General features: G+C 71.2%; 50 protein-coding genes and 1 pseudogene (1 of these 51 cut by a window edge). 20 read left to right on the forward strand and 31 right to left on the reverse strand.

Annotated features, from left to right (window positions below; translation table 11 throughout):
* The 5 genes and pseudogenes from PINTE_RS02925 to PINTE_RS24960 all read right to left on the reverse strand — a co-directional run.
* On the reverse strand, window positions 1-278 hold a 278-nt coding region (locus tag PINTE_RS02925), incomplete at its 3' end, for a hypothetical protein (RefSeq protein ID WP_373280135.1).
* Complete coding sequence (locus tag PINTE_RS02930; RefSeq protein ID WP_068425997.1) at window positions 265-975, reverse strand: DUF1326 domain-containing protein; 711 nt, start codon at window positions 973-975, stop codon at window positions 265-267. The genes PINTE_RS02925 and PINTE_RS02930, both read right to left, overlap by 14 nt.
* 19 nt (window positions 976-994) lie before the next feature.
* Window positions 995-2,749, reverse strand: a complete 1,755-nt coding sequence (locus PINTE_RS02935) for a PKD domain-containing protein (protein WP_068426000.1) — start codon at window positions 2,747-2,749, stop codon at window positions 995-997.
* Between the two features lie 103 nt (window positions 2,750-2,852).
* A complete protein-coding gene (locus PINTE_RS02940; protein ID WP_373280136.1) occupies window positions 2,853-3,689 on the reverse strand; it encodes a multicopper oxidase family protein in 837 nt (278 codons plus the stop codon).
* Between the two features lie 186 nt (window positions 3,690-3,875).
* Window positions 3,876-4,489, reverse strand: a pseudogene (locus PINTE_RS24960) (multicopper oxidase domain-containing protein); the annotation flags it as partial.
* Here PINTE_RS24960 and PINTE_RS02945 point away from each other — a divergent pair.
* On the forward strand, window positions 4,401-4,847 hold the full coding sequence (locus tag PINTE_RS02945; RefSeq protein ID WP_169798437.1) for a MarR family winged helix-turn-helix transcriptional regulator: 447 nt from the start codon (window positions 4,401-4,403) through the stop codon (window positions 4,845-4,847). The pseudogene PINTE_RS24960 and the gene PINTE_RS02945 sit on opposite strands and share 89 nt — an antisense overlap.
* A 214-nt stretch (window positions 4,848-5,061) precedes the next feature.
* Here PINTE_RS02945 and PINTE_RS02950 read toward each other — a convergent pair whose 3' ends face one another.
* From PINTE_RS02950 to PINTE_RS02965, 4 genes are all read right to left on the reverse strand, one after another.
* Window positions 5,062-6,126 (reverse strand): tartrate dehydrogenase, encoded by a 1,065-nt coding sequence (locus PINTE_RS02950; RefSeq protein WP_068426006.1) that lies wholly within the window; start codon window positions 6,124-6,126, stop codon window positions 5,062-5,064.
* A gap of 58 nt (window positions 6,127-6,184) precedes the next feature.
* The gene (locus PINTE_RS02955) at window positions 6,185-6,766 is read right to left on the reverse strand and encodes an LOG family protein (protein WP_068426009.1); all 582 of its coding nucleotides are present in this window, start codon (window positions 6,764-6,766) and stop codon (window positions 6,185-6,187) included.
* A gap of 226 nt (window positions 6,767-6,992) precedes the next feature.
* Window positions 6,993-7,244 (reverse strand): hypothetical protein, encoded by a 252-nt coding sequence (locus tag PINTE_RS02960; RefSeq protein ID WP_068426012.1) that lies wholly within the window; start codon window positions 7,242-7,244, stop codon window positions 6,993-6,995.
* A 64-nt stretch (window positions 7,245-7,308) separates the two neighbouring features.
* The gene (locus tag PINTE_RS02965) at window positions 7,309-8,322 is read right to left on the reverse strand and encodes a LacI family DNA-binding transcriptional regulator (RefSeq protein ID WP_068426015.1); all 1,014 of its coding nucleotides are present in this window, start codon (window positions 8,320-8,322) and stop codon (window positions 7,309-7,311) included.
* A gap of 134 nt (window positions 8,323-8,456) precedes the next feature.
* On the opposite strand from PINTE_RS02965, the gene PINTE_RS02970 reads away from it, so the two are divergent.
* Both PINTE_RS02970 and PINTE_RS02975 read left to right on the forward strand, forming a co-directional pair.
* Window positions 8,457-9,677, forward strand: a complete 1,221-nt coding sequence (locus PINTE_RS02970) for a Gfo/Idh/MocA family protein (RefSeq protein ID WP_068426017.1) — start codon at window positions 8,457-8,459, stop codon at window positions 9,675-9,677.
* Window position 9,678: 1 nt separating this feature from the next.
* Window positions 9,679-10,689, forward strand: a complete 1,011-nt coding sequence (locus PINTE_RS02975) for a Gfo/Idh/MocA family protein (protein ID WP_068426020.1) — start codon at window positions 9,679-9,681, stop codon at window positions 10,687-10,689.
* Window positions 10,690-10,937: 248 nt separating this feature from the next.
* Here PINTE_RS02975 and PINTE_RS02980 read toward each other — a convergent pair whose 3' ends face one another.
* Complete coding sequence (locus PINTE_RS02980) at window positions 10,938-13,310, reverse strand: ATP-binding cassette domain-containing protein (RefSeq protein ID WP_068426023.1); 2,373 nt, start codon at window positions 13,308-13,310, stop codon at window positions 10,938-10,940.
* A gap of 229 nt (window positions 13,311-13,539) precedes the next feature.
* Between PINTE_RS02980 and PINTE_RS02985 the strand changes: the two genes are divergently transcribed.
* From PINTE_RS02985 to PINTE_RS03005, 5 genes are all read left to right on the forward strand, one after another.
* A complete protein-coding gene (locus tag PINTE_RS02985) occupies window positions 13,540-13,866 on the forward strand; it encodes a hypothetical protein (protein ID WP_068426026.1) in 327 nt (108 codons plus the stop codon).
* Window positions 13,867-14,070: 204 nt separating this feature from the next.
* Window positions 14,071-14,688: a Crp/Fnr family transcriptional regulator gene (locus PINTE_RS02990; protein WP_169798438.1), complete on the forward strand. Its 618-nt coding sequence runs from the start codon at window positions 14,071-14,073 to the stop codon at window positions 14,686-14,688.
* 176 nt (window positions 14,689-14,864) lie between these two features.
* A complete protein-coding gene (locus PINTE_RS02995) occupies window positions 14,865-17,348 on the forward strand; it encodes a glycoside hydrolase family 65 protein (RefSeq protein ID WP_068426031.1) in 2,484 nt (827 codons plus the stop codon).
* Between the two features lie 115 nt (window positions 17,349-17,463).
* On the forward strand, window positions 17,464-18,072 hold the full coding sequence (locus PINTE_RS03000) for a TetR/AcrR family transcriptional regulator (RefSeq protein ID WP_068426034.1): 609 nt from the start codon (window positions 17,464-17,466) through the stop codon (window positions 18,070-18,072).
* Between the two features lie 51 nt (window positions 18,073-18,123).
* A complete protein-coding gene (locus PINTE_RS03005; protein WP_068426037.1) occupies window positions 18,124-18,984 on the forward strand; it encodes a fumarylacetoacetate hydrolase family protein in 861 nt (286 codons plus the stop codon).
* Between the two features lie 288 nt (window positions 18,985-19,272).
* On the opposite strand, the gene PINTE_RS03010 is transcribed toward PINTE_RS03005, so the two are convergent.
* The 5 genes from PINTE_RS03010 to PINTE_RS03030 form a co-directional block, all read right to left on the reverse strand.
* The gene (locus PINTE_RS03010; RefSeq protein ID WP_068426039.1) at window positions 19,273-20,751 is read right to left on the reverse strand and encodes a serine hydrolase domain-containing protein; all 1,479 of its coding nucleotides are present in this window, start codon (window positions 20,749-20,751) and stop codon (window positions 19,273-19,275) included.
* Window positions 20,752-20,868: 117 nt separating this feature from the next.
* Window positions 20,869-21,372 carry an ArsR/SmtB family transcription factor gene (locus PINTE_RS03015; RefSeq protein WP_068426043.1) on the reverse strand — a complete coding sequence of 168 codons (504 nt, stop codon included), beginning with the start codon at window positions 21,370-21,372 and terminating at the stop codon, window positions 20,869-20,871.
* Between the two features lie 314 nt (window positions 21,373-21,686).
* Window positions 21,687-22,064 (reverse strand): nuclear transport factor 2 family protein, encoded by a 378-nt coding sequence (locus PINTE_RS03020; RefSeq protein ID WP_068426046.1) that lies wholly within the window; start codon window positions 22,062-22,064, stop codon window positions 21,687-21,689.
* Window positions 22,065-22,378: 314 nt separating this feature from the next.
* Entirely contained in the window at window positions 22,379-23,296 is a 918-nt protein-coding gene (locus tag PINTE_RS03025; protein ID WP_068426049.1) for an SDR family oxidoreductase, read from the reverse strand.
* A gap of 82 nt (window positions 23,297-23,378) precedes the next feature.
* Entirely contained in the window at window positions 23,379-23,783 is a 405-nt protein-coding gene (locus tag PINTE_RS03030; RefSeq protein ID WP_068426052.1) for a hypothetical protein, read from the reverse strand.
* Between the two features lie 148 nt (window positions 23,784-23,931).
* Between PINTE_RS03030 and PINTE_RS03035 the strand changes: the two genes are divergently transcribed.
* Both PINTE_RS03035 and PINTE_RS03040 read left to right on the forward strand, forming a co-directional pair.
* The gene (locus tag PINTE_RS03035; RefSeq protein ID WP_217996477.1) at window positions 23,932-24,822 is read left to right on the forward strand and encodes a helix-turn-helix transcriptional regulator; all 891 of its coding nucleotides are present in this window, start codon (window positions 23,932-23,934) and stop codon (window positions 24,820-24,822) included.
* Window positions 24,823-25,052: 230 nt separating this feature from the next.
* On the forward strand, window positions 25,053-26,291 hold the full coding sequence (locus PINTE_RS03040) for an alpha-hydroxy acid oxidase (protein ID WP_068426145.1): 1,239 nt from the start codon (window positions 25,053-25,055) through the stop codon (window positions 26,289-26,291).
* A gap of 31 nt (window positions 26,292-26,322) precedes the next feature.
* Here PINTE_RS03040 and PINTE_RS03045 read toward each other — a convergent pair whose 3' ends face one another.
* The 8 genes from PINTE_RS03045 to PINTE_RS03080 form a co-directional block, all read right to left on the reverse strand.
* Entirely contained in the window at window positions 26,323-27,285 is a 963-nt protein-coding gene (locus tag PINTE_RS03045) for an alpha/beta hydrolase (protein WP_084343165.1), read from the reverse strand.
* A gap of 168 nt (window positions 27,286-27,453) precedes the next feature.
* Complete coding sequence (locus PINTE_RS03050) at window positions 27,454-28,650, reverse strand: MFS transporter (protein WP_068426060.1); 1,197 nt, start codon at window positions 28,648-28,650, stop codon at window positions 27,454-27,456.
* A gap of 17 nt (window positions 28,651-28,667) precedes the next feature.
* Window positions 28,668-29,231, reverse strand: coding sequence for a TetR/AcrR family transcriptional regulator (locus PINTE_RS03055; RefSeq protein WP_068426063.1), 564 nt, complete (start codon window positions 29,229-29,231; stop codon window positions 28,668-28,670).
* A 58-nt stretch (window positions 29,232-29,289) separates the two neighbouring features.
* A complete protein-coding gene (gene mobF / locus PINTE_RS03060; protein WP_245642771.1) occupies window positions 29,290-32,733 on the reverse strand; it encodes a MobF family relaxase in 3,444 nt (1,147 codons plus the stop codon).
* A gap of 192 nt (window positions 32,734-32,925) precedes the next feature.
* Window positions 32,926-33,729 carry an ABC transporter permease gene (locus PINTE_RS03065; RefSeq protein WP_068426068.1) on the reverse strand — a complete coding sequence of 268 codons (804 nt, stop codon included), beginning with the start codon at window positions 33,727-33,729 and terminating at the stop codon, window positions 32,926-32,928.
* Window positions 33,726-34,700, reverse strand: a complete 975-nt coding sequence (locus PINTE_RS03070; protein ID WP_068426071.1) for an ATP-binding cassette domain-containing protein — start codon at window positions 34,698-34,700, stop codon at window positions 33,726-33,728. The genes PINTE_RS03065 and PINTE_RS03070 overlap by 4 nt, the downstream gene beginning before the upstream one ends.
* Window positions 34,701-34,729: 29 nt before the next feature.
* The gene (locus PINTE_RS03075; protein WP_068426074.1) at window positions 34,730-35,332 is read right to left on the reverse strand and encodes a histidine phosphatase family protein; all 603 of its coding nucleotides are present in this window, start codon (window positions 35,330-35,332) and stop codon (window positions 34,730-34,732) included.
* A 64-nt stretch (window positions 35,333-35,396) separates the two neighbouring features.
* Entirely contained in the window at window positions 35,397-36,557 is a 1,161-nt protein-coding gene (locus tag PINTE_RS03080) for a PEP/pyruvate-binding domain-containing protein (protein ID WP_068426148.1), read from the reverse strand.
* A gap of 59 nt (window positions 36,558-36,616) precedes the next feature.
* Between PINTE_RS03080 and PINTE_RS03085 the strand changes: the two genes are divergently transcribed.
* Genes PINTE_RS03085 through PINTE_RS03095 form a run of 4 tightly spaced genes read left to right on the forward strand, consistent with a single transcriptional unit; the run spans window position 36,617 to window position 39,060 of the window.
* The gene (locus PINTE_RS03085; protein WP_068426077.1) at window positions 36,617-37,012 is read left to right on the forward strand and encodes a DNA-binding protein; all 396 of its coding nucleotides are present in this window, start codon (window positions 36,617-36,619) and stop codon (window positions 37,010-37,012) included.
* Entirely contained in the window at window positions 37,009-37,644 is a 636-nt protein-coding gene (locus PINTE_RS03090; protein WP_068426080.1) for a transcriptional regulator, read from the forward strand. Before PINTE_RS03085 ends, PINTE_RS03090 begins: the two co-directional genes overlap by 4 nt.
* 10 nt (window positions 37,645-37,654) lie before the next feature.
* On the forward strand, window positions 37,655-38,101 hold the full coding sequence (locus tag PINTE_RS21660; protein ID WP_084343166.1) for a protein-tyrosine phosphatase family protein: 447 nt from the start codon (window positions 37,655-37,657) through the stop codon (window positions 38,099-38,101).
* Window positions 38,102-38,133: 32 nt separating this feature from the next.
* Window positions 38,134-39,060, forward strand: coding sequence for a helix-turn-helix domain-containing protein (locus tag PINTE_RS03095; protein WP_068426083.1), 927 nt, complete (start codon window positions 38,134-38,136; stop codon window positions 39,058-39,060).
* Between the two features lie 902 nt (window positions 39,061-39,962).
* Here PINTE_RS03095 and PINTE_RS03100 read toward each other — a convergent pair.
* Window positions 39,963-41,534: a recombinase family protein gene (locus tag PINTE_RS03100; RefSeq protein ID WP_245642772.1), complete on the reverse strand. Its 1,572-nt coding sequence runs from the start codon at window positions 41,532-41,534 to the stop codon at window positions 39,963-39,965.
* Between the two features lie 214 nt (window positions 41,535-41,748).
* Here PINTE_RS03100 and PINTE_RS03105 point away from each other — a divergent pair, with 214 nt between their 5' ends.
* Window positions 41,749-42,429: a lytic transglycosylase gene (locus PINTE_RS03105; RefSeq protein ID WP_068426089.1), complete on the forward strand. Its 681-nt coding sequence runs from the start codon at window positions 41,749-41,751 to the stop codon at window positions 42,427-42,429.
* 156 nt (window positions 42,430-42,585) lie between these two features.
* Here PINTE_RS03105 and PINTE_RS03110 read toward each other — a convergent pair whose 3' ends face one another.
* Window positions 42,586-44,217 carry a fused MFS/spermidine synthase gene (locus PINTE_RS03110; protein ID WP_169798439.1) on the reverse strand — a complete coding sequence of 544 codons (1,632 nt, stop codon included), beginning with the start codon at window positions 44,215-44,217 and terminating at the stop codon, window positions 42,586-42,588.
* A gap of 90 nt (window positions 44,218-44,307) precedes the next feature.
* Between PINTE_RS03110 and PINTE_RS03115 the strand changes: the two genes are divergently transcribed.
* Together PINTE_RS03115 and PINTE_RS03120 are read left to right on the forward strand one after the other, a co-directional pair.
* Window positions 44,308-45,651, forward strand: coding sequence for an FAD-dependent oxidoreductase (locus tag PINTE_RS03115; protein WP_084343167.1), 1,344 nt, complete (start codon window positions 44,308-44,310; stop codon window positions 45,649-45,651).
* Between the two features lie 193 nt (window positions 45,652-45,844).
* Window positions 45,845-47,287 carry an amidase gene (locus PINTE_RS03120; protein ID WP_068426091.1) on the forward strand — a complete coding sequence of 481 codons (1,443 nt, stop codon included), beginning with the start codon at window positions 45,845-45,847 and terminating at the stop codon, window positions 47,285-47,287.
* Window positions 47,288-47,739: 452 nt separating this feature from the next.
* Here the strand turns inward: PINTE_RS03120 and PINTE_RS03125 are convergent, their stop codons facing one another.
* Window positions 47,740-48,774, reverse strand: a complete 1,035-nt coding sequence (locus tag PINTE_RS03125) for a hypothetical protein (protein WP_068426094.1) — start codon at window positions 48,772-48,774, stop codon at window positions 47,740-47,742.
* 300 nt (window positions 48,775-49,074) lie between these two features.
* Between PINTE_RS03125 and PINTE_RS03130 the strand changes: the two genes are divergently transcribed.
* On the forward strand, window positions 49,075-49,281 hold the full coding sequence (locus tag PINTE_RS03130; protein WP_068426097.1) for a hypothetical protein: 207 nt from the start codon (window positions 49,075-49,077) through the stop codon (window positions 49,279-49,281).
* 204 nt (window positions 49,282-49,485) lie between these two features.
* Window positions 49,486-49,953 carry a hypothetical protein gene (locus PINTE_RS03135; RefSeq protein ID WP_157087048.1) on the forward strand — a complete coding sequence of 156 codons (468 nt, stop codon included), beginning with the start codon at window positions 49,486-49,488 and terminating at the stop codon, window positions 49,951-49,953.
* A 51-nt stretch (window positions 49,954-50,004) separates the two neighbouring features.
* Here PINTE_RS03135 and PINTE_RS03140 read toward each other — a convergent pair whose 3' ends face one another.
* Both PINTE_RS03140 and PINTE_RS03145 read right to left on the reverse strand, forming a co-directional pair.
* Complete coding sequence (locus PINTE_RS03140; protein WP_084343169.1) at window positions 50,005-51,126, reverse strand: FAD-binding oxidoreductase; 1,122 nt, start codon at window positions 51,124-51,126, stop codon at window positions 50,005-50,007.
* Between the two features lie 35 nt (window positions 51,127-51,161).
* Entirely contained in the window at window positions 51,162-53,240 is a 2,079-nt protein-coding gene (locus PINTE_RS03145; RefSeq protein WP_068426159.1) for an NADH:flavin oxidoreductase, read from the reverse strand.
* Window positions 53,241-53,280: 40 nt separating this feature from the next.
* Here PINTE_RS03145 and PINTE_RS03150 point away from each other — a divergent pair, with 40 nt between their 5' ends.
* On the forward strand, window positions 53,281-54,234 hold the full coding sequence (locus PINTE_RS03150; protein ID WP_245642773.1) for a LysR family transcriptional regulator: 954 nt from the start codon (window positions 53,281-53,283) through the stop codon (window positions 54,232-54,234).
* A gap of 79 nt (window positions 54,235-54,313) precedes the next feature.
* On the opposite strand, the gene PINTE_RS03155 is transcribed toward PINTE_RS03150, so the two are convergent.
* From PINTE_RS03155 to PINTE_RS03165, 3 genes are all read right to left on the reverse strand, one after another.
* Window positions 54,314-55,132, reverse strand: a complete 819-nt coding sequence (locus tag PINTE_RS03155; RefSeq protein ID WP_245642774.1) for an alpha/beta hydrolase — start codon at window positions 55,130-55,132, stop codon at window positions 54,314-54,316.
* A 114-nt stretch (window positions 55,133-55,246) separates the two neighbouring features.
* Window positions 55,247-56,065: an IclR family transcriptional regulator gene (locus tag PINTE_RS03160; RefSeq protein ID WP_084343170.1), complete on the reverse strand. Its 819-nt coding sequence runs from the start codon at window positions 56,063-56,065 to the stop codon at window positions 55,247-55,249.
* Between the two features lie 38 nt (window positions 56,066-56,103).
* Window positions 56,104-56,491, reverse strand: the 3' end of a protein-coding gene (locus tag PINTE_RS03165) for an aromatic ring-hydroxylating oxygenase subunit alpha (protein WP_068426105.1). 911 nt of this gene lie beyond the right edge of the window; 388 of the gene's 1,299 nt are visible here — the last part of the coding sequence; its start codon lies beyond the right edge, outside the window; the stop codon is at window positions 56,104-56,106.

Here is a 56,491-nt window from a genome sequence, read left to right on the forward strand (position 1 = left end):
GGTGCCGGGGCCGGCCGGGCGGGTGCAGTCGCGACCGGCGCGGTCGCGACCGGCGCGGTTCCGCGGTGGTCGTGCCCGGCCGCCGGCGCGACGACGGAGGTCACCCGAGCCGTCTCCACAGACTTGTGTGCATGCTGTCCGGTGGCGGCGAGGCCGAACCAGGCCGCGGCGGCGAGCACGAGCACGGCGACGGTGAGGCTCGCCTGCCCGTCGCGGGTCCGTGCGATCCGCGGGCTCGAGGCGCCCACCGCGGGGGCGACCGCCTCAGGCACGGCCATCGTCCCGTTCGCCGGCCGCCTCGGCATCGCGCTCGTCGGCGTCGGCCTCGTCGGCGCCGGTGGCGTCGTACCGAAAGGGGCCGGTCATGCCGGAGCGACCCTCGACCTCGATCGGGGGGCCGGGCAGAGCGGCGACGTCGAGCGCGAGCTCGCGGGTCACCGCAGCGGTGACCGCCGCGTCGCCGATCCCCAGCTCGTGCGAGAGGGCGGTGTGCGCCAGCGTGAGCGGCTTGGCGCTGGAGTCGAATCGGCGCGGCCGCCCGTCGACGGCGACCACCTGCGTGCCGCCGCTGACGACCCGGATGCCGAAGCCGGCGCCCTCGGCGGCGACGGTGATCGCGGCCGGCCCGGCGAGCACGACGTCGCCGGTGACCTCGGCGAGGTCGGCGAGCGGCCCGCCTCCGCGCCCGGCGAAGGCAGTGACGAGCAGGTCGGCGACGGCGCGGTCGAGCCGCTCGTCGACGAAGATCGCGGATTCGCTGCCGGCGCCGCGGCGGGCGTCGCCGTGCACGGTCGCGGAGACGACGTGCCGGTCACCGACGTCGTGGCCCTCGATGGTGGAGCCGGGGGCGAAGGTCCACGCGAAGAGCCCGGCGCAGAAGTCCTCGCTGGGCTCGTCGTCGACCCAGCACGGGCAGACGAGTGTGCAGTTGCAGGCTTCGACGAAGGTGCCGCTGAGGTGGTAGCTGACATTCATGTCGGCGTCCTTTCGGGCGTCAGTTGCGCAGGTTGACGGGGGCGGAGGCGGATCCGCCGTTCGCACTGGTGGCGGCGACGGCCGAGCTGACGGTCGGCACGAGCGCGGCGTCGCCGGCGGTCAGGGTGCGCCGCACGTCCCAGGCACCGGTGGCATCGACGGGCCCGGAGCCGATCTCGGCGCCGGCGCAGGTGACGACCACCCGGGCGGGCAGCGGCCCGGCGAGGGTGCCGCCGATCCGCCACTGCCGGCGGGAGGTGCGGTACTCGCAACGGGTCACGGTCAACTCATCCGGCACGGGCGCCGGAACGACGGTGACCGAGACCGTATCCGAGGCGGATTCGCCACCCGGGCCGGTCAGGGTAAGCCGGAATTCGAGCGTCCCGGCGGCGGGTGCGTCGAGGTGCGGAGTCGGGGTGGTCGCGCCGTTCAGATGCACCGGCTCCGCGCCGGGCTCCTGGGTCCACGACCAGGCGGCGATGTCCCCGCGCGAGGAGGTGCCGTCGAGGTCGACGCGGCGCCCGGGGGTGGTTGTGAGGTCTGCCCCGGCGTCGGCGAGCAGCGGCAGGACCGGCCCGGGCGGGCCGGTGAGCGACACCGGGGCGACCCCCGACCCTCCGGCGGCGGAGGTGACGAGCAGCGTTGCGGGCACGGCGGACACTCCGTCGAACACGGTGGGGTCGCCGGTCAGGGGGCCGTGCCCGGGCACGCTGAGCTGTGGGCCGCCGTCGGGCCCGGCGTCCGAGGAGCGTGCGGCGACCGTGAGGGTGCCCGCACCGGGCGAGTATTCGGCGCGCTCGACGGTGACGAGGTCGGTCACGGTCGCCTGCGCGCGGGTGGCGGGTGTGTCGCCGGCGTTGACGACGACGACCGTGGTGGGCACGGTGTCGACGGCCGCGCGCGCCACGTAGTCGCGATCGCCGGCGGCGAAGGCGACGCGGGGCGCGCCGAGTTCGAGCCTCTGGCCGGGGGCGCTGCGGGCGTGCACGTCGAGGGTCACGGCTCCGGCGGCGTCGCGGGCGTAGGTGGCGCGGGTGACCTCGACACCGAGCCGGCCGGCCAGGCGGCCCTGCACGGTGAACAGGTCGGTCTGCACGCGGTCGGGGTTGGTCGGATCGGCCGGGTCGGGCGGGCCGCCGGCCTCCCGGACCCGGGGACCGTCGACGCGGAAGACGTTGGTGCCGAACGGACTTCCGGAGATGCGCCGGGCCGTGACACCGTCTCCGAGGTAGCCGGACGGCGGGGCGTCGGCCCAGCGCAGGAACGGGGCGACGAGCCCGGCGTGCAGCACCTCGTCGAGGCGCTCGTCGGCGACGCCACGGTCGTCGGTGAACGCGACCCGCCCCCGCTCGTCGGCCGTCAGGGACTCGGTGACCCCATAGGGATGTGTGACGACGTACGTCGCCCCGGGGGTGACGTCATCCATTCGCACACGAATACGGGCGAACACGATGCGGGCCCCCTCCCGCGGCTCGCCGGTGCCGCCGAAGGCCGCCTCGAGCGCGAGGACGAGGCGGGCCCGGCCGACCGCCCCTGTTCCGCCGACCGGGAGCTCCGCCTCCGCAAAAAGGTAGAAAGCCTCCTCGGGAAAGTTGTCCGGGAAGTGCACGGGCGCGCCGGGCGCCGGCGGCTGTTCACCCGCCGGCGCCAGCGGATCGCCGCCGAGGGCCAGGTCCAGCCGCGTGCCGACCTCGTCCTCGAACCACATCGGAAACCCGTGCTCGGGGTGCCGCGGCCCGGCATACGCCAGGCGGTGGGAGTTCTCCGTTGCCATGACCCCACAGAGGGGCGGGCGGAGTCGGTGATACATGGCCGACCCGAACGTCGTCGCGGTCGCCCTGCTGGGCAGGAGGCGACAGCGCGACCGGGCCGGTCACTCAGTGCCGCCCCGAGTGCGCCGCGTGAGCGCCGCCTCGTGTATCGAGTGTGTGCGACACGCTGGATTCCGCGCCCGGCTCCACGACGACGAACTGGCCCATCATCCCGGCGTCCTCGTGCCGCAGGATGTGGCAGTGGTACATGTACGGGCTGCTCGGGTCGGTGAACTGCGGGAACCGCACGGCCAGCCGCACGCGGGATTTCTCCGGCACGTGCACGGTGTCCTTGCGGCCCGTCTCCCACGCGTGAAGCGGCCGGCCGTCGCGGTCGAGGATCGAGAAGTCGACACCGTGGATGTGGAAGTTGTGGGAGTAGACGTTGTTCTCCAGCTCCCAGATCTCGACGGCGCCGGCGGGCACGACCTCGTCGATGCGGGTCATGTCCATGCCTCGGTCGTTGATCGCGTCGTGCCCCTGGAGCCGGAACGTGCGGGCCCGGGCCTGCGCGGGCGGCGCGAGCGGCCCGGCTCCGCCGAGGTCGGCCGGCACGGCCGGTGAATCCCGCAGCGAGGCGGCTGCGCGCAGCTCCAGCAGCGCGAAGTCGCCCTCGTCGATGGTCTCCGGACCGGAGGCGGTGCCCATGACCACCCGCTCCCCCGGGGCGCACTCGACGACGATCTCGGCGCGCTCGGCGGGCCCGAGCGCCAGGCGCGTCAGGTCGACCGGCGCGGGCAGCAGCCCCTGGTCCGCGGCGACGAGCGCGAAGGGGCGCGCGTCGGCGAAGCACACGTTGTACAGCCGCGCATTCGAGGCGTTGAGCAGCCGCAGCCGCACCCGCCGGGTCGTGACGTCGACGAAGGCGTCGAGCGTGCCGTTGACGAGCATCCGCTCGCCCATCTGCCCGAACGTCGGCACGGCGTCCCAGACGACCTGCCCGTTCGCGTCGATCGTGCGGTCCTGCAAGATGACCGGGATGTCGTCGACCCCGTAGTCGCGCGGCAGCTGCGAGGCGGCTACGTCGCCCGGGTCGTCGACGACGATCAGCCCCGCGACCCCTCGGAACACGTGGGAGGCGGTCTGTCCGTGCGGGTGCGGGTGGTACCAGGCCGTCGAGGCCGCGTTGCCGACCTCCCACCGCGGCTCCCACACCCCGCCGGCGGTGATCGGTTGATGCGGCCCGCCGTCCATGCGCGCCGGCAGGTGCAGGCCGTGCCAGTGCAGGAGGTCGTCTCGGGCAGGCCGTTACGCAACCGCAGCGCCGCCGGCTCGCCCCGCGTCATCCGCAGAGTCGGACCGAGATAGGTGCCGTTGACCCCCCAGGTGGGCGTCGGATGCCCGGCGACGAACTCCGTGCTGCCCGTGCGCAGCGACAGCTCGGCGGGCGCCGCGCCGACCGCCAGCTGCGGCGGGATGCGCAGACGGTGACGCGCCGGGGAGTCGGTCCACCCGCCCGGCCGGGCCGGCTCCTTCGAGGTGCCCGGGGTGCCCGAGGTGCCGCAAGCTCCCGCCGCGGCGAGGGTCGCGCCGACGCCCGTCCATCGCAGAAAGTCTCTCCGTTTCACTTTGTAATCGTTACATCTGGAAATAGTGTGTGGCAAGATGGCTCTCGTGACCGATTCCTCGCTCGGCTTCCTCGTCGCGATGGTCGGCCGCCAAGCGGCGGCGGCCTTCAACGCCACGCTGGCCTCGCACGGCACCCACCCCCGCGACTACGCGGTGCTGCGCGCACTCGGAGACCGGCCCGGCTGCTCGCAACGCGAGGTCGCCGACGCCCTGGGCCTGCCCCCGAGCCGGATCGTCGGGCTCCTCGACGGCCTGCAGGAGGCCGGCGCGATCGAGCGGGAGCCGGACCCGACGGACCGGCGCGCCCACCGGGTCCGGCTCACCGACTCCGGCCGGGGCCGGCTGAACTCGCTGCAGGAACGGGCCGACCGGCTCGAGGCCGCGATCGTCGCCGACCTCGCACCGGCCGAGCGCGACGAGCTGCAGCGGCTGCTCGGGCGCGTCTCCGCGGCCCTGGCCCGAGAGGGCAGCGACGCGACGCGCCTCTGGTAGGAGCCCGCGCTGGGGTCGATCCGCACACTAGTCTGTGCTGTCGTCGGGCGCCGCGTCGACCGTCTCCACTGGCGCCGTCCTGGGCTATGCCGTGCACGCCAGCGGCGGCCGCGCCTCGACGTACCGGGCGAGCTGCGGCAGGCGTGTCACGCATTGGCGCGCAGGTTCAGGGACGTCTGACGGCACAGGCTCCGCCCGACCCAGGGCGTCGGCTTCAGACCGACTCGGCGATGGCCTGCCCCAGCTGGGTCGTCGTGGCCGAACCCCCGAGGTCGGGGGTCGCGTGCTCCCCGGAGGCGAGCACGCTCTCGATGGCCTGCAGGATCGCCGCGCCGGCGTCGGGCTCGCCGAGGTGGTCGAGCATCATCGAGGCGCACCAGATCTGCCCGATGGGGTTGGCGATGCCCTGGCCGGCGATGTCGGGGGCCGAGCCGTGGACCGGCTCGAACAGGCTCGGGTAGGTGCGCTCGGGGTTGATGTTGGCGCTCGGGGCGATGCCGATCGTGCCGGTGCAGGCCGGGCCGAGATCGGAGAGGATGTCGCCGAACAGGTTGCTCGCCACGACGACGTCGAACCAGTCGGGGTGCAGCACGAAGTTCGCCGTGAGGATGTCGATGTGGAACTTGTCGACGCGCACGTCGGGGTAGTCGCTCGACATCGCCGCGACCCGCTCGTCCCAGAACGGCATCGTGATCGAGATGCCGTTGCTCTTCGTCGCCGACGTCAGATGCTTGGTCGGGCGGGAGCGGGCTAGCTCGAAGCCGTAGCGCAGGAGCCGGTCGACGCCGACGCGGGTCATCACCGTCTCCTGGATGACGGTCTCGCGATGCGTTCCTTCGAAGAGCCGGCCGCCGGCGTTGGAGTACTCGCCCTCGGTGTTCTCGCGCACGACGAAGAAGTCGACGTCGCCGGGCTCGCGACCGGCCAGCGGACTGCGCACCCCCGGCATGAGCTTGACCGGGCGCAGGTTGACGTACTGGTCGAAGTGGCGCCGGAACTGCAGCAACGAACCCCACAGCGAGACGTGGTCGGGCACGACGTCGGGCCAGCCGATGGCGCCGAAGAAGATCGCGTCGAAGCCCTTGAGCACCTCGAACCAGTCGTCGGGCAGCATCGTGCCGTGCTCGACGTAGTAGTTCGCGCTGGCGAACTCGAAGTCGACGAGTTCCAGGTCGAACCCGAACCGGCCGGCGGCGGCCCGCAGCACCCGCACGCCCTCGGGCACCACCTCCGTGCCGATGCCGTCGCCGGGGATGACCGCGATCCGATACGTCGTCATGGGTGCTCCCTGTCGTGAGCTCGTCGAGGGCTGTCGTCGAGGGGTCGTGCTCGCCAGGCTATGTGCCGGGGCGCAGTTCGCGCTCGCTCGGCAGCTTGGCGTCCAGCCCGGCGAGCGCCTCGTCGAGACTCGGCGCGACGACGAGATCCTCGATCGCCGTCTGCCGCAGGAACCCCGCGTCGCCGATGCCCCGGATCGCGCCGAGCAGCGGAGCCCAGAAGCCGCCGGCGTCGAGAAACCCGACCGGCTTGTCGTGGTAGCCGATGACGCGCCACGTCCACACCTCGAAGATCTCCTCGAGCGTGCCGAGCCCGCCGGGCAGGGCGAGAAACGCGTCGGCGTGCTGGGCCATGAGCGCCTTGCGCTCGTGCATGCCGCCGACGACGTGCAGTTCGGTGAGGTCGTCGCGGCCCCACTCGCGGGTCAGCATGTCACGCGGGATGACCCCGATCACCTCGCCGCCCGCGTCGAGCGCGCCCTGGGCGAGGTCGCCCATGAGGCCGAATCCGCCTCCGCCGTAGACGAGTCCGATGCCCCGCTCGGCCAACTCCCGGCCCGTGTCGTAGGCGAGCCGAGCCCACGCCGGATCGGCGCCCGGGCTGGAGGCGAGGAAGACCGCGACGCGGCGCAGACGAGGCATCGCCCGATCGTGTCACGGGCGCTGTCAGGGCCCTCGCGAGGGAGACCAGGTCGCCGGGAGCGCTGGGGAGGCCATCGGCATCTGCGAGGTATTCGCCATATCGACACTCTCGGCAGCGGCACCTTTCCAGCGTCAACGCTGTGACCACCAGTTTTTCCATGTGGCCAGCCGTGACGGCCCCATCGCGATCGTCGTTTTGGTTCTTCCTCGCGGCCGCACGGCCCGATCAGCGGATTCCGCGCAGCCGAAACCCGGCCAGCAGGGCGCAGATGCTGATGAGTGACAGCACCAGCAAGTAGTAGGCGGGTGCGATGTCGGAACCCGTGAGGGTCACCAAGGCGGTTGCGATCGTCGGAGTGAAGCCCCCGAAGACGCTCACGGTCGCGTTGTAGCTGAACGAGAGGCCGGTGGCCCGGGCCTCGACGGGGAATGCGTCGGACATCACCGACGGGAGCGCACCGAAGTACAGCGCCGTCATCGAGACGCGTCATGACGAGCGAGCCAGAGGTCGGCGAACTCGTAAACCCGAAGGCCTCGACCCATCAGCTCGGCGGCGGGCCGGAGGAGGTGCGGATGTGCAGACGTGCTTCGACGAGGTGGAGTCGGTGCGCCAACCGTGGGTTGTCGAGACGGTCGATGAGGTAGCGCCCGGCCTGAACGCCGACGGCGAGGCTGCCGTTGTCGACGGAGGTGAGTGAGATGCGACGGAGCCGGGCCAGCGAGGTGTCGTCGTAGCCCACGACGCTGACGTCGCCGGGCACGTCTAGGCCCAGCTCGTCGGCGGCCGAGAGGGTGGCGACCGCGCTCAGGTCGTTGAACGCGAACACGGCGGTCGGCCGGTCCCGCCGAGCGAGCAGCTGGCGCGCGACGGGATAAGCGATGTCTTCGTTCGCGCCGCCGGGCAGCACGAGGCCCTCCAGGCCCGCCTCCCGCATCGTCTGGTCGAACCCGCCGGCGCGCAGTTCGCCCACGAGACCGGGACCACTCAGGTGGGCGATGCGCCGGTGCCCCAGGTCGAGCAGGTGCCGGGTCGCCAGGCACCCGCCCACGAGATCGTCGTCGACGACGATGTCGCCGTACTCCAACTCCGGCTCCCGCGTGCCCGCCACCACGACCGGCACGAGCTGCGCGGCCTCACGGACCGCCTCCTCCTCCACCGTCTGGCCGACGACGACGAGTCCGTCGATCCCCTGGTCGACGAGGGTCTCCACCGATCGCCGCCCGACGCGCACGTCGGTGCCGCTGTCGGCGAGCACGGTGCCCAGACCGGCCCCGTGCAGGGAGGCGGTCAGCCCAGCGAGCAGGTCGACGAACCACGGGTTGGCCAGGTCGTTGATGAGCACGCCGACGACGTCGCTGCGGTGCGTGGACAGACTCCGGGCGCTGCGGTTGGGCCGGTACCCGAGTTCGGCCATCGCCCGTTGCACCAGCTCCCGGCGTTCCGGGCTCACGTGCGGCGCGTCGCGCAGGACGAGGGAGACGAGGGACTTCGACACGCCCGCGCGTTGGGCGACGTCACGGATCGTGGGGCCGCGGTCACCATGCGTTCCGGCCATCTCCACCTCCTTCGCGGGCAGGGGTAGTCAAACAGGTCACCCTCGTCGGCTTGCCGAGACACCCGACGGTCCGCTAGTTTGGACCGGTCCATACTTGTCCAACATATGGGTGTGGGGGTCGAAGGAGACGAGAGATGAGTCGGACGGGAGACCGACGGTTGGTCGCGGGCATGGTCGGCGGCGGGGCGGGTGCCGACATCGGCAAGACGCACCGTTTCGCGATGCGCCTGGACGACCGGTTCGTCCTGGCCGCAGGGGTGTTCGGCCGCGACGCCCACTCCTCTCGGGCGACCGGCGCAGCCTTGGGCGTCGACCCGGATCGGGTCTACGACGACCACGCGCAGATGGCCGCCGCGGAGTCGGCGCGGGAGGACGGCTGCGATGTCGTCGTCATCGCCACCCCGAACGACAGCCACTTCGAGATCGCGAAGACCTTCCTGGAGGCGGGCATCTCGATCGTGTGCGAGAAGCCGGTCACGTCCACGGTCGCCGAGGCGGCCGAACTCGCTCGCCTGGCCGACGAGAAGAACCTCGTCTACGCGGTGCCGCACGTGTATTCGGCGTACGCGATGGTGCGGCACGCGGCCTGGCTCGTGCGCTCCGGGGCACTCGGCGCGATCCGTCTCGTCGTCGCCGAGCACGCCTCCGGCTGGAACGCCGCGCCCCTCGAGCGCATCGGCCACAAGCAGGCCGGCTGGCGCACCGACCCCGAGATCGCGGGCCGCGCCAGCGTCGTCGGCGACCTCGGCACCCACGCCTACCACCTCACGCGCTACGTGACCGGCCTCGACGGCGAGCACGTCAGCGCCCGCATGGACACCCTCGTGCCGGGGCGTCGCGTGTTCGACAACGCGAACATCACCGCGCGCCTCACCGGCGACGTGCCCGCGACGATCTGGGCCTCGATGGCCGCGACCGGTCACGTGCACGGGCTGCGCATCCGCGTCTTCAGCGAGAACGCGAGCCTGGAGTGGGCGCACGAGGACCCGCATCGCCTCATCGTGCGTGGCCTCGACGGCGAGGCCCGCACCCTCACCGAGGGCATGGCCACGCTGTCGGCCGACGCGACCCGCCTGACCCGCGTCGGACTCGGGCACGCCGAGGGCTTCATCGAGGCCTTCGGCAACTTCTATCGTGATGTCGCCGACGTGGTGATTGCCCGCCGCGACGGCGCTGCGGCACCCGAGGCGACACAGGCGCCCCAGGCGCGATTCCCCGATGGCGACGACGGCCTGCGCGGCGTCGAGTTCGTCGAGGCCGTCACGCAGTCGCACGACGGCGGTGGCCGGTGGGTCGAGTTGCCCACCCGGCCCCGCCCCCGCTCCAGCGACACCAGCGACACCGAGGAGGCCTGACATGGCAGACCCGATCCGCATGGCCCTCATCGGAGCCGGTTTCATCGGCGGGGTGCACGCCGCCGCCCTGGCCGCCGACCCCGAGGTCGACTTCGCGGTCGTCTACGACATCGACGACTCCCGGGCGAGCCAGCTCGGCGAGCGGCACGGCGCGCTGGGCACGACCGAGGTGGAGGTCGCCTTCGACCCCGAGCGGGTCGACGCGGTGCTCATCGCCTCCTCGACCGACACGCACGCCGCCCACCTGCGCCGTGCCGCGGACGCCGGCCTCGCGGTGCTGCTGGAGAAGCCGATCGACCTCGACCTGAGCCGCGCCATCGACGCCGCGCGGCACGCGCAGGCCGCGGGCGTCACGGCGATGGTCGACTTCAACCGCCGCTTCGACGTCGCCTACGCCGAGCTGACGGCAGCGGTGGCGGCCGGCGGGGTCGGCGACGTCGAACTCGTCCAGCTGACGAGCCGCGGTCCGTCGATGCCGCCGCTGGAGTACATCGCGGTCTCCGGCGGACAGATGCGGGACCAGGCCGTGCACTTCTTCGACCTGGCCCGCTGGATCACCCGTCAAGACCCGGTGGCCGTGCACGCGATGGGCTCTGCCCTGGCCGACCCGCGGATCACCGCGCACGGCGACGTCGACACCTCCATCACCTCGCTGCGGCTGCCCTCCGGCGCCCTCGTGCAGATCGACTGCGCCCGGCGCACCGGGTACGGCTACGACGAGAAGATCGAGGTGCACGGCTCGACCGGCATGATCGAGGCCCGCCGCCAGCGGGTCGGCGCCGTCGCCCGCTACGGACCCGGCGCCGTCACCGAACCGGGCCTGTACCCCGGCTGGTTCGAGCGCGTCCAGCCGACCTACGCCGCCGCGATCGGGCACTTCGTGCGCTCGCTGCAGGCCGGCGTCCCCATCCAACCGTCGCTGGCCGACGGCCTGGCCGCCCAGGCCATCGCCGAGGCCGCCACCGCCTCCCTGGCCAGCGGGCGCACCGAGCTGATCGACTACCCCGCGTAGCGCACGGGCACGGACGCCTCGGACGCCTCCGGACGCCTCCGGACGCCTCCGGGGGCCTCCGGGGGCCTCCGGGGCACGGATTGCCCTCCTCTTCGGCTCCGGTCAGGATCGGCCGCCACCGTTCGGACTATCACCGCGCCCCGATTTCTCGGCGCCGATTCGAGTCACCGCAGGTCAGCGGCTTGTACCGACACAACGGCTTTCCGCGGTGATAGTCCGAGCGGTGGCCGGGCAACGAGCCGCGGGGGTCACCCGCCGACGTACGCGGCCAGGTGCTCACCGGTCAGGGTCGATCGAGCCTCGACGAGCTCGGCGGGGGTGCCCTCGAAAACGACTCGGCCCCCGTCGTGCCCGGCGCCGGGGCCGAGGTCGATGATCCAGTCGGCGTGGGCCATGACCGCCTGGTGGTGCTCGATGACGATCACCGAGGTGCCGGCGTCGACGAGCCGGTCGAGCAGCGCGAGGAGGTTCTCCACGTCGGCCAGGTGCAGGCCGGTCGTCGGCTCGTCGAGCACGTAGATCGAGCCCTTCTCGCCCATCTGCGACGCGAGCTTGAGCCGCTGCCGTTCGCCGCCGGACAGCGTCGTCAGCGGCTGCCCGATCGTCAGATAGCCCAGCCCGACGTCGGCGAGCCGGACCAGGATCTTGTGCGCGGCCGGCACCCTCGCCTCGCCGGCGCCGAAGAACTCCACCGCCTCCGCCACCGACATCGCCATCACCTGCGCGATGTCGCGCCCACCGAGGTGGTACTCGAGCACCTGCGCCTGAAAGCCCTTCGCCTCGCAGACCTCGCACGGCGAGGAGACCGTGTCCATGAACCCCAGCTCGGTGTACACGACCCCGGCGCCCTTGCAGTTCGGGCAGGCGCCCTCGGAGTTCGCGGAGAACAGCGCGGGCTTGACGCCGTTGGCCTTGGCGAACGCCTTGCGCACCGGCTCCAGCAGGCCCGTGTACGTCGCCGGGTTGGAGCGGCGCGAGCCCCTGATCGCGCCCTGGTCGATGACGACGACGTCGTCGCGGCTGCCGAGCGAGCCGTGGATGAGGGAGGACTTGCCAGAGCCCGCCACCCCGGTCACCGCGCACAGCACCCCCAGCGGCACGTCGACGTCGACGTCGCGCAGGTTGTGGGTGGCCGCCCCGCGGATCTGCGCGGCGCCGGTCGCCGAGCGCACCGTCTCCTTGAGGCGGGCGCGGTCGTCGAGGTGCCGGCCGGTGCTCGTGTCGCTGGCGCGCAGTCCGTCGACGGTGCCCTCGAAGCAGATCGTGCCGCCGCCGGCACCGGCTCCGGGGCCGAGGTCGACGACGTGGTCGGCGATCGCGATCATCTCCGGCTTGTGCTCGACGACCAACACAGTGTTGCCCTTGTCGCGCAGCGCGACGAGCAGCTCGTTCATGCGGTCGATGTCGTGCGGGTGCAGCCCGACCGACGGCTCGTCGAAGACGTAGGTGACGTCGGTGAGCGACGACCCGAGGTGGCGGATCATCTTCGTGCGCTGGGCCTCGCCGCCCGAGAGCGTGCCCGCGGGCCGCTCCAGGGACAGGTACCCGAGTCCGATGTCGACGAATGAATCAAGTAGATGCAACAAACCGGCGAGCAGCGGTGCGGCCTCCGGGTGGTCGAGCCCGCGGATCCACGCGGCGAGGTCGGTGATCTGCATCGCGCAGCAGTCGGCGATGTTCAGCCCGTCGATCCTCGACTCCAGCGCGTGCGGGGCTAGGCGGGTGCCGCCGCACGCGGGGCACGGCTTGAAGACGACGGCGCGGTCGACGAACGCCCGCACGTGCGGCTGCATCGCCTCGCGGTCCTTGCTGAGCATCGACTTCTGGATGCGACCGATGAGTCCCTCGTACGTGAGGTTGATGCCCTCGACCTTGATCTTCGTCGGCTCCTTGTAGAGCAGGTCGTCGCGCTCGGCCTTCGTGAACTTGCCGACGGGCTTGTCCATGTCGAAGCCGTAGCCGGAGAAGATGCGCCCGTACCAGCCGTCCATCGAGTAGCCCGGCACGAGGATCGCGCCCTGCGACAGTGACTTGGCGTCGTCGACGATCGCCGTGAGGTCGAAGTCGGAGACGCGTCCGGTGCCCTCGCACTCGGGGCACATGCCGCCGATGAGCGTGAAGGTCCGCTTCTCCTTCGTGCCCTTCCTCGCGCCGGTCTGGATCGTCACCGCCCCCGCCCCGGAGACCGAGGGCACGTTGAACGAGTACGCCTGCGCCGAGCCGACGTGCGGGTCACCCAGCCGCGAGAACAGCAGTCGCAGCATGGCGTTCGCGTCGGTGGCGGTTCCGACGGTGGAGCGCAGGTTGGCACCCATGCGCTCCTGGTCGACGCGGATCGCGGTCGTCAGCCCCTCCAGGTGGTCGACGTCGGGGCGGGCCAGCGAGGGCATGAAGCCCTGAACGAACGCGGGGTAGGTCTCGTTGATCATCCGCTGCGATTCGGCGGCGATCGTGCCGAACACCAGCGAGCTCTTCCCGGAGCCGGAGACCCCGGTGAACACCGTCAGCCGCCGCTTGGGGATGTCGAGGCTGACGTCGCGCAGGTTGTTCTCGCGCGCGCCGCGCACGCGGATGAGGTCGTGGCTGTCGGCCGTGTGGGTGGCGTCGTCCCGCTGCGCCATCGTGTGCTCCCCCTCGTCGAGGCGGGGGCCACCTGCTGGTCCCCCACCGGCTCGCGTGGCCCGATCAGGGTAACCGGCGCCACGGCGCCCGCCCCGGTCTACGCCGCCGGAGCCGGGCGCTCACCGGCCGCGACCCGGCTCCACAACTTGACCTAGGCCAACGCGCGCGTGCCGGTCATGGGTGAAGCTGGAGACACCGGCCGTTGCCGCCCGCGAAGGAGGAGTAGCCATGACCGCCCGCCTGAGAATCCACCGCGGCTACGCCCCCGCAGACGCGGTCGTCATGCTCGAGACCGGCGAGCTCGGCCCCCTGTCCGGGGACGTGTCGGAGTTCGACGTCCCCGCGGGCACGCACATTCTGTCGTTGAAGATCGGCTACCTCAGCGGCATCCCCACGCGCATCACCGTCCCGCCGCGCACTGTTCTCGAGATGAGCGTCATCGACAATCCGGACGCCGTACTGCCAATGGTGCAAGGCGGATTCGTCAAGTTCGCGCCGACCGACGACCCGGCGAGCCCGACCCTGCAACTCGTCCCGCTCGAACAGTCCGCCTGAGGCCCGGGCAGGCCCGGACACCCCCGCGGCGGGTACCTGACCTTTACGCGGACGCCCCGACGGGCCACCATGACGGAGACGGTTTTGTCCGTATTGCCGTGACACGCCATGACGAGGTGGCCCGTGGAACCGACCGCGCCCGGGCGTCGGTGGGTCGACGCCGTTCCACTCTTCGCCGCCCTGAGCCCCGCCGAGCGTGACCGGGTGGCCGAGTTGACTCGGCTGGTCACCGCGGAACCCGGCGAGTGCGTGCAGGCGGCGGGTTCGCCCGAGCACCGGCTGGTCATCGTCGTGTCGGGCCACCTGCGGGTCGTGCACATCGAACCGACCGGGCGAGAGCGCCTCGTGCGGATCATCGCAGCCGGCGAGTACGTCGGCGACACCGCGTTCGTGCTCCGCAGGCCGCCGGTGCACTTCGCCTTCGCCGAGCGCCGAGCACGCCTGGGGCTGCTGGATCATCACGATCTGGCGGCGCTGACGGACGAGCATCCGCTGCTCCTTCGGCACATGCTGCAGGTCGCCACCGAACGGCTGCTCGCGGCCGAACGGCTCCTGGCCGCCTCCCGCACGAGCGACGTGACGGCCCGCCTGGCGGCCTACCTGCTGCGACTGCCCCGGCGCGAGGGCGCGGACGGGGACCGCTGGGTGACGTTGCCCGTGCAGCAGAAAGATCTGGCGTCGTTCCTCGGAGCCCGGCCGGAGACGCTGTCGAAGCGCATGCGCGCGCTCGTGCGAGACGACGTCCTCGCCAGACGGGGACGACGCGACATCGCCCTGCGGGACCTCGCGCTGCTGGAGGAACACGCCGCGGCCATCGACTGACCGGACCAGCCGCGCGAGGAGGGCCGGGTTTGCGTCTGCGTGTGGGTCCCCGCGTGCCGGCGGGCCGCGCCGGCCCGCGCCGGCCCGCGTCGGCCCGCGTCGCCGCGTACGCGCCGACGGGCTAGCATCCCGGGTCGGGGGCGGTACCGTCTCGGAGCCGACGAAATGAGACACCTATGACCCTGTCGCTGGACGACCCGTGGCTCGTGCGCGAGCAGGGGGTCGACGCCTCGTGCCTGGGCTCCACCGAATCGGTCTTCGCGCTGGCCAACGGCTACGTCGGCATGCGCGGGACCCTCGACGAGGGCGATCCGCGGCATGCCCCCGGCACGTTCATGTCCGGCGTCTACGAGACCCACCCGCTGGCCTACCCGGAGGGCGGCTACGGCCACCCGGAGGAGGGCGAGGCGATGGTCGGGGTGGCCGACGGGTCGGCGATCCGGCTCCTCGTCGACGGGGTGCCGCTGGATGTGCGGTCTCCGGCGTTGCAACACCACGAACGGGTGCTCGACCTGCGCGCCGGCACGCTCGAGCGCGAGGTGCTCTGGCGCGCGGCCAGCGGCGCGCTCGTGCGGGTGCGTTCGAACCGGCTCGTCAGCCTCACGCAGTGCTCGGTCTGCGCGATCCGCTACGAGGTGGCGGTGCTCGAGGGCAGCGCGCGGGTGCTCGCGCGCTCCGGGCTCGTCGTCAACGAGAGCCCGCCCGAGATCGAGAACGACGACCCGCGCGTCGGCGCGACCCTCGATGCGCCGTTCGAGGCGCTGGCGCCGGGCCGCGAGCGCGCGGTCGGCGGGTTGCTCGTGCACCAGACGCGCCGGTCGAAGGTTCGGGTCGCCGCGGCCGTCGAGCACGTCGTCGGCACCGACTCCGACGTCGCTGCGGCCGAGATCGAGGAGGGTCTCGCCCGCGCCGACGCCGGCCTGACCGACACCGACGCGGCGGTCGATCGCGACACCGGCGTCCGGGCCGGAGACGGGCCGCCCCCGGTCACGCAGGAGGCCGACCCGCCCCCGGACGCGAGCGTGCGCACCGAGGTGGAGCCCGACCGCATCGTCACCTCGGCGGTCGTCGACCTGCGCGCCGGGCAGCGGCTCGTCCTCGTCAAGCACCTCGGCCACGCCGCTTCCGACGAGAGCAGCGCCGACACGCTCACCGAACTGGCGCTCGCCGCGCTCACCGACTCCGTTGCCCTCGGCTGGGACGAATTGGCCCGCCGCCAGCGGGCTTTCCTCGACGACTTCTGGCGCGAGTGCGACGTCGAGCTCGACGGCGACCCCGAGCTGCAGGTGGCCGTGCGCTACTGCCTGTTCCAGCTGTTGTCGTCGGCGGTGTGCATCGACGACGCGCCGCTGGGCGCCAAGGGTCTGACCGGCTCCGGGTACAGCGGCCACACGTTCTGGGACATCGAGGGGTTCGTCCTGCCCGCGCTCACGCTGCTGCGCCCGGAGGCGGCGGCGCGCCTGCTCGGGTGGCGCTCGGGGCGGCTCGACCTGGCCCGGGAGCGCGCCGACGTGCTCGACCTGCAGGGTGCGTCGTTTCCGTGGCGCACGATCAGCGGCCGGGAGGTGTCGGCGTACTGGCCGGCGAGCACCGCCGCGATGCACGTCAACGCCGACATCGCCCGCGCCTTCGACCACTGGAGCAACGCCACCGGCCGGCCCGTCGAGGAGGTCGGCGGTCTCGGGGTGCTCGTCGAGACCGCCCGGCTGTGGATCTCGATGGGCAACACCGACACCGACGGTCGCTGGCACCTGTTCGGCATGACCGACCCCGACGAGTACACCGGGGTCGTCGACGACAACGTGTTCACCAACCTCATGGCGCAGCGCAACCTGCGGGTTTCGGCGCAGCTGTGCGAGGCCGACGCGCAGCAGGCCGCGCGTCTCGGGGTCGACGCGGACGAGATCGCCCGCTGGCACGAGACCGCCGACGCCGTCTACGTGCCGTGGGACGAGGCGCGCGGCGTGCACCCCGCCAACGAGGGGTTCACGTCCTACCGCGAGTGGCGGTTCTCCCAGAAGACGGATCGCTATCCGGTGCAAGAGCATTCGCACTACGCGAAGATCTACCGGCGGCAGGTGCTCAAGCAGGCCGATCTCGTGCAGGCGATCTGGTGGTGCCGCGACGCGTTCACGCCCGAGCAGGTGGCGGCCGACCTGGAGTACTACGAGGCCCGGACCGTGCGCGACTCCTCGTTGTCGGCGGCCGTGCAGGCCGTCGTGTGCGCGCAGGCCGACCACGTCGACCTCGCCTACGCCTACGCCCGGGAGGCGGCGCTCGTCGACCTTCGCGACGTCAACGGCGACGGCGCCAAAGGGCTGCACCTGGCCTCGATCGCCGGGTCGTGGTTCGCGATCGTCGCCGGGCTCGGCGGTCTGCGCGAGGACCACGAGGTGCTCGAGCTCGCCCCGCACCTGCCGTCGGCGCTGACGCGCACCGCCTACCGCGTGCACTGGCGCGGCCGACTCCTGTTCGTCGAGACGACCGCGCAGGGCACGACCGTGAGCCTGCCGCGAGCCGGGGACGAGCCGGTCGACGTCGTCGTCGACGACCGCACCCTGCGGGTCACGCCGCAGGAGCCCGCGCGGGCGCCCCTGAAGCAACCGGCTCCGCTGCGAGCGACCCCCACGCAGCCGGCCGGACGCGAGCCGCGCGCCTGATCAGGACCGGACGTCTGCGTGGGCACGACGGCTCGACTTATGATTCGCGTTGGATCATATTTTCGACACAACGTGGATCACCGCACGTGACGACGGCAGCCGGAGCAGCCCACCAGTGAGCAACATCGCCACCATCCATCCGCGCGATCCGCACGCGCCCCGACTCGACGAGCGGGTGCGCCGCACGCGCCGCCGCCTCACCGAGGCCCTCATCGAACTCAGCGCCGACCGCCCGCTGGAGGCGATCACGGTGCGGGAGCTGACCGGTCGCGCCGGCGTCGGCTACGCGACGTTCTTCCGGCACTACGGCAGCATCGAGGCGCTGCTGCGGGGCAGCGTCGACGACATGCACCGGGACATGATGGCGCTGCTGCCGCCGCTGACCGGAGACGCACCCGCGCGGGCCGGCGCGATCGTGTTCGAGCACGCGGCGCAGCACCCGGGGATGTACCGGCTCCTGCTCAAGGCCGACCGGTCCCTCGGCCTGACCACCAAGATCATGGAGGTCAGCGCCACGAGCCTGCTGGAAATCTTCGAGTCGCGGCCGGATGCGCGGATTCCCGCCAATGTGGCCGCCGACCACTTCATCGCCTCGTTCCTGCACCTGATCGAGTGGTGGCTCGACCACGACCGGCCCTACCCACCGGAGCGCATGGGGCAGATCTACCAAGAGCTCATCCTCGGTCCCGTCGAGGCGACAGCCCTGCGGCGCCGGCCGACCTGAACCTAGGGTGGTGGCGACCCCGACAGGTTCGCCCCGACACAGGAGTCCGCCATGCGTATCGCCAACCTCACCGACCGTGCCGTGCTCCTCCCCGGCTCCGGCGAGCTGACCGGCTCCGACACAGTGCCTGCCGTCGACATCGCTTCGGCCAGCGACGGGCGGTTCGGCCCGGATGTCGCGTCGGTGTACGACGCCTGGGACGACTTCGTGGCGTGGGCGCGGCAGGCGTCGCTGCCGCAGGGCTCCTCGGTGCCGGTGTCGGAGCTGGGGCCCCCGGTGCCCAGCCCGCGGCAGATCTTCGCGATCGGGCTGAACTACCGCGACCACGCGATCGAGGCCGACCTCGAGATCCCCACAGAACTGGTCGTGTTCACGAAGTTCGCCTCGTGCCTCATCGGCCCGGTCGCCGACGTCGAGCTGGTCTCCGATCGGGTCGACTGGGAGGTGGAGCTGGTCGTCGTCATCGGCCGTGAAGGCCTGAAGATCGACGAGGCGAACGCGTGGGATCACGTGGCCGGGCTCACCGTCGGCCAGGACCTCTCCGAGCGGCGAGTGCAGTTCGCCGTCAAGCCACCGCAGTTCTCGCTCGGCAAGTCCTACCCCGGGTTCGGCCCGCTCGGGCCGGCGGTCGTCACGCCCGACGAGTTCGCCGACCGCGACGCCCTCGCCATCGGCTGCTCCCTCGACGGCGAGACCATGCAGGACGGCACGACCGCCGACTTCGTCTTCCCCGTCGCCGCGCTCGTCTCCCGCCTGTCGCAGGTGGTGCGTCTGCTGCCCGGCGACCTCATCTTCACCGGTACCCCCGCCGGAGTCGGTTCGGTCCGCAAGCCCCGCCGCTACCTCGCCGCCGGCGAGACCATCGTCAGCCGCATCGAGGGCATCGGCGAACTCACCACCCGCATGATCTAACCCGAGTCGCCCGGCCGCGGTCCACCCCGGTCCAACCCGGTCCAGCCCCCTCCCCGGGCCTCCCGGTCCAACCCGGTCGGCCCCGGACCGCCCCGGCCCAGCCCGGCCCAGCCCGGCCCAGCCCGGCCGAGCCCGGTCCCCCACTTCCCTGAAAACTGCGTGTCGCGGTGAGAACTGCTGTTCGTGCCGCAGTTCTCACCACGACACGCAGTTTTCACGGTCGGGGATTCTCAGGGTCGGGGGCTCAAAGTCCGGGCCTGAGAGTTGGGGCCTGAGAGTCGGGGTCTGTCAGAACAGCACGTAGCCGGTGGCCGCGGCGATGGGCGCGCTGAGGGCCACGGAGACGTACGCGCCGACCCGACCCTTGGCGGGCACGGCGGGCGCGCCGCGCATGGCGACCACCGACAGCACCGCGGCCGCGACCAGCACACCGATCAGCGCGCCGATCGCCCACGCGGGCAACCAGTTCCAGGGGCCGGCGACCGCGAGCAGCACGGTGGCGACGCCCCCATCGAGCACGCCGGACGCCAGCCGCAGCCGGTCCGATGGCCGCGTCAGCCGCACGAGCAGCCCCAACAGCACGGCGCCCGCCACGACGAGCGAGACGGTGCCGAGCACGCCGGGCCCGGTGCGCAGCGGGGTCGAGGAGTCGCCGGCCAGGTCTGCGCCGAGCGAGTCGATCGAGGAGTCGGTGACGGCCAGCGCGAGGCCGGCGCGACCGGCCGCCGGGTCGAGGGCCAGGATCGTGCGCATCCCGCCGGTGCCGCCGTTGTGCCAGGTCAGCTCGCTGCCGCCGCCGCCCTCGCCACCCTCGCTGCCGGAGGCGGAGACGATCCAGCCGAGGCCGAGGCGCTCCCCATCCGCGGTCGCCGTGACCGGCTGGGTGGCCTGCGCGCCGGGCGCCGAGCCGTCGAGCACGGCCTGCGCGAAGCGCGCGAGATCGCGAGCGGTCGTGCGGGTGGAGCTGCCGGCGGGCGCGAAACCGTCTCCGGTCCAGGGCTCGGCGGCGCGGCCGTTGGCCCAGCGCGGGGTCGGCACGCCGATGGGTTCACCCTCACCGGACGCGATGACCCGCGTCGCGGTCATGCCGAGCGGGGTGAACAGGCGCTGGCCGGCCAGGTCGGCCCACGAGTCGGCGCCGGCGGCCCGAGCCTGCGCCTGCCCGAGCAACGCCATGCCGAAGTTGGAGTACTCGAACCCGCCCGGCTCGCCGAACTCGTCGGCCTCCGTCGCGCGGGCTGCGTCGATCACCCGCTGCGCGGACCAGTCGGCGTACGGGTCGACGGGCGCGAACGCCGACCGCAGGCCCACCATGCCCGCGGGCAGCCGAGGCAACCCGCTGGTGTGAGTGGCCAACTGCTGCAGCGTGGCTGCCCCGGCGGGGGTGCCCTGCAGCTCGGGCAGGTGCCGCGAGAGCGGGTCGTCGAGGCGCATCTCGCCGCGCGCGACGGCGTCGGCGAGCAGGTGCCCGGTGAACACCTTGGTGATCGAGCCGAGCTCGAACGGGGTGTCGGCGGACGGGGCCGCTCCGTCTCCGGCTCCGGGATCGCCGCCGAGGCCCGCGAAGGCGGTCCCGCCGGCGTCGATTCGCGCGGCCGACAGGGCGCCCAGGCCGCGCCCCTCGCCGACGGAAGCCTCGAGGCGGCCCACGAGATCGGGGTCACCGGAGCGTTGACCGCTCGCGCGCGGGTCGGGCCCGAACACGGCCGCGAGCAACGCGCCGATCAGGGCCAGCACCGCGACCGACACGGCGACGGAACGTGGCATCACGCCTGACGGACGCGGCCCGGCGGTCTCGGGGTCCTTGGGAACAGGGGAGATCGAAGCAGGCATAAGAGTCCTCACAAAGGGCGAAGTTCGTTGGTTTGAAGCGGTATTCGCCGGTCACCGACCGGCGGCCGCCACGACGAGAAGGACGGGAACGACGCGATGCGGCGGCACGGTGTAGCGGCCACGGCCCGCGGAGACCAACCATCCGGCGGCCACGAGCTGACGCAGATGGTGGTACAGCTGGCCGGTCGTGCCGAGCTCCTCGTCCTGCGCGAGCTCGGCGGTGGTCTCGACTCCGGTCAGGACGAGTTGCACGAGCCGCAGCCGCACGGGATGGGCCAGCGCGGCCAGCGCGGAGGCCGTCTCATGCCAGTCCGACTCGAGCAGTTCGGCGGGGTCGACGCCCATCTGCCAGCGCACCGGCCCCGTCGGCAGATCGAGCTGCCCCGCGTAGATCAAGCCGCCTTGCGGTCGCCGCCGGGACAGCTCGTCGAGCAGCCAAAAGTCGCCACCGTACCCACTCGGGCCCTCAGCCGCGGCCGGCTCACTCTCGAACCGCTCGGTGAGGCGGGCCACGGCAGCCTCGAGAGCCGCGAGCCTCTCCTCCGTCGATGTCATGAGTTCATAATTACGTACTTACGTATTTAGATCAACCGCGAGGCGGCCTACGCCCCCCGAGAACCCCGTCCACGCCACCGAGGACGCCCCTGACAACGCCCGCCCATCCTGCGAACGGCAACGCCGGTGAGAACGCCCACGCCGCTGAAGGCACCCACGCCGCTGAGGGCACCGACACCCTGAGAACGCCCACTTCGCTGAACACTGCGTGTCGTGATGAGGACTGCAGCACGAACAGCAGTTCTCACCACGAGACGCAGTTCTCAGGGACGTTGGGTTTGGGGTGAGGTGAGCGGGTTACGCGGGGGCGTGGGTTACCAGGTGGTGGCGACGGAGCGGGAGACGAGCCAGCGGTCGCCCGCGCGACGATAGTCCTGGGCGAGTTGCAGGGGCCACGTGCTGCGGGCGCCGTAGACCGTGGCGTCGGTGCGGGTGCGGCCGACCAGGTGCGCGGTACGGCCGGCGACCTCGACAGTCACCGACTCCACGTCGATGTCGTGGTAGACGAACAGCCCGCGGCCCATCTCGCCGAGCCACTCGGCCCGAGGCTGCACGTGGCCGCCCATGTGGGTCAGCGTCATCTCCTCACCGAGCAACGCCCCGAGGGCCACCGTGTCATGCGCGGTCATCGCCTGCAGCTGGGCGGCGAAGGCGGCGCGCACACCGGGCTCGGCGGTGTCTTTCGTGGTCATCGCAGCTCCCTGGGTGGGCCATGGGCCGGTCGCCCCGCTCGACGTCGGACGGGTCGGCGCCCCGAGCCTAGACGCCCGAGCGCCGTCGATCACGCACCCGCGCAACGGACGGTCGGTCGCAACGGAGCCGGTGCCGGGCCCGTTACGCCCGAGCGCCGTCGATCACGCACCCGCGCAACGGACGGTCGGTCGCAACGGAGCCGGTGCCGGGCCCGGCGGGACACGGCCGAAGGCTGCCCTATCGGTCGAGGGCTAGGGCTGTAGCACGAGCCCCCGACCGAAAGGGCAGCCTTCGGCCGGATTGAGGGGGTGGGTCAGGGGGTGGGCATGCCGCCGTTGACGTTGAGGGTCTCACCGAGCACGTAGCTCGACTCCGGCGAGGCGAGGAAGACGTACGCCGGAGCCAGCTCGGTCGGCTGCCCCGCGCGGCCCAGCGCGGTCTGGTGGCCGAACTCGGGCAGGGCGTCGGCGGGCTGGCCTTCCGAGGGCTGCAGCGGCGTCCAGATCGGACCGGGAGCCACGGCGTTGACGCGAATCCCCTTGGGCGCCAGCGCCTCCGACAGCCCCTTGGTGAAGTTGTTGATGGCCGCCTTCGTCGAGGCGTAGTCGACGAGGGTCGGCGACGGCTGGTACGCCTGGATCGACGTCGAGTTGATGATCGTCGACCCCGGCTCCAGGTGCGGCAGCGCGGCGCGCACGAGCCGGAACATCGCCAGGATGTTGATGTCGTACGTGGCCTCGAGCTGCTCGTCGTCGATCTCGGTGAACTCGCCGGCGACCTGCTTGCCGCCGTTGTTGACGAGGATGTCGAGGCCGCCGAGCCCCTCGACCGCCTTCTCGACGAGCGTGGCCGCGAAGGCCTTGTCGCGCAGGTCGCCGGGCACGCGCACGGCGGTGCGGCCCGACTCCTCGATGATGCGCGCGATCTCGGCGGCGTCGCTCTCCTCCTCGGGGAGGTAGGTGATCGCGACGTCGGCGCCCTCGCGGGCGAAGGCGATGGCGGTAGCGGCGCCGATGCCGGAGTCGCCGCCGGTGACGAGGGCCTTGCGGCCGGTCAGGCGGCCGGTGCCGCGGTAGGAGTGCTCCCCGAGGTCGGCCTTCGGGGTCATCTCGGAGTCGAGGCCGACGCCGGGAAGCGCCTGGGCGGGCGGGCTGATCTGCGGGTAGCGCGTCACCGGATCCTGCAGGGTCAGCTGGTCGGTGGTGGTCTGGTCGGTGTCCTGATCGGACATGTGCCATCTCCTTAGTACATGCAGGGCATGACGGGGTAGAGACGTGTCGATATCGGGGTGATCGGTGGGTCGGGCGCTGCGACTACTCCACGGCGCCGGTGCTGACCTCATTCTTGTCCGTGCCCGGGTCCAGCTCCTCGGCGGGCCCGGCTGCGGCCTCGTCGGCCTCCGTCGAGTCACCCGCGTCGCCGTCCTCGGGCTGCGCGGCGTTGTCTCGCGCGGGGGTCTCCTCCGCGGTCGACGGCTGCGCCGGCTCGTCGTCACCCGCGACCGGCTCGTCGTCGGTCGCCGCCGGCTCGTCGTCGGTCGCGACCGGCCCGCCCGAGGGCTCGTCCGACTCCGCCTCGTCCGACGGCTGCGCCGACTGGGATTCGGTCGCCTCACCGGTGTCGCCAGCGGCCTGCGGCTGCCCCTCGTTGGCCGCGTCGGTCGCCTCTTCGGCGATGGCCTGGGCGGGGGCCTTGTCGGCGTTGCTCTCGTCGCTCATCGGGACCTCCCAAGTAGACAGACAATTCGCTGTCTCACGCTAGTGGGCACGGACTTCCCGCGCGAGCGGTGCCGGGCAGGGATGCGGAACGGCAAGGGGGTATCGGCAGGGTCTGGCGCTCGCCCGCGCGCTTCGTAGGCTGAATCGGGTGAACCCCAAGGACGAGCTGCGCGACTTCCTCAGCACCCGACGTGCGCGATTGACGCCGGCCGAGGTGGGGTTGCCCGTCTACGGCGTCAACCGCCGCGTCACCGGGCTGCGCCGCGAGGAGGTGGCGTTGCTCGCGGGCATCAGCGTCGAGTACTACATCCGCCTCGAACGCGGCCGCGTCGGGTCGGTCTCCGACACCGTGCTCGACGGACTGGCGCACGCGCTGCAGCTCGATGAGGCCGAACGGGACCATCTGCACAAGATCGTGCGGGCCGCGGCCGCGCCGAGCGGTGGTCGCCGTCAGGCACGACCGGCGCGCATGCGGGTGCGCGCGACGGTCCGGCGCGTGCTCGATCTCATGCCGAGCCCGGCGTACATCCGCAACGGCCGCTTCGACATCCTGGCCGCCAACGACCTGGGCCGCGCCCTGTACGGCCCGGTGTACGAGCGCTGCGGCCCCCGCGAGACACCGAACAGCGCCCGGTTCGTCTTCCTCGACCCTACGGCGCCAGACTTCTTCGTCGATCTGGACTCCGTGCGCAGCGACGCCGTCGCCTTTCTGCGCGCGGAGGCCGGCGGTGACCCCTACAGCCGCGAACTCCACGACCTGATCGGCGAGCTCTGCACGCGCAGCGAGCAATTCCGCCACCTGTGGGCCGCCCACGACGTGCGCTACCACCGGTCCGGCGTCAAGCGGCTGCACCACCCGCTCGTCGGCGACCTCACGCTCGACTTCGAGGCGTTCGAGCTGCCGAGCGACCCGGGCCAGCGCCTCAACGTCTACACGGCCGCCCCGGATTCGCCCAGCGCGCAAGCGCTCTCGCTGCTCGCCTGCTGGGCCTCTCCCCCGTCGGAGCCCGTGAGCGCGCAGCGTCCGCTCGAACCGTGAGCCAGCGCGACGGACTCCCTCACCGGCCTCACCGGCCGTGACGGGCTGACGAACGGACACCTTCCGGTCGACGGGACACCTGCGATCGCACGTGTCCGGTCGAGGAGCCGGTGCCCGGGCCGAGGCGGCGTGCGCCCCGGGCGGCCCGTCGTCACGCCGACCAGGAGTAGGGTCTCTGGCTGTTGCGAGGGCCGCGGCGCGGCCGGCCGGCGAGAGGTGGGGGTGTGGCGATGCCACTGCAGCGACGGATTCCGACGTGGGGCGAGCTGCGCCCGCTCGTGCAGTTCGAGAAGCCGACCTGGCGGCGCACGGAGGCGACCCTGGCGCGGGCGGCGACGATCGAAGACCTGCGCGCCCTGGCGAAGCGGCGCGCCCCCACAGCGGTCTTCGACTACGTCGACGGTGCCGCCGAGGGCGAGGTCTCGCTACAGCGGGCGCGGGAGGCGTTCCGGCGCGTGGAGTTTCGCCCGCACGTGCTGCGCGACGTCGCGCGGGTGCGCGCGGGTGTCGAGCTGCTCGGCGTGACCAGTCCGGTCCCGCTCGTGCTCGCGCCAACCGGTTTCACGCGGATGATGCACCACGAGGGCGAATGGGCCGTCGGTCGGGCCGCGGCCGCGGCGGGGGTGCCGTACGCGCTGTCGACGATGGGCACCGTCTCCGTCGAGGACCTCGCCGCCGACGTTCCGGAGGTGCAGCACTGGTTCCAGCTGTACCTGTGGCGCGACCGCGACGCCTCCCGCGACCTCATGCGCCGCGCCGCCGCCAACGGCTTCGAGACCCTCGTCCTCACGGTCGACACGGCGGTGGCCGGGCAGCGGCTGCGCGACGTCCGCAACGGCCTGACGGTGCCGCCCTCGCTGACCCCGCGCACGATCGGCGGCATGGCGATCCGCCCGCGCTGGTGGGCGAACGTGCTGACCAGCGAGCCGATCGAGTTCGCCTCGCTGCGCACCTCGGGAGGCAGCGTGGCCGACCTCGTCGACCGGATGTTCGACCCGAGCGTCACGCTCGCCGACCTCGCCTGGCTGCGCGAGAGCTGGCCGGGGCGCATCGTCGTCAAGGGCATCCAGCACCCGGACGACGCCCGAGACCTCGTCGACCTCGGCGTCGACGGCCTCATCGTCTCCAACCACGGCGGCCGCCAGCTCGACCGGGCGGTCGCGCCCCTGGAGCTGCTGCCCGAGGTCGTCGCGGCCGTCGACCACCGCGTGCCGGTGCTGCTCGACAGCGGCGTGCTCAACGGCGGCGACATCGTGGCCGCCGTGGCCCTGGGCGCCGACGCCGTCATGGTCGGGCGCGCCTACCTGTACGGGCTCATGGCCGGCGGCCAGGCGGGCGTGACCCGCTCGCTGGAGATCCTCACCTCGCAGGTGCACCGCACGCTGAGCCTGCTCGGGGTACCGGACGTGCGCGACCTGACCGCGAGCCACGTTCGGCTGCGGCAGGATTCGGCCGTCGCCGCGACGTGATCGACGCCGCGACGTCGCTGAGGGCGGCGGCTCAGTCGCCGATCCCTCCGAGGAAGTCGGCCGTCGCGGCGGCGATCTGTCGCTGGGCGACGTCGCGGGAGACGGTGGGCACCCCGTCTCCCGGCTGCTCGCCGTAGTCGCCGAAGTACGCGTGCGAGCCGCCCTCGACGGCAACGAAGCTCGCGCTCGGCAGCTGCTCGGCGGCGCCGCGCACGACCGAGGCGGTCGCCAGTTCGTCGCGGGTGCCGTAGATCGACAGCGCGGGCAGCGGCACGTCGCGCACCGAGGAGTCGGGGTAGGAGGCCCACAGCACGAGGCCGGCGATCCGGGGGTCGCCGGTTGCGGCCGCGCGGGCGGCCGCGACGCCGCCCAGGCTGTGCCCGCCCACCACCCACCTGCTGACCTGCGGGTTCGCGTCCATGACGCGGCTCGGTGCGCCGAGGGCGGCGAACGCCAGGTCGAACGGCTGCTTGACGATGACGACCCGGTGTCCGCGTTCGGCGACCCGCACGAGCAGCGGCACGTAGGCCCTCGGGTCCACCCGCGCGCCCGGCTGGAAGATCAGGCCCACGCCCGAATCAGGGGTTGTCGGCGCCAGGGTGATCGACGAGGAGCCCTGCGTCACAGTGACGCTCGGACTCGACGTCGCCGCGACCGCGGTCGGACTCGCGGAGAACGGCCGCAGGCACGCGAGCACGCCGCAGGCGAGCACGGTGACCAGCACGGCCGCCAGGGCCCGCACGAGAGGCCATCGGCGCCTGACCGGCGCGGGGCGGAGCGCGCGAGCGAGCAGCCCGGCTCCCACGAGGAACGCCAGAGCCAGGGTCACGGGGTGCGCCGGGTGCCCGGCGCGCAGCGTGTCGAAGCGGGTGAGCGCCAGCCACAGCGGCACCGCGAGCCAGGCTCCCGCGACGAGCAGACGCAGCCACCGATGCCCGCGCGAAACCGAGTCCCCGTCCGTCTCGGCCAGCCTGCTCACCGGCTCGCCAGCCATCCCCGCAGCCTGTTCACGCCGCGATGCTACCGGGCACCCGGGACCCCGTAGGGGAGCAAAAGTAGTCACGTCTCGCTCGGCTTGTTTCTGCGGTTCTCAGCCTACTGCGCGGGGGCGCGTCCTGCCCAATGTCATCGAACGAAGCGCGCCCCCCGAGTCCGGGTTCGGTCAGTTGCTATGTGCTCCTTCGTGCTGTCGTATTGGGAGCCGTATCAGGGCTATTGAGCCAACGGCGAGGAAGAGGACTGCGCCGAAAGTCATCGTCGCGGCGAAGCCTGTTCGCTGTACCCCGAACCCGGCCAGGAGCGGCCCGAGCGCCAGCCCACCTGCGTAGGCGAAGTTGTAGAGCGCGAACGATCCGCCGAGGGTCGGCGGGCTCGACCGGAACCCCTGCTCGCTGATGAGCGTGGTCGCCGGGGCCAGCAACAGCGCCGAGGAGACGCCGAGAAGCCCCATACCGACGCAGGTCTGCCACAGTTCACCGGCCCAGCCGATGACCAGCAGAGAAGCGGCGGCAGCGGCAACACCGGAACCGATGAGGACCCTCGGCGATGCCGTGGCAACGTACTTCCCGACAATGGGATTGGCGATGATCGCCGCGAGCGAGGCGAGCCCGAAGAGCAGGCCAATGATGAGCGACCCGGCCCCGAGATGCACGGGCAGCACGGGTTCGATGGCGGAGAGCGCACCCGCGCCGATAGCGATGGCGAGGACGATAGAGAACGAGCCAGGCACCCGTAGCACCGCGAGCGGGCCTGCGGTGTCGTCGGTGACCCGTGGAGAGCCTTTGACGAGGACGATGCGCAGCACCCCGTCAGCCAAGGCGATTCCGGTGGCGAGCAGGAACGGGGAGGCGGTGCCGAGGTGTTCGACCATGAACCCGGCAAGTGGCGGGCCGAGCAGCACGCCGAGTGTGAGGCTGGAGATGGCGATCCCCATCGCCTGACCACGCTTCTCGAAGCTCGTCGTTGCTGCGATCAGGGAGAGCGCGGCAACCCAGGACATGCCGCCTGCGATGCCCTGTGCCAAGCGAGCGACAAGGAGTAACCAGTAGGGGCCACCGGTGGCGAACAACAGGGTTGCAGCGGCAAGCCCGACCAGGCCGATCAGGAGCGGGGTCTTCGGGCCGTGCCGGTCGACGATGCGCCCGGCGAACAGCGTCGCGACGATCATCGCGACCGCGTAGGAGGCGAAGAGGATGCCGGTGGCGGCTGGCCCCTGCTCGACCACGGCGGGGAGCAATGGGAGCACGGGCACGGCCAGGCCGTGCACGAGCATGTCGGTGAACATCGCGGCCGAGCCGACAATGAGTGCGCGGGCCGGGGTGGTGCCTCGAATATGCGAGGCCGGGTCGTGTGTCGTCATGAGGTGACGAGTCCTTTCTAGGTGAGCAACCCCCTTGCCAGTGCCGTCATGGCGGCGCTCAATTCGTCGGGTTGCGGAAGATCATCGGGTCGGGTCACCGCAGTCACGGTGAGCCCTTGTAAGAACACCAGCGCCAAGCCCGCGACCGTCTCAGAGTCGGCCTCGCCCGTGCTGGGGAGGGTGGCAGCGATCTGATCGCGCCAGGCATCGAGAGCGGCGTTCTTCTCCGAGCGGTCAGTGAGCGCTTGCGGGGCGACGAGCACGGTGCTCGCAGCCAGGGCACGGAACAGGGCGTCATCTCGCAGCAGCGTCACGAACTCCGTCAACAGCGCTGAGAGTGTCGCCTCGCCGTTGTGGACGAAGAGGTGGTTGCCGTACTCGGCCCAGCCCCACGTGAGCGCTTCCTCCAGCAGCACGGCCTTGGAACGGAAGTGGTGGTGCAACGCTCCGCGGGTGAGACCTGCACGTTCAGCGACATGCTCGAACGTTGCCCCCCTCCACCCCTTCTCTTCGAAGGCCATCAACGCCGCCTCAAGCAACGCCAGACGCGTACGCTCCGCGTCCTCAGCAGTCCGTCTCATACATACAGGCTAACACGTATGATTACCTTCGCATCGATTCATAGTCCACGCCGCGTTTCTACAGCCCGCGTGTCGGCCCCTCATGTCGCGGGGCGTTGCGATGGGGATCGTGCTCGAACGGGTCGGTGAGCTGCCGTGCCCGCTCCGCTGCCTGCTGCTTTCGCTGTTCCTGCTCGGCACGCTTGGCTTCGATGCGTGCGGCGGCTTCGGGGATCGGGAGGCTGCGGAGTTCGTCTGCTTCTGCGCCAGTCATGGCGGCCTTGGCGCGCGCGTCGCGTGCGTCGCGTCTCGGGTTGGTCATGCGCATGCCGAGGTGGTCGAGGCGGACTCGTTCGGCCCCGTACTCGCTGACCAGCAACGCCAAGTGTTCCTGCTCGTGCCGCTTGCGCATCGTTTCCCGCTCGGCTCGGGCTGCTTCGACGTGCTGGGCGGCGTCGATCACGCGGGGATCGTGCTCGGCGTGTCGCTTGGTTCGCTGCTCCGCCCAGGCGGGAAGTGCCTCGGCGGTGCGGGGTGGCTCGCACCAGGACTCGCGCACCTGCGCCCGGAGGGTCTGGGTCTGTTCGGTTGCGGAGCGGTGCTTGGTGAGGGCCTTGCGCCTGCCAAACCTACCGACTGTCGAGAGTCGGGCACTGGCAGCGGTCTCGTCTTCGACGGCGGCGAGGTAGGCGGCACCGTCGTGCTCGGCCTGCACGATGAGCGGCTGGGCGACCTCGGCACGTATTTGCTCGGCGGCTTCTTCGGCCTTACGGAGTGCAGCGACGCTCTCGTCGTCCTCGGCGCGGTGGGTGGCGCGTTGGGCGTCGAGCCGGTTGGCGATCTGCTCCCACCGTTCCGCTGCGAGTTCGGCGCGTTCAGCTTCACGGCCGAGGCGGGAGAGTTCGTCGGTGACGCGCTTGACCGGGCCATCTGCGGTGAGCCCGCGCACGGCTTCGATGGCCTGGGCGGTGGCGTGGTCGAGGCCCCGGTCTGCGGGGTCGCGTTCCATCGCTCCGATGAACTGCGCCCGCGCGTCGGCCATGTCCTCGGCGACAACGTGGAGCCGGTTGGTCTCGCGGCCTCGGGTCATGCCGACGTAGACGCTCGCTGCGCTGGTCGCCTCGGTCAGCACCGTGTGCGAGGCGTTGACGGTTGCGCCTTGGACGCCGTAAGCGGTCGCAGCATAGGACAGGTGCGCATGCTCACGCACATACTCTGCCGGGAGCGCGACGGCGCGGGGGCTCTTGCGCCCGCTGGCGGCTTCGCGGGCGTAGGCGGTGCCGTCCTCTGTGACTTGCTGGACGATCCAATGTTGCCGGTTCGCGACCCCGAGGTCGCGGTCGTTCTTCCGGGTCTGGATCAGATCGCCCCGCCCGATACTCAGGCCATCGCTGCCGGTTGCCGTCACCGTGTCGTCGACCTGACCGGACTCGACCCTCCCGGCTCGGATGCGCCCGTTCAATGCGGCGGCCTCGTCGTTCGTGGCGACCGTGATCGCCGCGCCGTGCTGGGCGTGCTCGGTGATGTGGTCGCGGGCCTGCTCGTCGTCGGTGTGTAGATGGATCAGCCCCATCGCGGTGAGGCGGTCGAACACTGCGCCGGGGTCGGCGCGGTCGCGCATCGCCAGCGTGAGCGCCGCGTACTCGGTGTCGGTGAAGCGGTGGAGTTCGCTCATGTCGTAGGTGTGGCCCCTGATCTGGGCGGCCATGTCGAGCACCCCGCCCCTACCGACCGCAGGCAACTGCGCGCGGTCGCCGACGAGCGCGACCGTCGCCCCCGCCTCGGCGGTCACGGTGAACAGGGCGTGGGCGGTGTCTTGGTCGAGCATCCCGGCCTCGTCCACGATCACCCGCTCACCCCGGCGCAGCACCGCCTCTTTCGGCGGGCCGGTGTAGATGCGTCCGGTCACGGGGTCGGTCTCGCCCTGCTTGAGGCGTGTCCATACACCGTCGTCGTTCCACCGCCATCCATGCGCATACACCAGCACCGCAACGCTGGTGGCAGGCACGTCGAGTTCTTCGTGCGCCACCTGCGCCGCCCGCAGTGTCGGCGCAACCACCCGCGACGATCTGCCCTCTTCGGCGGCGACCTCGATTGCAACGCCGAGCATCGTGGTCTTGCCCGCACCGGCCGCGCCCTCCACGATCACGAGCGGATCGGTTGAAGCGACCGCAGCGGCGGCGATGGTCTGCCCACCGTCCAGCCCTGCCGCTTGTGCGGTTTCGGTCACGTCGGGGTGGTTCGGCTCCCGCTTCGGCCTGCTCGCGGTGAGTTGGTCGCGCAGCGCGGTCTCGGCGGCGACCACGCTCAGGCTGGTCAGATGGGCGACATGCTCCGGCGTCGGTGCTTCTGGCGGCAGGATTGAGAAGCAATCCGAAACGGCAAGATCGGTTGCGAGGCCGATGAAGTTCCGTAACTCGGCCGGTGCTGCTTGCACGCCTGCCTCGGTGGTGATGCGGGTGACGTGCTCCTGCACGGTGTGCCGTGTCCACGCCGACGACCCGGCGGCGCAACGGTCAAGCGCACGGCTGGCGAGCTCCTGCACAGCGAGGTCATCCAACGATACCGGGGGTTGCGCTGCCTTGCGTGCGAGGTGTTCGGGGTCGTAGCCGGCCTCGCGGAGTTCTTGCTGCCACCACTGTTCGTCTTTGAGGTCGGCGGGCTTCTTACCGGGCCGCTGGTGCGCCCACGCGATGCTCTGCATCCGAGCGGTGATGACCGGGCCGGGTTCCTCGCCCGGGTTCTCGGCCTGCCACTCGGTTTCGAGCCGGTCGAGGTTCTTCCTGATCTGCGCTGAGCGCTTCGACATGACCGCGTTGAACGGCTCCAACTCCGCGACCTCGCCGCTCACCGGATCGAGCGTCAGATCGTGATCGGCGAGGGTCTGCGCGAGGCCGGGGTGCGCGGCGATGACCGCCGTGCCCATCGCACGGATCGCTCCTTGCTGCTTGAACAAGGCGGCGGTGTCGAGCGCCCGCCACTTGCCAGCCGCCCAGACGCGGGTGCCTATCTGCATATGGATGTGCCGGTGCGGATCACCCGCCCGCGAGGTCTTGTGGCTGATGCCGACGACCTGCATGCGCTCGATGGGCACCACTTCCCGCGCGTCACGCGGCCCGACTCTCGTGACGCTGTGCTGACCGAGCCACTGCCGTATCTCGGACAGGGCGTCCTGCTGCGCCGCGTCCAACACCGCCGACACGTCCGGGTGGAGTGCAGCGGCTACCGACAAGCTCTTGGGCGCGTTGATCGTCATCTCCGCGAACAACGGCGACCCTTTCGTGCCCTCAGCGGGCTTACGCGGCGTGCCCATCGACTCGCCCGTCTCCGGGTTGACCCAGTCCACCCAGCCCTCGTACTCGTCCGCCGACAGCGACCAGGCGGCGGTGACCTCGCCCGCACCGTCGAGCACGGCGTATTCGGCTACGGCGTCGTCCGCGCCGAGGTAATACTCGTCGGCGCGGGAGCGGTCGGCCTCGACGTATCGGCGGGCGGCGGCACCGTTGCCGCGGAACAGGATCATGCCGCCCCTCATCCTGGCCTCCCTCATGAGTCGTCTCATGAGGGAGGTGCGCACCACGGCCCCGCCGTGGCATACGTACATCAAGTAGTTGAAGAGGGGTGACGATTCTGACGTGATCGGTCGGCCGGATGGCTGTTGGCGGGGCGGCGGGGTGCGAGGCGCTGCGCAGCAGGGTGAGGTGACGCGCGAATATCAGCGTTTACGGTTGTAGGCAGCGATGGCCAAGGGGCAGAAGACGATCAAGATTCCAGCCGACCAAATGATGGTCTGCATGATCGAGTTGCCTGTCGGTGCTCCGGCCAGTAGTGCTCGGGCGGCGTCCATTGCGTGGGTAACGGGGTTGACGTTCGCCCAGGCTTGGAGCCATTCGGGGAGCGTGTCGATGGGGGCCGCGAGACTGGAGCCGAGCATGAGCGGTATGAAGACGATGAACGCGAACGCCATGACTGCGCCCTCGTCTTTGACCAGCACGCCGAGGAACACGGTCACCCAGCTCAGGCAGAACCCGAACGCGAGCACGAGCGCGACTGCTGTCAGGGCTGAACCGGCGTCGGTCTGGACGCGGAAGCCCATGAGGTAGCCGATACCGAACAGCAACGCGATGGCGATGACGTAGCGCACCATGTCGGCCATGATCGACCCGAGCAGTGGTGCTGATCGTCCGATGGGCAGGCTGCGGAATCGGTCGAAAACGCCTTTCTTCATGTCGATGTTGATGCTCAGCCCGCTGGAGAGCATCCCGGAGAGTCCTGCGCCCATGACCACGATTCCGGGGAACAGGTAGAGCAGATAGTCGTCGGTGGAGCCTGCGACGGAGCCGCCGAAAAGGTAGACGAACAGCAACAGGAAGATCGCCGGTGTGACGACTCCGTTGACGAGACCTCCGGGGTTCCTGGCAGACTTGGCCAGGCTGCGGCGGGCCAGGATCAGGCTGTGCCGAAGTAGCCCTGCGGGGCGTCGCTCGGCGCTGGTGTCGGTGATGGTGATGGTGCTCATGCGTGGCTCCTTTCGGCCTCGTCGGTCTTGCCGCTGGCGGCGGGTGCGCCGGTCAGGGTGAAGAACACTTCGTCGAGGCTGGGGAGTCGTAACGCGAACTCGGCAACCTCGATGCTCTCCTCTTCGAAGCGGCGGGCGATGTCGAACATCGCCCGGTCACTGTCCACTGGCGCGATTAGCTCGTGTTGGGCGGCGTGCTCGACCGGGTGGCCGGAGACGGCGGCGAGGATGGCAGCGGCTTTCTCAGCGTCGGCGGGATTCTTAGGGCGGGTGGCGATGGCCTGCCCGCCGACGATCTGCTTGAGTTCGGGTGGGGTGCCATGAGCGATCACGCGCCCGTGGTCGATCACGCTGATCTCGTCGGCCAGCGCGTCGGCTTCTTCGAGGTACTGCGTCGTCAGGAGAACGCTGACGCCATCTGTGGTGAGTTCGCGGATGATCCGCCACAGTTCTTCGCGTTTGCCAGGATCGAGCCCGACCGAGGGTTCATCGAGGAACACGATGCGAGGATTACCGACCAGGCTTGCCGCCAGATCGAGCCGTCGGCGCATTCCGCCGGAGTAGGTGGCTACGGGCTTCTTCGCGGCTTCGGTCAGGCCGAAACGCTCCAATAGCGCGTCTGCTCGGCGGGCGGCCTCGGGTTTGCGCAGATCGAGCAGGCGTCCGATCAGGATTAGGTTGCCTACACCGGTGAGTTCTTCGTCCAGCGTCGCGTACTGGCCGGTCAAGCCGATGATCCGTCGCACCTTGGCCGCGTCGCGGGTTACGTCCATGCCGCCGACTCTTGCGGTTCCGGCATCGAGGCCGGTCAGGGTCGCCAGGATGCGGATCGCGGTTGTTTTCCCGGCCCCGTTCGGGCCGAGGACGCCGAGCACGGTTCCAGGGCGGGCACGCAGATCTACGCCGTCCAGCGCAGTGTGCTTGCCGTACCGTTTCACCAGTCCCTCGGCCTCGATCACGTAGTCACTCACTCGAATCTCCTTTGTCTTTCTCGCCGCGTTCAGGGGCGCAATGCTGTGGGGAAACCCGTCCATTGCAGTTCGGGGCGAAGGTGGCTCATGTCGTTGAACATGGTGATGCTCGGCGGCAGTGCGGGCCGGTTCTCGATCACGGTCAGGGCGGCGTTGGCGCTGCTGAGGCCGAGCCATCGCACCGCGGGTGCGTCCAGGGCATGACGGATGAGCCACGCGATTGGGTAGGCATGGGTGATGAGCACTTCATGCGTATCGTCGTCGCCCTCGGGAGGGGTGGCGAACCTCGCGGTGAGGCTCTGCGCGATCTTGTGCCCGGCCTCGGCCTCGTCGGTGTCGTAGCCGTCGAAGAACGGCACCCATGACGGTGGAGTCTCCTCTGGCGTGGGCACGTAAGGCACGTGGTCGATCAACTCGGGTGCTTCGCTGACGGGCGCAGTACCGGTGAGGAAGATGTTGAGTTGCTGGGCGCTATCGGCAGCTCGCGGCAAAGGCGAGTGGTACACGGCGTCGATAGGAAGATGCGCCAATCGCTGACCGAGCAGGCGGGCTTGTTCGCGCCCGGTGTCGGTGAGGTTGCCGAACGCGTCGGCGTCACCGTGCCGGGCAATGTAGAGATACCTGGTTGCCATGAGCGGGTCGGGAGGATCATGACGATGCTCCCGCTCTCCTTTCAGTCGGGGGTAGGGGTTGGGGTCAAAGAACGGTCACAGTTCCGGCTGCTCCGTCGAGTGTGATTCGGTCACCGTTCTCGATATGGGTAGTGGCGCCGTCGATGCCGAGTACGGCAGGGATGCCGTACTCGCGGGCGATGATCGCGGCGTGCGAGAGCGCGCCGCCGGTCTCGGTGACGACCCCGGCAGCGACGGTGAACAGCGGCGTCCAGGCGGGATCGGTGTACGGGCAGACCACGATGTCACCGGCACGGACAGTCGAGAAATCCGATGGGCCGAGCACCACCCGAGCCGCCGCGGTGACGGTTCCGTGAGAACCGGGAGTACCGCTCAGCACCCCGGCCTGATCGGACAAATCACGAACATTGCGGGCCGGAAGCGCAGCGGTGATCGGACGTGCTTGAAGAATCCAGACAGTGCCGTCAGCAACCGCCCATTCGACGTCTTGTGGCCCGCCAAGCGCAGCCGCGATCCGACCTCCCAGGTCGGCCAGCGCCGTGACCGCGGTATCGTCGAGCGTGCGTGCAGATTGCTTGCCCGGAGTGACGGCACTGGTCACGACACCGCCGCGCTCGTGATCCAGGTCGACGCGGGTCTGCTTGCTTCCCGCCGAGAAGCCGACGATCCCGTCCGGGGCGACCTCGTAGGCGTCGGGGCCGACCGTACCGCCCACGACTGGCAGACCCAGTCCCCAGCACGCTTCGATCCGCGTCGGCCCACCGGCGCGCTGAGGGGTGAACATAACCCCCGAGACATCGGCCTCGATGACCGGCTGCACGAGCACTGACATGCCCGAAGCCTGCGGCGACCCGTCACCCGAGCGAGCCCAGTAGTCGCCCACTCGCGTGGCGCGGGCCGAAGCCCAGCAGGTCGCGATCGCCTGACACACATCCTCTGCGCCGCGCACACCGATGACGCTCTCGTACTGGCCCGCGGCCGACGCCTCTGCACTGTCCTCGTTCGTCGCCGACGACCTCACGGCCACCACCGGGTCGCCCATCCGCTCCAGTCCACGAGCAACCGCATCGCGCAACGCGCACTCGACCTCGGTGCCTGTCTGCTGGATGCCGCTCGGCAGGACGAACCCATCGGGTACCGGCAGCCCCGCGCGCAGCAGCGCACCGAGCGTCGCCGCTTTCCCGCCAGCGTCCGTCCGGGTCGCCTCAGAGAGCGTCGTCAGCATCACACCACCAATCAACGAAACATTGACAACATTATGTTGATCGTAGCAGGATGGGTGGTATGGAACGCAAGCACGACCTCGAAGGCCCCGGTACTTCCGACCATGCGCAGGCCGAGCGTGAGCGCAACGCCCAAGGCATGCTTCTCGACAAAGGTGCAGACCAGTTGGAGCCGCGGCCGTGGCGACCTGAACCGACGCCGCCCTCAGCAGTCGAACTGACGCAGTACGCACTGTGGCGCTCATCCGAGCTGACTCCGGATGAACTCCTGGGAGTGCTCTCGTTGCTCCCGGCCGCTCGCGCAGAGGTCGAGGGCGTGGAGGTCGGTCTGCTCTTCGCAGCTCGCAACGAGGGGCTGACGTGGGCGCAGATCGCCGAGGCGATGGGGTTCCGCTCCCCACAGGCCTGCCAGCAGTACGTCAACCGTCTCAGTGCCAGGCAGGACAAGCGAGTATGACCCATCAGTCCGCAGCGGAACTCCTCGTGCTGCACGCCGTGCGCCTCGTGGGGTTCGCCGACAGCGAGACGGTCGCCGAGCGTGCAGGAACGAGTCACGCCGACGCGCTGCGCCTGTTGAGCGTCGCGGAACATGCTGGATGGGTGCAGCACGTCGCGTTCGCCGATCTCGACGGCTGGTCGCTCACAGACTCAGGCAAAGCGGAGAACGAGCGCCAACTCATGGCAGAGCGCGTGAGTGCCGACCCCGACGACGTAGTGGCAGCCGTTTATCGCGTCTTCCTCCCACTCAACGCTCGTTTGTTGCGAGCCGTCACTGACTGGCAGATCAAGCCGACCGAAGCCGATCGGTTCGCTCCCAATGATCATTTCGATCGCGCATGGGATGGGCGGGTTCTCGAAGAACTCACGTCCCTCGGCAGAGAACTTGCTCCTTTGATCGAGAATCTATCTGCCGTTCTCGCAAGGTTCGACGGCTACGTCGCGCGGTACGAGTCGGCGTTACGCAGGGCCAAGAGCGGGGAACTTGACTGGATCGACAAGACCGACGTGGACTCCTGCCACCGGGTCTGGTTCCAACTCCACGAAGACCTCATCGCAACCCTCGGCATCGACCGACGACATGAAGCATAGGCACCGCGACATGAACGCGATCGCGACATGGGAAACCGGTGACGGCGTAGTTGAGTTCCCCGATGGCCGCCGCGTGCGAGGGCGTGGCCTGCTCGCGCCGCTTCCCAACGGGCTCGATCCTCAGTTCGGTTTCTATCTCCTCGGACGCGCCCCGCGTATCGATCGCTGGCCACACCGCTGGGTTCTATGGCAGGATTTCTCCCTGCCAACCTCCACGGCTGACGCCGTCGCAGCAATTCATGAGGCGTACGAACGAGCCGCAATCGAACGGGTCGAGATCGCCTGCGACGGCGGCATGGGCCGAACGGGAACGGCCTTGGCCGTGCTCGCCACCATCAGTGGGATACCCGCCAATGACGCCGTGGACTGGGTGAGAAAGCACTACCATCCGCAAGCGGTGGAAACCCCGCACCAACGACGCTGGATCAGCAACGTCTCCTCGCAATTGAGAACATAATCACTACTCCTTTGCTTGCAAGCACTCACACCATGCGCAGCCTGAGAGAAGCGACTGTCTTCAGCTGTGTCAAACTCATCGTCGTTCGTGACGGCTCCGCGATCCTCAGCGGTGAGTTCGGGCAGCGACCGGCCAACATCGGTGATGTGCTCTTGATCGGCGCGAACGTGCCGTGCGGTGCCGAACCCGAGGGGCAGGTGACCGTGACGACGGTGTACCTCGATCCTGATTACGCCGTGGAGATGTTCTATTGGCAGCACGCCGGGCTGCTGCTCGATCGGCTCGAAGCCCACGACATCGCCGCGTTGGTGTTCGCGGAGCCGGTGCAGGTGCTCCGCCTCGGTAAGCAGCGGCTCGGGAAACTCGCGCCGTGGCTGGATGAACTGGTCGAACTCAGCAACGTCAGGAGCCCGGCGGAGTCGTTCGCCAGGATACAGACGCTGTGGTTCTCGGTCGCTGAGGTGCTCCGCCCGCATATCAAGACCATGCCTGTGACGGAGGTGCTGGCGCAGTCGGCCAAGGCCCGCCCCCGGTCGCTGCGTCATCGACGCCTCGCGGTTCCGGTGAGGGTCGAGGCGCTGACGGTGCGCGATGCGCTGCACAGCAACATCGCTCGCCGGTGGCCGCTGCGCGACCTCGCGGAGATGGTGCATCTGTGCCCGAAGCAACTCGTCCGCGTGTTCAGCACCGCCTATGGCAAGACGCCCCGCGCCTATCTCGCGAGCCTGCGGGTCGAGGCGATGGCGCGACTGCTGCGCGAGGAGAATCTGACCGTGGATGCTGCCGCGCATCGGGTGGGCTGGTCGCGCACCCAGGCCACGGAGATGTTCCTCCGGCACGTCGGTGTCACACCGGGCCGGTACCGCCTCTACGGGCTCCCGAGCACCGTTGTGGGAAGCGGTGCGCACCTACCTGGTGAGACCCGCCCGTCACGACCCGAGAACAGGCAGCGACCATGAGCATGCGAAGCGCACCACGGCAGACCGCACGAGGCCGCTGCCGTACTCTGCTCGTAGCCGGTGAGGGTCGTGAAAAATCTGCACCACCGTCACCCTTGGGTCGGTCGCGTCTGGTTCCGCCGATGCGACGGCACCAAGTTGCCAGGGGTGTCGTCGGCCGAGGCGTAGGGCACGGTGGCGGCAATTTGCCGGAACCGTGCGACCTGGGCTTTCGTGCGTTGTGGGCCGTCAACGGGGTCGCTGATTCGGCGACCCCGTTCGCTCCGGGCCTGCTGGTGACGGCGGGAGAAAATTTCCCCCACCGTGCGACCAGGCGTATCGCGCCCGCGACCTGCAACGACGGGGGTGCAAAATTTGCACCCCGTGCGACCCGGGGGTCTGCCGCACGGTGCCGCAAAATTTGCGGAGCCGTTCCCAGGCCAACGGGGGTGGAAAATTTCCGCCCCCGCCGCCACTGCTGACGGTGGTGGCAATTTGGCCCCACCGTGCGACCTGGGGTTTTACCGATCCGCGCCTCTCACTGTGCCGCCACGGTGACGGCACCGCGAGGCGTTGACCACTGCGGTTCACGGCGGTGCCGAATCGGCACCCCCGTGGGTCGCCCTGCTGTGAGGCCCGTGCTGGCCGCTCACCCTGTGGATAAGTCTGCATATAGTACCTCAACCCGGCAACGGATACTAGATGTTGTGGTCGGGCGGTCGTACCTGTCCTCCATGACCTCTCCACAGCGCACCACTACGATAACCACTGAACCGCCGACGTCCGGCGATGCCTCCGAGTCGTTCGGGGCGCGTCTGGCCCGGCGTAGCCGCGAGGCGCAGGGGCTGCCGCCCGTGATCGCCGATCCGCGCATACGGGAGCGGCTGCGGGGTTTGTGCGGACTCCCGAAGCCGCCGGGCATGTCAGGCGTGCCAGATGAACTCGACGCGGCGGGCGAGTAGATCGTTGCGGTGTTCCCGCAACCGCGCCCGATAGGTCTCCTGGGTGTCGCCCTTGCGCTTCGGCACGACGGCGAGCACCCCGGTGGGGTGGGCGTGGATGAGCACCGTATCGAGCACCAGCCGTGCGGCCTCGTGCCGCCACGTCGCGGAGCGGCCCTCCCACTCCGAGGCGACGGTGCTCACGTCGAGGTTCACGTCGACGATGGGGATGCGGGCCAGGCGCTGCTGGTAGTCGTTTTGACGGGTACGGATGCGCTCGACCAGGCGGGAGCGCTGCCGCATCCACGTCGCCCGGTCGATGATCCCGTCGTAGTGGTCGTCATCGACGCGTTCCAGCGCCTCCCGGTCAGACTCGAATCCCTCGGCCAGCGCTTCGCGTTCCCCGTCCGTCTCGGCGGTGCGGGACGGCATCTGCTCCGGGGTCAGGGCGATCCGGGAGAACACCGACAGCACCGCTTCCTCGATCAACGTGGTGACCTCTTGGGCATTGATGGAGCGGGAGCAGACGGAGCGCTGGTAGTTCAGGCAGATGTACTGCGGCCCCTGTTTGCGCATCGCCGTGCCGCAGTTCGCGCACCGAATCAGACCTGAGAACGCGTGCACGCGCTTCACGGTGCCCGGCCACGTCGTGCGACGGGCGCGGCGGGCGTCGAGCACGTCCACGACCTCCTGCCACCTGTCGGGGTCGAGGATCGCGGGCCAGTTGCCCTCGGTGACGACCTCCGGCACCTCCGCTGAGCGACCATCCGGCAGGATCGGACGGTAGATGCGCACGCCTTTCAGCGCCGGGTTACGCAGCACCTGAGCGAGGGCTTTCTCTGACCACTCCACTCCGTTGCCGGTGCGTTCGCCGCGCTCGTTCCATGTCCGCGTGATGAGGTACAGGCTCTCGCCCGCGAGCACCCGGTCAGCGGCCTCGCGGATGAGGGCGGCGTGCTCGGGGATGACGTACAGGGTCGAGTCGCCCATCCGGTAGCCGTAGGGGGCGCGGCCGCCGTGCCATTTGCCGTCGAGGGCCTGCTGCTTCGATGCCCGCGCCACACGTCTCGCGGTGTCGGCGCTGGATTTGTTCGCCATCGCCACCAGCACACGAGCCATCGCAATGTCGGAGTCATTGTCCAGGCGCAGGCTCCCGGTGGTGGAGAGCACCCGGAACCCATAGAGCACTTTCGCGTCGATGAGGTCTTCCAGGTCACGGGGGTCGCGCACGGCCCGGTCGAGGTCGTAGGCGATCATCGCCTCCGCACCACCACGGGCCAGGAATCCCAGCAGGGCACGGAACCGGGGCCGCACCACACGCCGCACCTTTTCCCCGGTGGGCAGGGTGATGGTGCGCTGCTTGAACGCCGAGGTGTCGTTTTCACGGAACACCTCGACGACCTCGTAGCCGAGGGATTCGGCGTAGGCGCGGCAGTCGGCCTCCTGCCGCTCCACACCCTTTTCCAGCCCCTCGGGGTCGTCACTGATGCGGACGTAGAGCACCGCCCGTGTTCGCTGCGCGGCGGTGTCCGGGCTGGTGGTCGGTGCGGTCATGCGGGCCGGGGTCACGGGAGTCATCGCGGGTACCTCTTTCGTCTGTCAAGACGTAGGTACGTTTACGACCCCACGGCACTCCGCATTCAGTTCGATATCCGGCCTAAGTGTTGGACACGCGTTCAGATTGCCCACCGATTTCTCTGTGTCTCAGCTAAATTCGTGCCCGCTGAGGTCCGCCGGAGACCGTTTCGACACCCCGAGGTGAACCCGAATGCCCGCTGCCCTGCCCCCACCCCCGCCCGCGATCGTGCACATCGCGCCCGCCGTGCCGTCCTCCGGACGCCACGAGGTGCGCGCCGGGGAGACCATCGGCCACATCGCCCTCGACCACGGCGTCAGCGAGGATCAACTGCGCCGCGTCAACGGCATCGGCCCGGACAGCATCATCCGGGTCGGTCAGAAGCTGCGGATCCCGTCGGTCTCGGGAACGTCGGGGTCGGCGCAGGTCTCGAGATCGAACATGACCGACGGTCTGTCGGCCGAGCGCCGGCGCACCCACGACGTCGTCGCCGAGACCGCCCGCAAGTACGGCGTCAGCCCGAGCCTGGCGTTGGCCGTCGCGTGGCAGGAGTCGCGCTGGACGAACAACGCACTCTCCGACAAGGGCGCCATCGGCGCCATGCAGTGCAAGCCGCTGACCGGTGACTACATGGGGCGCCTCGCCGGGCGCCCCCTCAATCTGTGGAACGTGCGCGACAACGCCACCTGCGGCGTGCTCCTGCTGAAGTCGCTGGAGAAGGAGACCGGTTCGGAGACGGCCAAACTCGCCGCCTACTACCAGGGCCTGGACAGCCTGCGGAAGATCGGCATGTACGACGACTCGTGGACGTACGTGCAGTCGGTGAAGAAACACCGCGAGACGATTCGCAGCGGCCAGCGCCCGCGGAGCTGAGGCGCTCGACCGCACTCCCGGCACCCCTGAACAGCGTGGTAAATCTGCCGCGACTACGCGGGCTTATCTCCCACTATCTTCGCGGGTCTCGATGAGTCGGGACCGTGCCCGGGTTCGCAGGCGCGTCGGGACAGTCCGAACCGGGCGGGTCGGCCCTCAGACACCGGCTGGGGCGGGGTACGGCGTGAGCAGCTGGTCGACGGGCGCGTAATCGTCGGTCAGCAGCGGCGCGTCACCCACCCACGCGTCGATGTCGGGGTCGGAGAGCACCGTCCACGGCACACCCCGAGCGGTCAGCTGCCGTTGCCAGGCCTGTGCGTCCAGGGGGCGCTGCGAGGCAAGCACGACGAGGTTGCCACCGGCACCGCCTCGGCCGCCCGCTGCCGACGGTGCGAGCGCCGGCGGTGAGGAGGCGACCAGCACGTGCGGAAACTGCGTGCGGATCGTCGCGACCTCGGCGCGCGCGAAGTCCAGTGGCGCGTAGTCGATGAGGTTGACGGCGTACAGCCCGCCGGGGGCGAGCACGCGCCGGATCTGCCCGACCGCCTCCTGGGTGGCCAGGTGCCACGGCACGCTGACCCCGCCGAACGCGTCGCCGATGACGAGGTCGACGCTCGTGTCGGCGATCGCGCGCAGCCCGACGCGCCCGTCCTCCACACGAATGTCCATGGGCAGGTCAGCGGGCAGCGCGAGGTCCTCGCGGTCGATCCGCACGACCCCCGCGTCGATCTCGGAGACGGTGCCGCTCGTGCCCGGCCGCGCGTCGGCGAGGTAACGGGGCAGGGTGAGCCCACCGCCTCCGATGTTGTGCACGCGCAGGGAACCCGGCGGGGCGAACGCATCGACGGCGGCGGCGATCGACCGCACGTACGCGAACTCCAGGTGGGTGGGGTCGGCGACGTCGACGTAGGAGTGCCGCAGCCCGTCGAGCACGAGCGTGCGGCCGTCGGGTCGCTGCGGGTCGGCGACGACCGTCGCACAGTGGTAGGTGGTTTCGGCGTCGCAGCCGCTCGGGGTGGCCACGGTGGCGGCGCCGAGCACGAGCGCGGCGGCCGCACCGCCCGCGAGATGGCGCCGCTCGATGCGCCGCAGGAGCACGGCGACCGCCACCGCGGCGAGCAGCAACGCAACACCGAGCCCGACCATGATGCCGGTGACCGGCACCCGGGAGACGAGCACGAATCCCGTGACGACCGTGCCGACGATCGAGCCGGCCGTGCCGATGCCGGACAGGCGCCCGACGATCGTGCCGGTTTGTGTCAGGGACGTCAGACGCAGCTTGGTGACCATCGGTGTCACGGCCGACAGCAGCGCGCCCGGCACGACGATGGTCACCGCCGACGCGACGAGCAGCAGGGCACCGTCGGCGAGGGTGCCGGCGAGCCGCACGAGAAACGGGGTCGCCGCGACCGCGGCGCCGGAGGCGGCCAGCAGCGGGGCCAGCGCCGCACGCGGATCGATACGGTCGGCCGCCTGCCCGCCCCACCACGACCCGGCCGCGATCGCCGTCAGGGCCATGCCGATGACGAGCGTGTTCGTCTCCAGCGTCAGCCCCAGATACGGCGCCAGCAGCCGAAGCGCGACGAGTTCGACGACGAGCACCGCCGCGCTCGCGCCGAACACAAGCACGGCCGCCGCCCAGTCGGAGACCGATGCGGGCTCAGCTGTCGAAGGGGCCACCGAGGCCGCCGAGTGCTCGCCGGTGGGGTCTGCGCCGGACGCCGGTTTCTGGCCGGCAGCCGGGTTCTCGCCGGTCGGGCGGTCTTGTGGGTCGCTCGAGGGGCTCATGGGCGTGGCTGCTCCGGACGGGGGGCCGCGGTCATTGTGCCAGGCTACGCGGCACCTGCCTGGAGCCGTTCGCTCTGGCAGGCTGGGCGGGTGACCCACCGCCTCGTCGTCATCGGCGCCGACGCCGCCGGCATGAGCGCCGCCCACCAGGCGTTGCGTACCGCCCGCCGCCTCGGCCGGGAGCTGAGCGTCACCGTACTGGAGAGCAGCGGGCACACGTCCTACTCCGCCTGCGGCATCCCGTACTGGCTGGCCGGGGCCGTGGGGTCCGGCGACGACCTCGTGGCCCGGACCGCCTCCCAGCACCGGGAGGGCGGCATCGACCTGCGGCTGCACACCCGCGCCGAGAGCGTCGACACCGCCACCCGGACGGTGCGCCTGGCGGACGGGCAGACGCTGGGCTACGACGACCTGATGATCGCGACCGGCGCGACCGCGATCCGGCCGGAGTGGGCCGCCGACTCCCCGGACATCGGTGCGGTGAAGACCCTCGACGACGGCGCGGCCTGGCTGGACCGATTCGCCGCGGCCCGTCCGGGCGCCCGGGTCATGGTCGTCGGCGGCTCCTACATCGGCGTCGAGGTCGCCGAGGCGGCGCTGGCCCGGGGCTTCGACGTCGAGCTGTGCACCCGGTCTCGGGTAATGAGCTCGCTGGCGCCGCAGCTGTCGGCGCGTATCACCCAGACGCTACAAGAGGCGGGCGTCACCGTCCGCGAGAACTGCGGCGTGCGGGGCGTCGACCTGCAGGACGGGCGCCTGCGCGGCGTGCACACGCGGGGCGGTCGGGTGGAGGCCGACCTCATGGTCGTCGGCGTCGGGGTGCGGCCGGCGACCGCTCTGGGTGACCTGCCCGTCTCCGCGAACGGGGCGCTGCGGCCTGACCCGCGCGGGCAGGTCGGGCCGGGGGTGTGGGCGGCCGGTGACTGCTGCGAGGTCGTCAACCGCGTCACCGGGCAGTGGGCGTACCTGCCGTTGGGCACCCACGCCAACAAGGCCGGGCGGGCCGCCGGCGACGCGATCGCGGGCGGCGACCTGAGGTTCGACGGCGCGCTCGGCACGGCGATCACGCGGTTCGCGCACGGCGCGGCCTACGTCGAGATCGGCCACACCGGTATCGGCGTCGACGAGGCGCGCGCCGCCGGCTTCGACCCCGTCTGGCGGCTCACCGAGGGCACCACGGCGAGCGGTTACATGCCGGAGGCCGAACCGATCGCGATCTGGGTGCTCGCCGACCGCACCAGCCGGAGGCTGCTCGGCGTGCAGGTCGTCGGCGGCCGCGGCGCCGCCAAGCGGGTCGACGCGGCGGCAGCCGTGCTCTGGCACGAGGGCACCGTCGACGACCTGGCCTGGATGGACCTGTCGTACGCGCCGCCGTTCGCCACGGCGTGGGAGATCCTGCAGGTCGCGGCCCGGCGGTGCGCCGAAGCGATGTGATCCGAGGCGATGTGATCCGAGGCGGTGCGGGGCGTCGCGCCGCGCGCGGTGGCACGATGGCCAGTCAGCGGCGGTGATGCGGGGAGGGCGCGGGATGACGGGCACGGGGTCGGGCGTGGGATCGGGCACGGGGTCGGGCCGTGATTCAGGCACGGGGTTGGGCATTGGGTCGAGCAGGGAGTCAGGCACTGAGTTGGCCACGGAGTCGGGCCCGGACGCGACGGGGCTCGTCTCGCTGAGCGCGCTGGAGTTGCTCGCGGGGTACGCGGCCGGCGACTTCTCGCCGGTCGAGGTGTGCGCGGCCACCCTGGAACGCCTGACGCGCCTGGAGCCGGTGCTCAACGCCTTTTATGTCATCGAGGCGGTACAAGCCCGGGAGGCGGCGGCGGCCAGTGCGCGTCGCTGGACGCGCGGCGAGGCGTCCGGGGCTCTCGACGGGGTGCCGGTCAGTCTCAAGGAGAACATCGCCACGGTCGGCACGCCGGTGCCCAGCGGCACCGCCGCGCTGGCCGACGCGCCGCCGGCGACCGCGGACGGGCCGGTGGCGGTCTCGATGCGCGAGGCGGGGGCCGTGCGGCTCGGCAAGACCGTCATGCCCGACTACGGGATGCTCTCCTCCGGCGTCTCGAGCCTGCACGGCGTGACCCGCAGCCCGTGGAATCCGCAATGGACGGTAGGCGGTTCGAGCTCGGGCTCGTCGGCCGCCGCGGCGGCGCGATGCGGCCCGATCCACGTCGGCAGCGACATCGGCGGGTCCGTGCGCCTGCCGGCGGGGTGGACCGGCCTGGCGACGCTCAAGCCGACGTACGCGATCGTGCCGGTCGACCCGCCCTACATCGGGCGATCGGTCGGGCCGCTGGCCCGCACCGTCGACGACGTCGCGCTCGCGATGTCGGTCATCGCCGTGGCCGACCCGGGCCAGCGGGACTACACCTACCTCGAGGCGACCGACCCGAGCCGGCTCGGCTGGGCGTCGGTGTGGCGCGAGCCGCTGCACGACCTGCGGGGGCTGCGCGTCGGTCTCCAGCTCGACGCCGGGTGCGGCGTGCCGACCGACCCGCTCGTCGCCGCGACCGTCGCGGAGGCGGGCGCGCTGTTCGAGCGGGGCGGCGCGGCCGTCGAGCCGATCGGGCCGATCATCACCGCCGACCACCTGCGCCAGTTGGACCTGTTCTTCCGCGCCCGGTCGTGGCTCGACCTCGAGCGGCTGGCGCCCGCGGCGCGGGCCGCGGTGCTGCCCTACATCGAGGCGTGGGCGGCCGGGGCGGCCGGGCTCACCGGCTCCGAGGTCATGCACGCCTACCAGAGCGTGCAGGCGATGCGGGCCGCGACGGTCGCCGCGACCGGGGCGTTCGACGTGGTGCTCTCGCCGGTGGCGCCGGTGGCCGCGTTCCCGGCTGAGTGGCACAGCCCGACGAACGACCCGGTCACGGCGCTGGACCACATCGCGTACACGGCGCCGTACAACTTCTCCGAGCAACCGGCCGCGAGCGTCAACGCGGGCTTCACCCCCGACGGGCGACCGGTCGGTCTCCAGCTGGCCGGGCGGCGCTTCGACGACGTGCGGCTGTTGCGCGTCGCCCGCTGGTACGAGACGGCCCGCGGCCCCGCCGCCACCCCCGCCTGGCCCGCCTGACCGCCCCCAACGACAGGACCTGCGACCGGCCTGCGACCGCCCGGCGACCGCGTCGAGATGGACCCACCGGTTCGCACGGGAGCCTGTGCTACCGGACTGGACCGCCCTGCTGTCACGAAGCCGCCTCCGCGGAGTTGGTTCGGAGGCAGCCGGGCGGTCCCGTCCCGTCATCCGAGAACGACGTCCCGGGGAGCAGAACGCACCGTCCGTGTGCTGCGCCGCCGCCCGAGAACGCGTCTACGACCGTCAGCAACGACCGTCAGCAACGACCGTGAAAACTGCGTGTCGCGGTGAGGACTGCGACACGGACTGCAGTTCCGACCACGACACGCAGTTTTCACGGTCGTTGGGCGGGGTCGGGGCGTGGGCGGATGCCGGGGTCGGGGCGTGGGCGGGAGCCGGGGGTCGGGTCGTGGGCGGGAGCCGGGGCGCTGGGCGGGGTTCAGGGGCGGTCAGGTGGTGTAGGCGCGGCGGGCGGCGTCGGCGGCGCGCTTCATGCCGCCGCGCTCGGCGAGGAAGCCGCCGGCGGCGCCGACGACCGGCAGGTTGCTGGCGACGCGCGCGAGAAGGCCGCCGCGCTGGCGCTCGCCGAGGGAGGAGCGCAGCCGTCGCACGCGGCCGGCGACCGTGCGCACGAGCCGGGCGGTCTGGCCGAGGCGGCCGAGGCGCGGCCCGTCTTCGGCGTCGACGGCCTCGTCGTCGGCGTCGGCCTCGGACAGGTCGTCCTCGCCCGAGGCGAGCACCTCGGTGATCTCCCCTACCGGAATCGTCTCACCGAGCGCGACGAGCCCCGAAACCCGCACGCGCTCAGCCAGATCCGCGCCCAACTCGCGGCCGACCGCGTTGGCCATGAGGATCTGGCCCGAGGCCCCGATCGCGTCGACGACCCCGAGCGCCTGTCCGAGGCGGCCCGTGGCGCTGGGCAGCGCCGCGAGCGCGGCGACGGCGGTCGACAGCCGGCCCTGCCACCAGGCGATCCGCGTGTCGGTGTCGGCGCTCGACCACTCCCGGGCCCGCGGGTGCACGGTGCCGGTGATCGTGCGCGCGCCGAGGCGGGCCGCCCCGACGACCAGGGAGGCGGCGCCACCGACGACCGTGCCCGCGGCCCCGGCCGCCCCGCGCAGCAGCCCGCGGGATTCCGGCTGCCGCTCGGCGGGGTCGCCCGGTTCGGAGCCGGTGGACTCCCCCGCCTCGCCGGGGCCGGCGACGTCGGGCACCGGCGCGGCCGACTCCCCGGGCGAGTCCCCGGGCGAATGCGGGGCTGCCGGCTCGGAGGCCGACTCCCCGGGCGACACCGAGTCAGTCCCCGAGTCAGTCTCCGAGTCGGCCTGAGGGTCAGTCTTCGAGGCCTCGGACGCCACGCCCGAGCCCGCCTCGGGGGCGATCTCCTGCGGGCCCGGCTCCTCCTGTTCGACGAGCGAGCCGTAGAGGCGGTCGAATTCGCGGGCGGCGAAGGCGAGGGTCTGGATCATGAGGCGATCGGTCACCGGGGCTCCTGTGGTCGGCGGAATACGCAGTGTCTACCCAGAACCTTCCCGCGGCTCACACCCGCCCGTCATCGCGGGATCGACCGCTCGACGATCATCGAGCGGTCGATTCCGAGCCGTGAGACGCGGCCGGCGCACTGACCTGCACAGACTCGCCCACGTTGTCGATTGACCGCTCGCGAGCGGTCAATTCCTCCGAACCGGATCCCGGGTCTGGCTCGCCGAACCTCGCCGACAGCGGCACTGTGGACGAAGGCGGCCTTTCGGGCGCCGGGAACGACAGCGATCGAGGAGGATCCGATGACCGACACCACCCCCAGTTCTCCCGACGAGGGCACGGACCTGAACGAGCTGAACCCGCAGGGAGCCGGCGGCACCGTGGGCAGCCAGGACACCTTCGAGCCGGAGGAGTCCGAGGGCGACCAGGGCAGCGACGCCCAACAGGCCACCGAGGGCGCCCAGGTCGATGACGGCAAGGAGGCCACGCAGGGCACCCAACCCTCGTAGCCAAGGTGAGGGGTGGGGGCGGGCCCGGTTCGCCCGCCCCCACCCTCCCGGGCGGCGAACGAGTAGAACTACTCATCCCCCAAACTCGCTGGCGCGGAATGCTGTTCATCGCGAGACGCTGGGGAGCGTGCTCGTGCCATCTAGGGGAAGACTGTGATCGCGAGGCGCTGGGGAGCGCCCGCGATGTCAAGGGGGAATCTGGGGATGAAGATCAGGACGACTCTGTGCGCGGCCGCGGCGACCATCGCGATCGGTGGCGCCACGCTGGTGGTCGCACCGGCGGCCAACGCACTGTCACCAACTCGTGGAGACGGCAGGCTCGTCGAGCGCTGCTCGGGCCGCGTGGTCCAGTCGGGCCCGCTGCAGGCGCCGGACGGCAGCCGGCACCCGAGCGCCCGCTGGAAGCTCTACTCGTCGGGCAAGAACGGCGGCACCGTCTGCTTCCAGGTGTTCGCCAACACCCCGGGGCTGCAGGCGCTGGGATCGACGATCCTCAAGCCGTCCAACGACTCCGGGGCCTACTTCCGCAGCCCTACGACGAGCGGGAAGACGCCCGGCGTGCTCGTGGAGAAGGCGAAGCGCACGTGCGTCACCTTCGAGGGGAGCATCAGCGACGGATACGGCGCCGACCCCGCCGTCTACTCCGCCTCGGGCCAGCTCGGCCGCTGCTGACCGGCCCCGCGCCGCCGCCCGCCGGACCCGAACCGTCGGCCGGCGCTTGTGTCAGGCGTCGATGACAAGATCGGTCTCCGGGCGCGAACAGCAGGGCAAGAAGCCGCCGCGCTGAATCTCGCGGGGCCGGATGCCGCCCTGGTGCGCCATGTCGACCCGGCCCTCGACGAGCGTGAGTTTGCAGGTGCCGCACATGCCCTGGCGACACGAGGAGGGCAACCGAACCCCGGCCGCTTCGAGCGTCTCGAGCACCGTGTGCGCCTCGTCGCAGGAGACGGTTCGCCCGCTGCGGCGTAGCTGCACCGTGCGCGCGGTGCCCGAGGCGGGCGCGGGCGCGACCGGCTCCGCGACCGTGAAGCTCTCCTGGTGGATGCGCTCGGGGACGACACCGAGGTCGAGCAGGAGCTGCCGGGTCGCGTCCATGTAGCCGGCCGGGCCGCACAGGAAGACCTCGCGGTCGGCGGCGTCGGGCACGGCCCAGCGCAGCAGGTCGCGGCCGAGCCGCCCCCGCGGGCCCTCCCAGCGTTCGGCCACGGAGTCGGTCTCGCACACGGTCAGCGCGCGCAGCGACAGCCCCGACTCGGCGAGGGCCGCCGTCTCGCGTCGGAAGATGATGTCGGCCGGGGTGCGGGCGCTGTGCACGAACGCGATGTCGGCATCGCTGCCCTCGTCGGCCAGCGTGCGCGCCATCGACATCAGCGGCGTGATGCCGCTGCCGGCCGACAGGAACAGGTAGCCGCCACCGGGCAACTCCAGGGTCGGGCTGGCCGGGTAGCCGCGGCACGAGAACGCCCCGAACGGTCCCTGCACGCGCACGCGGTCGCCGGTGCGCAGCCGCTCGTGCAGCCAGGAGGTGACGACGCCGCCGGGGTGGCGCTTGATCGTCAGCGTGAGCCCGGCCGGGCGGGTCGGCGGCGAGGCGATCGTGAAGCTGCGCTGCAGTTCCTGGCCGTCGACGGTCACGGTGATCCGCACGTGCTGGCCGGGGTCGAAGCGCAGCGGCGCGCCGGTCGGCGCCTCCAAGACGAAGCTGGTCACGTCGTGGGTGACCGGCACGATGCGACGCACCAACAGCTCCTCGTCGAAGGCGCCCTGCGCCGAGGTGACCGCGCCGTCGCTGTGCTCGAGGGAGTTGGTGTGGGTGGTGCTGGGGACGGGGAGCGTGATGCTCATGGCCGGCTCCTTTCGGGGTCTGGGGGGCGGAACGCCTACAGCGCCACGCACAGGCGCAGCGCGTCGTAGATGGCCGCGTGGATGTTTCGGCTCGTGACGGCGTCACCGATGCGGAACAGCTGGTAGCGCCCGACGGGGTTGGTGTGCACCTGCTGGGGGCGCATGGCGAGCAGCGCGTCCTGATCCACCTCACCGAGGTTGACCGAGTCGGCGACCAGCTCGTGGTACAGCTCGTCGTGCGGCAGGGTGCCGTGCTCGACGACGACGGCGTCGACGTCGCGCGTCCAGGTGCGGTCGGTGTAGTCGCTGCCGAGGGTGGCGACGAGCCTGCGTTCCCCTCCGCGGGAGACCGATCGCAGGCGGGTCGCGAGCGTGACCCGCACGTCGCGCTCGGCGAACGCGGTGAGGTAGGCCGGGCTGTTCATGCCGCCGACGCCGATGCCGAGCATGCGCTCGGGAGTGACGATCTCGACGTGCACGCCGCGCGTCGCGAGCAGCTCGGCGACCCCGAGGGCCGGCTCGGTGCCGTTGTCGTCGTAGACGAGCACGCTGCCGGTGGGGCGCGCGTGACCGCTCATGATGTCCCAGGTGTCCGTCACAAGATTGTCGCCGGAGGCGAGCACGCCGGTGTTCGGCATGCCGCCGGTGGCGACGACGACGATGTCGGGGTCGAGGTCGTTCACCTCGCCGGCCTCGGCGTAGACGCCGAAGCGCACGTCGACCCCGAGGTGTCGCAGCTCGTCCATCCGCCAGTCGACGATGCCGATGAGGTCGCGCCGACGCGGGGCGGCGGCCGCGAGCACCACCTGTCCGCCGGGCTTGTCGGCGGCCTCCAGCACCGTCACCGCGTGGCCGCGTTCGGCGAGCACGCGCGCCGCCTCGAGGCCGGCCACCCCGGCTCCGACGACGACGGCGCGCCGCCGCGCCTCGGCCGGCGCCGGCTCGATGACGTGCGGCAGCGACAGCTCCCGACCGGTCGCCGGGTTGTGGATGCACTTGGCATCACCGGACTCGTAGATCGCGTCGAGGCAGTAGTTGGCGCCCACGCACGGGCGGATCCGGTGCTCCTCGCGCCGGGCGACCTTGGCGACGAGGTAGGGGTCGGCCAGTTGCGGGCGGGTGAGGCCGACCAGGTCGACGAGCCCGTCGCGTACGGCGTGCCGCGCGGTCGCGACATCGGACAGCCGGGACGCGTGCATGACCGGCACGTCGACGAGTTTGCGGATGCGGCCGGTGAAGTCCAGATGCGGCGCCGACGGCGAACCCATGCCGGGAATGACCTTCGCCAGCGCTGCGTCGGTGCCGATCGTGCCGCGGATCACCGACAGGAAGTCGACGCCCTCGGCGGTGAACGCCTTGAGGGCGGGCACCGTGTCGTCCTCCCCGAGCCCGTCGGGCAGGCACTCGTCCATGCTCATCCGCAGCCCGACGATGAAGTCGTCGCCGACCTCGGCCCGGATCGCGGCGAGGACCCGCTGACCGAAGGCCCGCCGCCGCTGCTCGTCGCCGCCGTACTCGTCGTCGCGGTCGTTGGTGGCCGGTGAGAGGAAGCCGTCGAACAGGTGGCCGTAGGCCTCGATCTCGATGCCGTCGAGGCCACCCTCGCGGCACCGTCCCGCCGCCTGGGCGTACTGGCGCACGATCCGCTCGATGTCCCACGCCTCGGCGACCTTGGGGAACGAGCGGTGCGCCGGCTCGCGCTCGGCGCTGGAGTAGACCAGCGGCAGCCAGTCACCGGTGAAATTGCTCGACCGGCGGCCCAGATGAGTGATCTGGCACATGACGGCGGCACCTTCGTCGTGCACCGCTTGTGTCAACAGTTTGAGCCATGTGACGACCTCGTCGCGGTACAGCTCGATGTTGCCGAACGCCGGCGGGCTGTCCGGCGCGACGATCGCCGACCCGCCCATCATCGTCAGCCCGACCCCGCCCCGCGCCTTCTCCACGTGGTAGGCGCGGTAGCGGTCCTTGGGCATGCCGTCCTGCGTGTAGGCCGGCTCGTGCGACGTGCTGACGATGCGGTTGCGCAGCGTCAGGTGGCGGAGCCGGTAGGGCTCCAGCAGTGGATCGAGGGACGGGGCCGTGGTCGACGACCCTTGCGTGGTGCCCGCCATGACCGAAGTCTGGTCGCGCAGGACCTTGGAGCACAATCGCATGTTCGTGCATGCCACCGTGCAATCATTCTTCATGCTCGATCCCCGGCTGCAGTCGTTGCGGCTCGTCGCCTGGTACGGCGGTGTTACGGCCGCAGCCGAGGCGGCGCATTACACGCCGTCGGCCGTCTCAGCCCAATTGCGATCCCTGGCGAACGATGTGGGCGCGCCGCTCCTGGAGCGCCAGGGCCGCGGCGTGCGCCTGACCGACGCCGCGCAGGTGCTTCTCGAGCACGCCGACGAGGTCGCCGCCGCCTGGGAGGCGGTGTGCGCCCGCGTGCAGTCCGGCACCGGGGCCAAGGCGGGAGCGGTGACCATGGCGGGCTTCTCCACGGCTGCCTCCACCCTGCTGCCGGAGGCGGTGCGCGAGCTCCTGCGGCAGCATCCCGGCACCGTCGCCCGCATCGTCGAGGCCGACCCGCTGGAGTGTTTCGACATGCTCGTCACCGGACAGGCCGATCTCGCGGTCGTCGTCGCCACGGACGAGATGCCCGCCCTCTCCGATCGCCGATTCGAGCAGCTGCAGCTCGGCAACGACCCGCTCGAACTGCTCGTCCACGCGCGGCATCGGCTCGCCGACCGGGAGTCGGTGAGCCTGGCGGAGGCGGCCGGCGAACCGTGGATCATGGATCGCCCCGGGCGGCCCTATCGCCAGCTTGTGCTGAGTTCGTGCGTGGCGGCCGGTTTCACCCCGGAGATCGCCCACGAAAGCTTGGAGTGGGAGACGGGTGCCGCCCTCGTGCACGCCGGTTTCGGGGTGGCGCTCGTGCCGCGGCTCGCGCATCTGCCGAGCGGTTACGCGGTGCAGCGCGTGCCGCTGCACGGCGATCCGCGACCGGCGCGTCATATCCGTGCCGCGGTGCGAGCAGGTGCCCGGTCGCAGCCGCGGATCGTCACCGCGCTCGACGCGATGATCGCCAGCGCCGTGCTGGCTCCCGCCGTGACGTCGCACTGACCGCGTCCGGAGCGGGCGGGGTCGCACGAAACCGCAGCAGGGGCCCCCTAGGAGCCTGGTGGGAGCCCCCGAAGAGCCCTCAAGAGCCGGGCGCGAGGCGGAGCACCGCGTCGGCGACGACCGGCCCGAACATCACCGGATCGTTGTGGCGGGCGCCTGGCACAACGAGCTCGTCCCGCAGGGTGACGGCGGCGGCGACGCGGCGGCTCTGTTCGGGTGGCACGATCTCGTCGGCCTCGCCGATGACGACGCTGACGGGTGTCGTCGAGCCGGCGAGCATGTCGAGCACCGGGTATCGGTCCTGCAGAAACCGTTGGGTGGGCAGCCACGGGTAGAGCGCGCCGGCGGCGTCGGCCAGCGAGGTGAACGGGGAGCGCAACAGGACCCCACCAGGGGGGTCGCTCGCGGCCAGCCGGGCGACGACGCCGGTGCCGAGCGACTCCCCGACGTAAAGGGTGTGCCGGGCGTCGAGGCCGTCCGCGCGCAGGGCGGCAAGGCCGGCGCGGGCGTCGGCGGCCAGCCCCTCCTCCGACGGACTGCCAGGGTTGCCGCCGTAGCCGCGGTAATCCAGGGCGAGCACAGTCAGCCCGCGGGCGGTGAGTTCGGTGAGCAGCGAGACCCGGCCCGCGCGGTTGCCGCCGTTGCCGGGGGCGTAGAGCACCCCGACTTTGCGGTCGGTGACGCCGGGCGCCGGGGGCAGCAGCCACGCCTGCAGGTCGAGGCCGTCGTCGGTGTGCAGCACGATGTCACGACCGCCCGGTGCGACGTGGGCGGCCGTAGGCACCGCGCTGCGGTCGGGGAAGTAGATGACGCGGCGTTGCAGGCCGGTCAGGGCGCCCATGACGACACCCGCGAGGACGATCGCGATCGTGGCGCTGACGAGCAGCGCGACGAGCACCCGCGGACGCCGCCGGCTCGCGGCGTGACGGGAGCGACGAGAGCGGCGGAGACCACAGGAGTCGCGATGCCGGTGCCGTCGGCGCGACGAACGGGGACCATCGGGCACCGTCGGCTACCCGGAGACGCCGGCGCGCGCACCGACGAGGGCGTCGCGGGGGCGCCCACCGGACAGAGTCGCCGCGACGCGTGCGGCGCCACGCCGAAGCTGGTCCGCGGCGGCGCGGCCACGCCGCCCGTCGAGACGTTGAGTGGGTCCGGCGGCGGTGAGGACCCCGGCCAGGGCGCCGGAGGCCAGGACGATGCCGACGCCGATGCCGGTCAGGCCTTCCTCCTCCTCGTCGCGCGCCGCCGCGTACCCCTGGGTGCGGATGCGCTGCAGTTCGACGCGCATGGCCGCGGCCGTCGTGATCGTGCCCGCCGTGTAGCGCGGGAGCGGCTCGCGCAGGAACTCGGCCACCTCGGTCTCCGGGCGGGTCGACAGCAGAACTTTGCCGCTCGCGCTGGCGTGCAGGGGGAATCGTTGGCCGACCCAGGAGCGCGGCCGCAGCTGATGCGGCGCGTCGACCTGCTCGACGAGGTCGAGACCCCCGTCGGCGGCGACGACACTGAGCGTGACCGTCTCGCGGACCTGTTCGGCGAGTTCGCGCACGATCGGCGACGCCACCTCCTGTAGCAGCCGCTGCTCGTCGGAGGCGCGGGCGAGCCGTAGCAGTTCGGGGCCGAGCAGCACCCGCTCCTCCCCCGGCGGGCGCAGCACGAAGCCCTCCTGTTCCAGCGTCTTGATCAGGCGCAGGGCGGTCGCCCGGGGGAGCCCGACGGTGCGGGCGAGCGAGGAGATGTTGGCCTCGCTGTCGGCGGCGGTGGCGCGCAGCAGGGTGATCGCCTTGATCACCGATTGGTTCAGCTTTACGCCCTCGTCGCCGCCGGCCATGCGGTCACGATACCGAGGCGCATCACGCCCCGGCCCGATCACCGGCCGGGGCGGGCGCCGAGGTCGCCGTCGGCGCCGACCTCGAAGTACGCCTGGAGGCGGCCGACGTACCAGGCGACGAAGGCCTCCACATCGCCCTCCACCTCGGAGTACGGGCCGGGCAGGTAGCCCGGATCCTGCACGCCCCTCTGGGTGCGGGCGACGAACACGCTGTCCTGGGTGTTGGTGGCGTTCCACACGTGGGTCAACGACTCCACGTCGTAGTCGACGCCCTCGACCGCGTCCGGGTGCACGAGCCACGTCGTGCGCAGGAACGTGCGGGTCGGCGAGATCGGCAGCACGGAGAATACGACCGCGTGATCGGAGAGCATGTGGAACCACGAGTTCGGCTGCAGGTGCAGGTGCAGGTCGCCGAACCGGGCGTCG

The sequence above is a fragment of the Piscicoccus intestinalis NBRC 104926 genome (genome assembly GCF_001515525.1).
Classification (GTDB): Bacteria; Actinomycetota; Actinomycetes; order Actinomycetales; family Dermatophilaceae; genus Kineosphaera; species Kineosphaera intestinalis.

What these genes read in the sequence shown, in the direction of transcription:
- PINTE_RS02930 (WP_068425997.1), bottom strand. Translation starts at nt 975, where the DNA reads ATGAATGTCAGCTACCACCTCAGCGGCACCTTCGTCGAAGCCTGCAAC.
- PINTE_RS02935 (WP_068426000.1), bottom strand. Translation starts at nt 2,749, where the DNA reads ATGGCAACGGAGAACTCCCACCGCCTGGCGTATGCCGGGCCGCGGCAC.
- PINTE_RS02940 (WP_373280136.1), bottom strand. Translation starts at nt 3,689, where the DNA reads ATGGGCGAGCGGATGCTCGTCAACGGCACGCTCGACGCCTTCGTCGAC.
- PINTE_RS02950 (WP_068426006.1), bottom strand. Translation starts at nt 6,126, where the DNA reads ATGACGACGTATCGGATCGCGGTCATCCCCGGCGACGGCATCGGCACG.
- PINTE_RS02955 (WP_068426009.1), bottom strand. Translation starts at nt 6,766, where the DNA reads ATGCCTCGTCTGCGCCGCGTCGCGGTCTTCCTCGCCTCCAGCCCGGGC.
- PINTE_RS02960 (WP_068426012.1), bottom strand. Translation starts at nt 7,244, where the DNA reads ATGACGGCGCTGTACTTCGGTGCGCTCCCGTCGGTGATGTCCGACGCA.
- PINTE_RS02965 (WP_068426015.1), bottom strand. Translation starts at nt 8,322, where the DNA reads ATGGCCGGAACGCATGGTGACCGCGGCCCCACGATCCGTGACGTCGCC.
- PINTE_RS02970 (WP_068426017.1), top strand. Translation starts at nt 8,457, where the DNA reads ATGAGTCGGACGGGAGACCGACGGTTGGTCGCGGGCATGGTCGGCGGC.
- PINTE_RS02975 (WP_068426020.1), top strand. Translation starts at nt 9,679, where the DNA reads ATGGCAGACCCGATCCGCATGGCCCTCATCGGAGCCGGTTTCATCGGC.
- PINTE_RS02980 (WP_068426023.1), bottom strand. Translation starts at nt 13,310, where the DNA reads ATGGCGCAGCGGGACGACGCCACCCACACGGCCGACAGCCACGACCTC.
- PINTE_RS02985 (WP_068426026.1), top strand. Translation starts at nt 13,540, where the DNA reads ATGACCGCCCGCCTGAGAATCCACCGCGGCTACGCCCCCGCAGACGCG.
- PINTE_RS02995 (WP_068426031.1), top strand. Translation starts at nt 14,865, where the DNA reads ATGACCCTGTCGCTGGACGACCCGTGGCTCGTGCGCGAGCAGGGGGTC.
- PINTE_RS03005 (WP_068426037.1), top strand. Translation starts at nt 18,124, where the DNA reads ATGCGTATCGCCAACCTCACCGACCGTGCCGTGCTCCTCCCCGGCTCC.
- PINTE_RS03010 (WP_068426039.1), bottom strand. Translation starts at nt 20,751, where the DNA reads ATGCCACGTTCCGTCGCCGTGTCGGTCGCGGTGCTGGCCCTGATCGGC.
- PINTE_RS03015 (WP_068426043.1), bottom strand. Translation starts at nt 21,372, where the DNA reads ATGACATCGACGGAGGAGAGGCTCGCGGCTCTCGAGGCTGCCGTGGCC.
- PINTE_RS03020 (WP_068426046.1), bottom strand. Translation starts at nt 22,064, where the DNA reads ATGACCACGAAAGACACCGCCGAGCCCGGTGTGCGCGCCGCCTTCGCC.
- PINTE_RS03025 (WP_068426049.1), bottom strand. Translation starts at nt 23,296, where the DNA reads ATGTCCGATCAGGACACCGACCAGACCACCACCGACCAGCTGACCCTG.
- PINTE_RS03030 (WP_068426052.1), bottom strand. Translation starts at nt 23,783, where the DNA reads ATGAGCGACGAGAGCAACGCCGACAAGGCCCCCGCCCAGGCCATCGCC.
- PINTE_RS03040 (WP_068426145.1), top strand. Translation starts at nt 25,053, where the DNA reads ATGCCACTGCAGCGACGGATTCCGACGTGGGGCGAGCTGCGCCCGCTC.
- PINTE_RS03045 (WP_084343165.1), bottom strand. Translation starts at nt 27,285, where the DNA reads ATGGCTGGCGAGCCGGTGAGCAGGCTGGCCGAGACGGACGGGGACTCG.
- PINTE_RS03050 (WP_068426060.1), bottom strand. Translation starts at nt 28,650, where the DNA reads ATGACGACACACGACCCGGCCTCGCATATTCGAGGCACCACCCCGGCC.
- PINTE_RS03055 (WP_068426063.1), bottom strand. Translation starts at nt 29,231, where the DNA reads ATGAGACGGACTGCTGAGGACGCGGAGCGTACGCGTCTGGCGTTGCTT.
- mobF (WP_245642771.1), bottom strand. Translation starts at nt 32,733, where the DNA reads ATGATCCTGTTCCGCGGCAACGGTGCCGCCGCCCGCCGATACGTCGAG.
- PINTE_RS03065 (WP_068426068.1), bottom strand. Translation starts at nt 33,729, where the DNA reads ATGAGCACCATCACCATCACCGACACCAGCGCCGAGCGACGCCCCGCA.
- PINTE_RS03075 (WP_068426074.1), bottom strand. Translation starts at nt 35,332, where the DNA reads ATGGCAACCAGGTATCTCTACATTGCCCGGCACGGTGACGCCGACGCG.
- PINTE_RS03080 (WP_068426148.1), bottom strand. Translation starts at nt 36,557, where the DNA reads ATGCTGACGACGCTCTCTGAGGCGACCCGGACGGACGCTGGCGGGAAA.
- PINTE_RS03085 (WP_068426077.1), top strand. Translation starts at nt 36,617, where the DNA reads ATGGAACGCAAGCACGACCTCGAAGGCCCCGGTACTTCCGACCATGCG.
- PINTE_RS03090 (WP_068426080.1), top strand. Translation starts at nt 37,009, where the DNA reads ATGACCCATCAGTCCGCAGCGGAACTCCTCGTGCTGCACGCCGTGCGC.
- PINTE_RS21660 (WP_084343166.1), top strand. Translation starts at nt 37,655, where the DNA reads ATGAACGCGATCGCGACATGGGAAACCGGTGACGGCGTAGTTGAGTTC.
- PINTE_RS03095 (WP_068426083.1), top strand. Translation starts at nt 38,134, where the DNA reads ATGCGCAGCCTGAGAGAAGCGACTGTCTTCAGCTGTGTCAAACTCATC.
- PINTE_RS03100 (WP_245642772.1), bottom strand. Translation starts at nt 41,534, where the DNA reads ATGACCGCACCGACCACCAGCCCGGACACCGCCGCGCAGCGAACACGG.
- PINTE_RS03105 (WP_068426089.1), top strand. Translation starts at nt 41,749, where the DNA reads ATGCCCGCTGCCCTGCCCCCACCCCCGCCCGCGATCGTGCACATCGCG.
- PINTE_RS03110 (WP_169798439.1), bottom strand. Translation starts at nt 44,217, where the DNA reads ATGAGCCCCTCGAGCGACCCACAAGACCGCCCGACCGGCGAGAACCCG.
- PINTE_RS03130 (WP_068426097.1), top strand. Translation starts at nt 49,075, where the DNA reads ATGACCGACACCACCCCCAGTTCTCCCGACGAGGGCACGGACCTGAAC.
- PINTE_RS03135 (WP_157087048.1), top strand. Translation starts at nt 49,486, where the DNA reads ATGAAGATCAGGACGACTCTGTGCGCGGCCGCGGCGACCATCGCGATC.
- PINTE_RS03140 (WP_084343169.1), bottom strand. Translation starts at nt 51,126, where the DNA reads ATGAGCATCACGCTCCCCGTCCCCAGCACCACCCACACCAACTCCCTC.
- PINTE_RS03145 (WP_068426159.1), bottom strand. Translation starts at nt 53,240, where the DNA reads ATGGCGGGCACCACGCAAGGGTCGTCGACCACGGCCCCGTCCCTCGAT.
- PINTE_RS03150 (WP_245642773.1), top strand. Translation starts at nt 53,281, where the DNA reads ATGTTCGTGCATGCCACCGTGCAATCATTCTTCATGCTCGATCCCCGG.
- PINTE_RS03160 (WP_084343170.1), bottom strand. Translation starts at nt 56,065, where the DNA reads ATGGCCGGCGGCGACGAGGGCGTAAAGCTGAACCAATCGGTGATCAAG.